Annotated in this window: 32 protein-coding genes; 16 read left to right on the top strand and 16 right to left on the bottom strand. The window is 54.7% G+C overall.

Going from position 1 to position 44,254, the window contains the following annotated elements; genetic code table 11:
- Positions 1 to 7: 7 nt before the first annotated feature.
- The 4 genes from RDV48_29570 to RDV48_29555 form a co-directional block, all read right to left on the bottom strand.
- Positions 8 to 1,564, bottom strand: a complete 1,557-nt coding sequence (locus RDV48_29570; protein ID MDQ7826985.1) for a hypothetical protein — start codon at positions 1,562 to 1,564, stop codon at positions 8 to 10.
- 303 nt (positions 1,565 to 1,867) lie between these two features.
- Positions 1,868 to 1,993, bottom strand: a complete 126-nt coding sequence (locus RDV48_29565) for a hypothetical protein (protein ID MDQ7826984.1) — start codon at positions 1,991 to 1,993, stop codon at positions 1,868 to 1,870.
- Between the two features lie 103 nt (positions 1,994 to 2,096).
- Complete coding sequence (locus RDV48_29560) at positions 2,097 to 3,455, bottom strand: endonuclease/exonuclease/phosphatase family protein (protein MDQ7826983.1); 1,359 nt, start codon at positions 3,453 to 3,455, stop codon at positions 2,097 to 2,099.
- Positions 3,456 to 3,519: 64 nt separating this feature from the next.
- The gene (locus RDV48_29555) at positions 3,520 to 6,072 is read right to left on the bottom strand and encodes a PAS domain S-box protein (GenBank protein ID MDQ7826982.1); all 2,553 of its coding nucleotides are present in this window, start codon (positions 6,070 to 6,072) and stop codon (positions 3,520 to 3,522) included.
- Positions 6,073 to 6,341: 269 nt separating this feature from the next.
- On the opposite strand from RDV48_29555, the gene RDV48_29550 reads away from it, so the two are divergent.
- The gene (locus RDV48_29550; GenBank protein MDQ7826981.1) at positions 6,342 to 7,493 is read left to right on the top strand and encodes a hypothetical protein; all 1,152 of its coding nucleotides are present in this window, start codon (positions 6,342 to 6,344) and stop codon (positions 7,491 to 7,493) included.
- Positions 7,494 to 7,500: 7 nt separating this feature from the next.
- Entirely contained in the window at positions 7,501 to 10,212 is a 2,712-nt protein-coding gene (locus RDV48_29545) for a cation-translocating P-type ATPase (protein ID MDQ7826980.1), read from the top strand.
- Positions 10,213 to 10,262: 50 nt separating this feature from the next.
- Here the strand turns inward: RDV48_29545 and RDV48_29540 are convergent, their stop codons facing one another.
- The 5 genes from RDV48_29540 to RDV48_29520 all read right to left on the bottom strand — a co-directional run bounded on the left by RDV48_29540 (position 10,263) and on the right by RDV48_29520 (position 13,724).
- A complete protein-coding gene (locus RDV48_29540; protein MDQ7826979.1) occupies positions 10,263 to 11,240 on the bottom strand; it encodes a mechanosensitive ion channel in 978 nt (325 codons plus the stop codon).
- A complete protein-coding gene (locus RDV48_29535) occupies positions 11,234 to 11,530 on the bottom strand; it encodes a hypothetical protein (protein ID MDQ7826978.1) in 297 nt (98 codons plus the stop codon). The genes RDV48_29540 and RDV48_29535 overlap by 7 nt, the downstream gene beginning before the upstream one ends.
- Positions 11,531 to 11,921: 391 nt before the next feature.
- On the bottom strand, positions 11,922 to 12,605 hold the full coding sequence (locus RDV48_29530; GenBank protein ID MDQ7826977.1) for a matrixin family metalloprotease: 684 nt from the start codon (positions 12,603 to 12,605) through the stop codon (positions 11,922 to 11,924).
- 244 nt (positions 12,606 to 12,849) lie between these two features.
- Positions 12,850 to 13,497: a hypothetical protein gene (locus RDV48_29525; GenBank protein MDQ7826976.1), complete on the bottom strand. Its 648-nt coding sequence runs from the start codon at positions 13,495 to 13,497 to the stop codon at positions 12,850 to 12,852.
- Between the two features lie 20 nt (positions 13,498 to 13,517).
- Positions 13,518 to 13,724 carry a hypothetical protein gene (locus RDV48_29520; GenBank protein MDQ7826975.1) on the bottom strand — a complete coding sequence of 69 codons (207 nt, stop codon included), beginning with the start codon at positions 13,722 to 13,724 and terminating at the stop codon, positions 13,518 to 13,520.
- A gap of 219 nt (positions 13,725 to 13,943) precedes the next feature.
- Here RDV48_29520 and RDV48_29515 point away from each other — a divergent pair, with 219 nt between their 5' ends.
- From RDV48_29515 to RDV48_29505, 3 genes are read left to right on the top strand one after another with little or no spacing between them, the layout of a single operon-like run.
- The gene (locus tag RDV48_29515) at positions 13,944 to 15,698 is read left to right on the top strand and encodes an efflux RND transporter periplasmic adaptor subunit (protein MDQ7826974.1); all 1,755 of its coding nucleotides are present in this window, start codon (positions 13,944 to 13,946) and stop codon (positions 15,696 to 15,698) included.
- 29 nt (positions 15,699 to 15,727) lie between these two features.
- Positions 15,728 to 18,994: an efflux RND transporter permease subunit gene (locus RDV48_29510; protein ID MDQ7826973.1), complete on the top strand. Its 3,267-nt coding sequence runs from the start codon at positions 15,728 to 15,730 to the stop codon at positions 18,992 to 18,994.
- A complete protein-coding gene (locus RDV48_29505; protein MDQ7826972.1) occupies positions 18,994 to 20,295 on the top strand; it encodes a TolC family protein in 1,302 nt (433 codons plus the stop codon). Before RDV48_29510 ends, RDV48_29505 begins: the two co-directional genes overlap by 1 nt.
- A gap of 40 nt (positions 20,296 to 20,335) precedes the next feature.
- Here RDV48_29505 and RDV48_29500 read toward each other — a convergent pair whose 3' ends face one another.
- Positions 20,336 to 20,542 (bottom strand): heavy metal-binding domain-containing protein, encoded by a 207-nt coding sequence (locus RDV48_29500; GenBank protein MDQ7826971.1) that lies wholly within the window; start codon positions 20,540 to 20,542, stop codon positions 20,336 to 20,338.
- Positions 20,543 to 20,953: 411 nt separating this feature from the next.
- On the opposite strand from RDV48_29500, the gene RDV48_29495 reads away from it, so the two are divergent.
- The 8 genes from RDV48_29495 to RDV48_29460 all read left to right on the top strand — a co-directional run bounded on the left by RDV48_29495 (position 20,954) and on the right by RDV48_29460 (position 31,404).
- The gene (locus tag RDV48_29495; GenBank protein ID MDQ7826970.1) at positions 20,954 to 21,856 is read left to right on the top strand and encodes a hypothetical protein; all 903 of its coding nucleotides are present in this window, start codon (positions 20,954 to 20,956) and stop codon (positions 21,854 to 21,856) included.
- Positions 21,857 to 22,115: 259 nt separating this feature from the next.
- The gene (locus RDV48_29490) at positions 22,116 to 22,304 is read left to right on the top strand and encodes a hypothetical protein (protein MDQ7826969.1); all 189 of its coding nucleotides are present in this window, start codon (positions 22,116 to 22,118) and stop codon (positions 22,302 to 22,304) included.
- A gap of 168 nt (positions 22,305 to 22,472) precedes the next feature.
- Positions 22,473 to 25,031, top strand: coding sequence for a PAS domain S-box protein (locus RDV48_29485; GenBank protein MDQ7826968.1), 2,559 nt, complete (start codon positions 22,473 to 22,475; stop codon positions 25,029 to 25,031).
- 231 nt (positions 25,032 to 25,262) lie between these two features.
- Complete coding sequence (locus RDV48_29480; GenBank protein MDQ7826967.1) at positions 25,263 to 26,723, top strand: ATPase domain-containing protein; 1,461 nt, start codon at positions 25,263 to 25,265, stop codon at positions 26,721 to 26,723.
- Positions 26,724 to 26,725: 2 nt separating this feature from the next.
- On the top strand, positions 26,726 to 27,085 hold the full coding sequence (locus RDV48_29475; GenBank protein MDQ7826966.1) for a response regulator: 360 nt from the start codon (positions 26,726 to 26,728) through the stop codon (positions 27,083 to 27,085).
- Positions 27,082 to 28,497, top strand: a complete 1,416-nt coding sequence (locus RDV48_29470) for a histidine kinase (protein MDQ7826965.1) — start codon at positions 27,082 to 27,084, stop codon at positions 28,495 to 28,497. The genes RDV48_29475 and RDV48_29470 overlap by 4 nt, the downstream gene beginning before the upstream one ends.
- Complete coding sequence (locus RDV48_29465; GenBank protein MDQ7826964.1) at positions 28,475 to 29,113, top strand: response regulator transcription factor; 639 nt, start codon at positions 28,475 to 28,477, stop codon at positions 29,111 to 29,113. The genes RDV48_29470 and RDV48_29465 overlap by 23 nt, the downstream gene beginning before the upstream one ends.
- Positions 29,114 to 29,133: 20 nt before the next feature.
- Positions 29,134 to 31,404 carry a glycosyltransferase family 4 protein gene (locus RDV48_29460; protein ID MDQ7826963.1) on the top strand — a complete coding sequence of 757 codons (2,271 nt, stop codon included), beginning with the start codon at positions 29,134 to 29,136 and terminating at the stop codon, positions 31,402 to 31,404.
- On the opposite strand, the gene RDV48_29455 is transcribed toward RDV48_29460, so the two are convergent.
- From RDV48_29455 to RDV48_29440, 4 genes are read right to left on the bottom strand one after another with little or no spacing between them, the layout of a single operon-like run.
- A complete protein-coding gene (locus RDV48_29455; GenBank protein ID MDQ7826962.1) occupies positions 31,395 to 32,486 on the bottom strand; it encodes a hypothetical protein in 1,092 nt (363 codons plus the stop codon). The two genes, RDV48_29460 and RDV48_29455, sit on opposite strands and share 10 nt — an antisense overlap.
- Positions 32,487 to 32,499: 13 nt before the next feature.
- A complete protein-coding gene (locus RDV48_29450) occupies positions 32,500 to 33,327 on the bottom strand; it encodes a carbohydrate ABC transporter permease (protein ID MDQ7826961.1) in 828 nt (275 codons plus the stop codon).
- Positions 33,328 to 33,338: 11 nt separating this feature from the next.
- Complete coding sequence (locus RDV48_29445; protein ID MDQ7826960.1) at positions 33,339 to 34,217, bottom strand: sugar ABC transporter permease; 879 nt, start codon at positions 34,215 to 34,217, stop codon at positions 33,339 to 33,341.
- 15 nt (positions 34,218 to 34,232) lie between these two features.
- Complete coding sequence (locus RDV48_29440) at positions 34,233 to 35,510, bottom strand: extracellular solute-binding protein (protein ID MDQ7826959.1); 1,278 nt, start codon at positions 35,508 to 35,510, stop codon at positions 34,233 to 34,235.
- 176 nt (positions 35,511 to 35,686) lie between these two features.
- Between RDV48_29440 and RDV48_29435 the strand changes: the two genes are divergently transcribed.
- Positions 35,687 to 36,355, top strand: coding sequence for a hypothetical protein (locus RDV48_29435; GenBank protein ID MDQ7826958.1), 669 nt, complete (start codon positions 35,687 to 35,689; stop codon positions 36,353 to 36,355).
- Between the two features lie 182 nt (positions 36,356 to 36,537).
- Positions 36,538 to 37,248 carry a hypothetical protein gene (locus RDV48_29430; protein ID MDQ7826957.1) on the top strand — a complete coding sequence of 237 codons (711 nt, stop codon included), beginning with the start codon at positions 36,538 to 36,540 and terminating at the stop codon, positions 37,246 to 37,248.
- Positions 37,249 to 37,359: 111 nt separating this feature from the next.
- Here the strand turns inward: RDV48_29430 and RDV48_29425 are convergent, their stop codons facing one another.
- Positions 37,360 to 38,787, bottom strand: a complete 1,428-nt coding sequence (locus RDV48_29425) for a DUF3300 domain-containing protein (GenBank protein MDQ7826956.1) — start codon at positions 38,785 to 38,787, stop codon at positions 37,360 to 37,362.
- Between the two features lie 991 nt (positions 38,788 to 39,778).
- Here RDV48_29425 and RDV48_29420 point away from each other — a divergent pair.
- A complete protein-coding gene (locus RDV48_29420) occupies positions 39,779 to 41,266 on the top strand; it encodes a glycoside hydrolase family 130 protein (protein ID MDQ7826955.1) in 1,488 nt (495 codons plus the stop codon).
- A gap of 337 nt (positions 41,267 to 41,603) precedes the next feature.
- On the opposite strand, the gene RDV48_29415 is transcribed toward RDV48_29420, so the two are convergent.
- On the bottom strand, positions 41,604 to 43,967 hold the full coding sequence (locus tag RDV48_29415; protein MDQ7826954.1) for a heavy metal translocating P-type ATPase: 2,364 nt from the start codon (positions 43,965 to 43,967) through the stop codon (positions 41,604 to 41,606).
- Positions 43,968 to 44,254: the final 287 nt, after the last annotated feature.

The raw sequence follows: 44,254 nt of genomic DNA, 5'->3' as shown, positions 1-44,254 counted from the left end.
ATATCGGTCATAGAAACTCTGCCGGGGAGGTTGGCCTTCTCATCTTATCTAAATAACTCCTTTCCTGTTTGATGAGGGAATATGCCGCGCTGCGGGACATCCCGAGGCGCTCCCTGGAGTAGTGCCCCAGGGAGAGGAAAAGCATATCCTTGTAGAGGCCGAAATTGTTGAGAGTCCGCAGGAGCCTTCCCTGGTAGAAAGAGAGGGAGTGGCGCAGGGAAGCCATCTTACGGAGGCGGGCGACCGTCTCGAAGGGATCGGCCGGAGGGCGCACCAGGGACCTGTCCGGGGTGACGGCGGTATCGGCATCGGGCCTGTGGCGTGAGGGAGCCTGGAGCTCCGGGGGAAGCTCCACGGTGACGGGCTTCCAGGGGAGAAACTCCCAAAGATGAGAGACCTCTTCAAGGTCCTTGTGGACCTGGCGGGCAAGCTCTTTTTCCCCCTCGCCGAAAGGAGCCCCGTCATCGAGGGAGCCGATTGCCCCTGCCAGGGCGCCAAGGAGAAGGGCTTTTCCCTCCAAGCCGGTGGCAGCCTCTGTCTCCCTGGAGCTGGAAGCATCGGGGCCATCGCTGCAGTGAGCACCGTCGCCGGGATCATCAAAGGATGCTCCAGAAGTCTCACAGCCCTGTGAGAATCTTCCCTGATGATGGCAGAGAGAAGCGCCTGTGGCTTCTGCAGCCCCGGAAGCGCTCTGCGCCGCCAGGCCCTTTGCCGCCGGCCTCTGATACTCCGCTCCCTGCACCTGCGTGTCCTGCGCCTCTCCATCCTGTGCCCCGATGCCCTCAAGCGGCGCCGAAGCGGCGAACTCGGCGAGAAGAGCCTCCACGAATGACTCCGAAGGGAGCTCTGCCTCTTCCATCCTTCGGAAGACCTCAAGGGCCCGGTCCCACTTCGCGGCAACGGGAAAAGGAACCCGCGCGCTTACGGCGAGGCTCCCTGTGTCCTCTTCGTCGTCATCCCCGGCGACAAAGGTATTGATGCCGCTCCCCCCGGGGCCGCCTTCAGCATCCTCCGAAGCACCTGTGCCGGCCTCACCGGCACCGGATTTATAGCTCCTCACCTCCTCCTCAATTTCTCTTATGGTGCACCGCATGGCTTTTCGGAGCCACTCCGCCTCGGTCTCAGGCGTCACGACCTGGAAAAGATACCGCAGCGCGCTCTTGCGCAGAAGCCCCTCTTCAAGAGCCTCCCTTATGAGGGGGAGCTTCTGAAGGGCCTTCGCGTTCCGCATCAGCTCATAGCCGCTCCTGGACGAGATCCCCAGCTCCTCGCGGACAAAGTCGGACACTCTCACATAGCCGAGCTTCTCGAGCTTCCCGTTGAGAGAGAGAAGGGCCTCGCCTATGAGGATATCAAGCTTCGTGCCGGCATGGGAGAGGCACCAGAGGTTCCAGTCCAGCACCTCCCCGGTGAGATCCCTGAAAATGTGGCGACAGTTCGAGCGCGAGAGCACCTCGTCGGCGCCGTACGTGACCAGCGGGAGGCCCGGGACAGCTTTGAAAACCTGCCCCCCCTCCATGACGGCCTCGTAGCCGGGATAGTCGCGGATCGCCCCGGTGTTCACGATAATCCTCCTTTCGTCTCATTATTGCTTCCATTGAGGCAGATACCCATGTATCTCTTATCTTATTATAGCACATTGAAAAGAGAAAATCAAAAGAGCTGATCGCTCAAATACCTGCCATTATTGGGTTTAAGAGCCATCACAGGATGTCCCTCAGATGGCCGGGAAAGCCTTTTGAAAGATTTTTTCACTCCAGGCCCCTGAAAGTCCCTCCAGCGAAGAAAAAAGGCGCCCTGCGTGAGGGCAAAGAGAGGGTTTTGAGAAAGAGACAGGAAAAAAGGGGAACAGACTTGTTTTCGGTTGTCATGATGCCTTTTTCCGGCGGGGAATCCCATAATAACTGCTGGCGAACGAGCCTGTGATGAAATAAGGTATGGCGATGGACTCAAGCCTTGTGGTAAGTTTTTTGAGAACCTGAAGCTGCTCCACTTCTGATCCGCCACCTCACTCTTTTTTCGATATCGTCATCCGAAAACCCGGGGTTCATCGGCAGCTCCCTTTCCTTCTCACGGGCACTTCTTCCCGGCATCTTTCATAGCTGCACGTCAGTCACTATCATCTCGTGGTCAGACCCGCCCCCATGGACTACCCTGGCCTGGCCTGCTTCCGCATCCCTGGAGACAAGCACGTGATCTATTCTCGCCGCAGGGTCTGCCTGCTCAAGGCCGAGATCCTCCGCGGAGGGAGCGCCGTCTCTCCCCGGGGTGGAATTGAAGTCTCCTCCTATTATCACGTTTCCTCCCCGCCGGCCGGAAAGCTCGCTGAGAGCCCTGTACTGGGCTCTCTGGGCTTCTCTTGTCTCATCTGCGGAGGCATCGCTGTCGGCTGTGAGATGGGCGCTCACTACCGTTCCTCTTTGCCCCCCCTCCCCGGCAAAAGTGACTCCCACTGCTGTTCTGGCCTCACCGTCGCTTGGATCATGGCCAAGTACCTTGTATTCTACACTGCCAGGGATTATGGCGCCTTTTTCATCGCGGGGGATCTCCCTTCCCGGGCCAAGGAGCACCGAGTTTCCGTACTCACCGGGGCCCCTTTTGTCCGGATCCTTGTTGGAGGCTTTTGAATTTCCGTAAACCATGCTGTAGCTGTCGCCATTTTCTAGCCTGGCGGTATAGACAGTGAGGGGGGCCTCCAGGCCCTGGTGATACACGGGCTCTCCATTTCCATTCACCACGGGTCTGCCGCGGCGGTCAAGGCTCTCCCTCGTGAGGGTCATGGTCTTCTTCTCGCCATTGTGCCCGGTAGCTTCATAGACCACATTCGAGCTTGAGGGGTCATATTTCGGGCTGCCGTTCCCGTCAAGAACCGGGTTGCCCCTGTCATCAACGCTGTAGTAATTGATTTCACCATCCCTGAGCCCGGGAGGCAGGGATTCCCTGAAGACATCTTTCAATAGCTCCATGTTGTAATCCATGCCGTTCTCCCGGTGCGAGACCTCCTGGAGAGCCACTGCATCAAGGTTGCCCTGCACCACCTGCCGTGCGAGGTGATCTGACGTTTCGTCCTTGAAATTTTCGCGCATTTCCTCATTCCCGCCTGCCACGTTGTAAGTAGCCATATGAAGGCTGCCGCCGTTATGGGCCCCCTCGTTATTCTCCTCTGCCGCCCGGGCGCTTTCCATGTTTCCCTGAGCCACGGCGGCAGTCATGTTTTTTTTCATAGTGCCGATGGATTTCCTGAAAAAATCACGGAGAGAATCGGGAGGGTGCTTTTCGCGTGAAACGGCCTGTTTCCCGTTCTCAAGTGTTGTTTCCTGAGACAGGCAGGAGCCGTCTTTGAGGCTTTCTGTGGGAGGCTCTTTCGGCTTTGTCTCCCCCGCCTTCCTGGAAGCCGCATACTCAGTCTTTTCAAAAACTCTGGCGCTCTCTATCCTGGAAATCTCTTCCTTCATAGTCATTCCTCCTCAAGAGACATGCACTGTCTTATCACGCGGGAGCCTTAAAAATTTCTGAAAATCACTGTTGAGCCTTCGCATTTGTTACTTCAAATTCCAGGATGAATTTTGAGCCCTTCCCCCGTTCAAGCCTGATGGTCCCCCCGAGCTGCTCCGCCAGCATACCGACAAGCTGCAGCCCGAACCCGCTGGAAGTGGCGATATCAATCGATTCAGGGATACCGGTCCCGTTGTCCTCCATGGTGAGTATCGCGTGGGTATCCTTCTTCGAAAGGGTCACGCTTATCAACCCCTTATCCCTGCCGGTAAAGGCATGCTTCATAGCGTTCGTGATTAATTCATTGAGAATAATGCCGAGAGGAGATAAGCTTTCTGCGTCAAGAGTGAAGTCATCAATATGTTTTTCAATTGCCACAGACTCCTTACCGGGAAATATTCCGGCAATTTCATCGATCAGGGCGCCCAGGTACTCCGTCGTGAATATCTTTCTGAAATCGGAAGACTTGTAGAGTTTATCATACAGAACCATCATGCTCTGGACGCGGCTTATGGCATCCTCAATGGAGGAAACGGCTGCCGGGACCTTCAGTGTGCGCGACTGCAGATAGAGGAGGCTTATGAGGATGATCATGTTGTTCTTAATCCTGTGGTGCACTTCGCGCAGGAGCAGTTCTTTTTCTGCAAGGAGGCTTTTGATATGTTCTTCCGCCTGCCTGCGCTCGGTGACGTCCCTGTGAATCGCAGTATAGGCATAATTTAGACCATTATTGTCTTTTAAAGGCATCACCTTATACTCGCAATGAAAAGTTGAGCCATCTTTCCGCCTGTTAAGGGATTCTCCCATATAGGTCTTTCCAGATGCAACTGTTCTATATATTTCCTGCTGAATCTGCCCCGCCATCGGTTCGGCATTGAATATACCCGGTGTTTTGCCTTTGATTTCATCCAGCGTGTAGCCAAAAAATTGTTCCCCCACTTTGTTGATATAGATAATGGCAAAATTGGTATCAGTGGCAATAATTGCATCAGATATGTTCTCGGTAATAGAGCTCAGGAAACGGAGCTGTTCCTCTGCCTGCTTGCGCTCCGTGATGTCCTTCGCGAAACCGATGATCTGACAGTCTTTCAGTTTTACGGCGTCAACTGACCACCACCGCTTTTCGCCGTCCTTCTTGATGAAATGCCCCTCGCCATATGCCCGGCCGGTGGACATGGTGCGCAGGAAATGCTCGCGGGCCAGTTCCCGGTCTTCAGGAGGGATCAGGTCTATCAGGTTCATTCCCAGGAGCTTTTCTTTTGAATAACCCGAGATTACCGAGGCAGCGGTGTTGACATCTATGAAATTTCCCCTTTCATCGGCCACTAAAACTGCGTCAGGGGAATATTCCACATAGCTTCTGAAGCGTTCTTCGCTCTTCTGAAGCGCTTCTTCTGCCTGCTTGCGCTCGGTGATGTCACGCACAACATGTACCATTCCAGTGATATTATGGTTGGTGTCAAAGCGCGGCAGGGCCTTGATCTCGACAAATTTGTCAAGATGAGGCTCAAATAGCTCAGTCGTGGTAGGCACTCCGGTCTTCAATGTCATGCAGCTCGGGCATCCCTCGGGAGGACAGTTCTTCCCGTGATAGGCCTTGAAGCATTTAATGGTCAAGATGTCGCTCAACGCACGTCCCAAACCGCTTTCTGCGGCTTTATTCGCGCGCAGGATATTAAAATCCGCATCGTGGATGGTAATCATGTCGTTTATCACGTCAAAGGAGTCTTCCCAGTCTCTTTTCGCCTCCAGCGCTTCCAGCTCCGCCCGCTTGCGCCCGGTGATGTCCTCACCGGAACTGAGTATTCCGATGATTCCCTCCTTCTTATCATTGAGCAGCGTATTGTGCCAGAGAATCGTCCTTTTATCGCCACTTTTCGCGATCACCTGGTTTTCGTACGTCGCCATATTATCGATTTCTCCGTTCATCAGCTTTCCGAAAACTCCCAGGACTTCTCTCTTTATTTCTTCCGGCAAACAGGTATCGAACCAGTTCTTTCCGATGAGCTCTCCCGCCTCATAGCCGAGCAGCCTGTGCCCGCTTTCGTTCAGCAGGGTGATGTTCCCCCGGGGATCCAGGGAAATAATTATTTCAGCGGCGATATTGAGGTATCTTTCAGCAGTTTCTTTGCTCTCCCGCAGTTTACGGTTCGTTCCGGTGAGCTCCTCGTTCTTGCTTTCCACATACACATGAGCATTAAACAGCTCGAAAGCCATCTCTATTGAAGACAAAAGCACGAAGTCGCCGGAGTTCTTTATCACGTAGCCGTAGCGGGTGATGCCGCGCACCTTCTCCACCATCTCCCGCTCAGAATGCGAGGTGAGGAAAACGATGGGGATATTCTGGACTGCGAGGATCCTTTTCGCGGCCTCGGTGCCGTCGATCCCTTTGCCCAGGTCGATATCCATCAGCACAAGATCTATAGAGGGATCGGTTTTTATCGCATCAACCGCTTTTTCACCGGAAAGGGCAGTTTTCACCTCATATCCAAGGTGCTTTATGGCCTCTGCTTCGGCCATTGCGATAATCGCCTCATCTTCGACGAGGAGTATCTTTTTACGGGCAGTGTCGTTCATCTTTGGCGCGTCCTCCGCTTCATTGTTTCTTCTGTATGGAAAGAAATCCCTTTATCGCCTCCCTTACTTGATTCAAAGGGGATCAGGCGGGTGGGGTGGCTGCCCTGCCGAAGACTGGACTTTTTCTTATATGAACCGGGGCGGTAAGGAGTTATAATGGAGATGGCCCACTATGAGCCGGCGGTAATTCCTGTTGTGAGACCGGCAGCGCTGCTGAGAGTGCGGTAAGTGCATAGTGCCATATATTCAAAGAAAGAAGGAGACAGCATATGATGACATTCACCAGAAAGATCCTCAAGAGCCTGCTGGAAGCGAACAAGCCCCCCTGTGTCTCGATATATATGCCCACCCACCGCGCGGGTAAAGAAACTGAGCAGAATCCGATCCGCCTCAAAAATTCTCTTAATGAGGCAGAAAGGCAGTTGATGGAGAGGGGCCTTCCCCGCCTTGAAGCGGAAAAAATCCTGGAGCCGGCCCAGAAACTGCTGCAGGACAGCACTTTCTGGCGGTACCGGAGCGATGGCCTTGCATTGTTTCTCTCGCCTGAGGTTTTTTATCACTATATATTCCCCTTCATATTTAAAGAATCTGTGGTCGTTGATGATCATTTCCATTTCAGGCCTCTTTTGCCTCTGCTCGCCGGCGACAGCCTCTTCTATGTGCTGGCACTCAGCCAGAACAAGGTGAAGCTTTTTCAGGGCACTCGCTACAGCGCGCAGGAGATTGTCCCGGAGGACCTTCCCGCTGGTCTCGCCGAAACCCTTGCGGTCCAGGATTTCGAAAGGCAGATGCATTACCACAGCTCGTCGTCGAGGGGGACCGGCAGGCGGCCGGCCATCCATCACGGGGGAGGCGGCAGCGGCGATGACAACAAGGAAGACATTCTTCACTATTTTCAAAAGATAAACACCGGCCTTCATGAAGTGCTCAAAGACGAGCACGTTCCCCTGGTGGTCGCGTCTGTTGACTTTCTTCTTCCTCTTTACCGGAAAGCAAATACCTATCCCCATATGATCGACGCGGGAATTCCGGGTAATCCCGAAGATCAGAGCGCGGAGAAATTGCATGAGAAGGCCTGGGCGGTATTACAGCCTTATTTTCAGACGTCACATAGTGAAGCTGCATCCCGATATCGGCAGAATGCCGGTACGCCATCCACTTCCGACAAGATTGAGGCAATCGTGCCGGCCTCCTGTAACGGGCGCGTCGAAACACTCTTCGTCGGAGCGGGGAGAGAGAAGTGGGGCACCTTCGATGTTACAACCGGAAATACCATAGCCCATGAGAACAAGGAGCCCGGCGACAGGGAGCTGCTGGATTTTGCCGCGCTGTGCACCTTGCAGAACGGCGGAACAGTTTTCGCCGGGGAGCCTGATAACGGCTCCGGCGGCTCTCCAGTGGCTGCCGTGTTCCGTTACTGATATTCATATGCCATCCCAGGCTCCAGAAACCACCGGCACACACTGGCACTGCGAGACAGTGGATAAAGCGCTGGAACTCCTCGGGGCCTCCACGAACGGGCTTGACGCAGAGGAAGCGGCCAGGAGACTGGCTGAACATGGACCTAACGAGTTTGCCTCCGGTAGGCGGGTGTCCAAGCTTCTCCTGCTGCTCAGCCAGTTCACCAGCCTTCTCGTGGTGATTTTGATCATATCAGCAGTCATTTCACTTTTTTTAGGCCAGTATATTGAAGCTATTGCAATTATTGTGATAGTCCTTCTGGCGGGCTTTCTGGGCTTCTTACAAGAATACCAGGCAGGGAAGGCCATAGAATCGCTGAAGCGCCTTGCCGCTCCCACTGCCAGGGTGATAAGAGGCGGCAGCGAGAAGGAGATTCCATCGCGCGAGGTGGTGCCGGGCGACATCATTCTGCTTAAGACAGGCGACATGGTGCCCGCTGATGGACGCCTCACAGAGGCAATAAACCTTAAAGTGGGAGAGGCTGTTCTCACCGGGGAGTCCATGCCGGAAGAGAAGCACACTGAGCCGATAGCAGATCAGGATTTACTCCCCGGCGACCGGAAGAACATGGTGCACATGGGCACCACCACCACCTCAGGGAGAGGAAGGGCGGCGATAACTGCCACTGGTATGGGCACAGAATTCGGAAAGATCGCCGGGCTTCTGAATAAAACCGAGCGGGAGCGGACACCGCTGCAGAAAAATCTGGATACCTTTGGAAAGTGGCTCGGCATCTTTGCCATTGCCCTCTCCGCGGCAACTGCGGTGCTCGGTATTTTCAGGGGCCACAGCATCATAGAGATGTTCATCTGGGGTGTGGCCCTGGCAGTGGCGGTGATCCCGGAGGCTCTTCCGGCAGTGGTCAATATAAGCCTTGCCATCGGCGTCCGCCGGCTTGTGAAACACCACGCACTTATCAGGAAGCTCGCGGCGGTTGAGACGCTGGGAGCCACCACGGTAATCTGCTCTGACAAAACCGGTACGCTCACGCAGGACGAGATGACAGTGCGCATGCTGTACATGGATGGCAGGACCTTTGAGGTGACCGGTGCGGGGTATTCCCCAAAAGGTGAGATTAGAGAGAATGGTGCATTATTGGGAGCTGATGAGCTGGAATATTTGAAGCCTGCTCTTGTGGCAGGAGCGCTCTGCAACGATACAATACTGCAGGAGCAGGGCGGCGAATGGAAGGTCGTGGGTGATCCCACCGAAGGTGCGTTCCTGGTGCTGGCGAAAAAGGCAGGCATTGACCCCGCCGCGCTCCACAATGAACAGCCCCGCACTCAGGAGATTCCTTTCACCTCGGAGCGGAAACGGATGACCACGGTGCATACCACGCCCGAAGGGATTATCGCTTACAGCAAAGGAGCTTACGAGGTACTGCTTGATGGCTGCAGCAGAGCTGTACAGCATGGCAAGGCGGTGCCGCTCACTGATGAAATCAGGCGGGAAATAGCACGCCATGCCGGTGCGATGGCCGGCCAAGCGCTCAGGGTGCTGGCTCTGGCATACAGGAGTATAAATGCCGCTGAGGATCCGCTCGCGGCGGCCGAAACAGGGATGGTCTTCATTGGCATTGCAGGGATGAGCGATCCCCCGCGTCCGGAAGCACGGGAAGCCCTTGCCCGGTGTACCCTGGCGGGAATAAGGCCGGTGATGATCACAGGTGACAACATGGATACCGCAGTAGCGGTGGCAAAAGAACTGGGGCTGCTCAAAAGGGGCTGTGTGCTCACCGGTGCGGAGATCTCAGCCATGCCGGATGACGACTTCGACAAGTCAATCGGCGATATTGAAGTATATGCGAGGATCTCACCGGAGCACAAGCTGAGGATCGTGAATGCCCTTATGAAGAAAGGCGAAATCGTGGTGATGACCGGAGACGGCGTGAACGATGCACCGGCACTCAAAAGGGCTCATATCGGTGTCGCCATGGGGATCACCGGAACAGATGTAAGTAAAGAGGCATCGGATATGATTCTCATTGATGACAACTTCGCCTCTATTGTTGCGGCTGTGGAAGAAGGGCGCAGTATCTTCGATAATATCCGGAAGTACCTTGTCTTCCTTCTGAGCGGCAATCTTGCCACGGTGGTGGCTATGATCGTCGCACTGATCGCGGAGCTTCCGCTTCCGCTGGTTGCGGTGCAGATCCTCTTCATCAACCTGATAATGGACGGCCTGGTGGCGATTGCCCTTGGTGTCGATCCGCCGCAGCCAGGGATCATGGAGCGCCGGCCCAGGAATGTGAAAGAGGGGATCATTGACGCTCCTGCGCTTTACTATATCGCCGCGGTGGGAATCTGGATCGCGCTGGTGACGCTGGGGCCCTTTCTCTGGGCACTCCATGCCTCACTTGGTCCGGATAAAGCTATGTCCATCTTCTTTGCCACTCTCATTTTCGCAAGAATCTTCAACGGCTTCAACTGCCGTTCCCGCGAGCATTCGCTCTTTACGGTCGGTTTCTTCGGTAACCGGTGGCTCTGGCTCGCCTCTCTTGTTTCGGCGGCATTCACGCTGCTCTTGCTGTACCTCACTATTTTCCATGCGCCTTTTAAGACAGTGCCGCTGGGGCTGAATGAATGGATGGTGGTTCTGCCGGCTGCTTTCAGCACCTTTGTGGCAGTGGAATTGTGGAAGCTCGGGCGCCGACTCCTGGCTCCCGTCCTCCGGCACTGACCCCGGCCGCCTCCTTATGGATGTATGCTGATGCGCAATGAAAACCGCTTTTATGTCATTGAATCCCGCTCCATCTCATTTTTCATGGTCAGCGGTGCTTCACCTGCCGCCGAATGCAGGCGCACATCAAATACAGGAGTCTCGACAAGATGAAAGGTGGATGATGCCAGGGCAACTTTGCCCCCGCTGGCATCGATCTCCTCAAGGATCCTCTCAAAGAGGCGATCCCTGATAGTACGCCGCCACTTATACTCGACCACATAGCGAAGGGTGAGCTCAATCCAGTTATCGTTGGCCACCATGAAAACCCGGGGCTCAACCGAGGCATCTTCGATGCGGTAATTTTTCACCATATTTTCCCAGGACTCCCGGGCTATGGGAACATAGTCACCCACCACCTCCTCGGCAATTTTGCCCAGCATGCGCCTGGCATGTTTCCAGTCGCTCCCGTACTTTAACGGGATTACCAGCTCATCCCAGAGATAGGGGAAGTCTCCGGAATAATTATACACTGGCTCAGTAAAGACAAAACTGTTGGAGACACTCACAATCCTTCCGTTATAGGCATCTGCGTTAACCCATTCGCCCAGTTCCATCAATATGGTGCGGAATACGCCTATGTCGATAACATCTCCCTTGACGCCGCCAAGCAGCACGCGGTCGCCGATACGGTAGAAGTTACCCATCATTATCGCCACCCACCCGGCAATACTGGTAATGACAGTCTGCAGGGCAAAGGCAACGCCGGCGCCGGCCACGCCAAAGGCCAGCGTCAGGCCGCCAAGCCTGTCCCGGAAAACGCTGATCACCAGAAGAAAAGCCAGGACATAGCCGATTCCTGCGGTGAGCTTCTTAAGCGGGTAGACACGCTCGATACTATTTATCCGGCGCTCAAGAGTACGCTGCGTAAAGCGGACAATGATGATGAGTATGATAAGCCCCAGAATGAGAAAAACCACTTTCACTGCCGTCGGGTCGTTTAACCAGCCATGGAGTATACTTTCCAAGCGATGCATCAGTTCTACCATCGAGAACCTCCTTGTGTGACTATGTAAAGCAGAGGGAATATTTTTTTGGCTCCTCTCCTGAGCTGAGAGAGGCCGAGAGCGATTCCAAATACAGGTCCCATAAGAGGGGCGACGAGCATAGCACCAATAACTACCGCCGTGCTGTTTGCCAGGAGCCCGCAGGCGGTGATTATTGTTGAGAGCATGAGCAAAACATAGTATGAATACCGTGCTGTTGATATTTTGTCGATGCCCCCATGGATTTCAACCTGTCGCTCCACAGTGACTTTCAGCTTTTTTACGATCACCAAGACTTCTCCTTATGGTGCCTGCGAGGGTACCGGGTATTGTCCCCGCCCTGATGAATGTGTGACAACTTCTCACTGTATATCATCTCTCTTTTTCATGATGCATTCAATAGGAAAGATTCTGGTTTTTCTTGATTATTGTAAAATTATGCGATACCGCCTGTTCTTAAATCCCCAGCAAATGAAGGTGATGTCCGGGTGCCCGTCAGGGCAATCTCCTTTCATTTCATTCACTGCAGAGCTGAGGGATCATGGAGAGGATAAGAAGCAGGTCGTAGTGTGCGGTGACGTACTTTTTTCGGCACTAGCCGGGTTCCGGGTCACCTGCAAATTTTAACGCTATCAGCAGTCACTGCGCAGAGGGGCCTGAGCCGTTACCGCAAGAAGAGCTGAATTACTGCGCCTGCCTGATACCTAAGATGGGGACGAAAGCCTGCTGGCTGTAGAGCCATGCAAAGGCCTGCATATCCCGCTGGGTGAGGTGCACCGACGAGAGGGACGGATAGCGATGACGGTGCATGGCCTGATACATGATGTCGCCGCTGTCCTGGGAGTGCCCCAGGCCGATAACGTGGCCCAGCTCCTGCATGAGAATCTCCGCGAGGTTCCCCTCTGGAATGCGAGTGTTTGGCTCCATCGTAATGCCCTTGACTCTCTCGACCTCATCGCCCGAGTACCACCAGACGCCCCCCGCGGCATAGGGCGGGAGGCCCTTGCCCGACCAGTCCAGCGTCACGTCGGCCTCCGAGAGGCTCCCGGCGCCTGCGAAGAGCGGCGCCATTCCCAGGCTCCGTGCGGCATTGTTCCAGCTCTCGATGGCATAAAGGAAGACCTGGCGGAAGCGGTCGTCATTGGAGTAAATGAGAAGAGGCGACTGGCCCTGCAGGCGGCATGGCCTGCCGTACTGCCTGAGAACCTCGAATCCCCCGGGAAGAGCTGATGAGGCCGATGTATCTGCCTGGGCCGCAGCCGGCACGGCAGACATGAAGAGCAGGAAAACCATTGTCTGAGTGATGAGTGAGAGCAGTAATCTCCTCAAAGGGTGGCCGGTTCTATTTTCATAAGAAAAAGTGTTCATCGTGTGCTCCTTCGGATGCCGACCTGTCCGCAGAGGGGAGAAGGACCCGGAGGGGTTATGACGTTGTCCTTCTCCCCCTGCATTATACAATACCCCATGCAGGAAGCTTATATTCCATGTATTTCAGCGCTCCTGAAAATGAGGCAAGCCCCGGACACTGGTTACAATGCCCGGGGCTTTTCACTTTACTCTGATTGTTAAAAGCACCTCTTGATGTGCTCTCGCTCACCAGATTCCTTCAGGTTTACTTCATGCCCTTATTGGGTGAATCCGGCGATGAATTGCAATTTCCCTTTCCACCGCGGTGATGCATCCCTCCTTTTCCCTGGTGCTCTTTCTTCTTAGCTTCAAACTTCTTGTACTGCTCGGGAGTGAGAATTTTTTGAAGCTCCTTGGTGCGGGATTCTTTCAATGCCTTACCCTTTGCTTTTTCTTCAGACTTGATTGAGCTTATCTTCTCTTTCTGCACCTCGGTGAGATTGAGACCGCTCATAAATCCCTTACCCTTTTTGCAGTTTTCTCCTTTGGCGGAGCTTTTCTCCGAGCCGGCAGAGTCCTTGGGGCATCCCCTCATCTTACCTTTTCTTTCCGCCATGCTGCTGTCCCATAACTTCTGCTGTTCCGGAGTGAGGACCGTTCTCACGCGGGCGCTCATCTCTTCCCTCTCCGCCATTCTCTCTGCACGGTTTTTCTCCATGAGAGTTTTGAGCTGCCCTGCCTGAGCATCGGTAAGCCCGAGGTCGCTCTTCATCCGGTCCAGCATGCATCCCTGGTGCTTTCCCCCGGTGCTCTTTCCGCCGCCTTCATAGGACATTACAAGCGAAGTCACACTCACCGCAAAGACGAATATTACCGTTACTACAATTAAGATTTTTAAAGAACTGCTTTTCATATGTCACCTTTCTTATAATTTTACCTTGCTGAGTCTGATATAATAAGGAGCCTCATAAACTCCCTTTCATATATCACCTCTCCTTTCGCTTTCCCCTCAGATGCTTTGACCCGGCTTTTCAAGAAAAGTTTCTCATCGTGAATACTATTTTCACTTCCTGCCATTGAGAAGACCTCATAAAGAGACAGGCCCTTCAATGAGAAGGCTGATGCGCTTGTTCTTATCATATGGGTGCGGCTTGGAGAGGGGTAGGTCCGGGTGCTTTTTGCAAGCGCGAAAAGGTTTTCACCGGATGAAGGTTGAAATTCATGACATCATACCTTCAGGAATCGCACTCTTCTCCTGCCACGGTTTACAGCCAGCCGCACTTCAGTACCTGACCATGGGGAGGCAAATATCACCGAAAGTATGAAAATGCTCTCCGTGATGATGAGGGGGAGAAATACGTGGATGAAATAAAAGAAAAGCCTTCGCCGTGGGGGCATATTTTTTCAATAGCCGCCGGAATCATTCTCCTCATTGTCGCGCTTGTCATTGCGGTCGCCGTCGTCAACAAGTTCAAAAAGCCCGGTCAGATGGGCGTCATCGAGAGCCAGTCCATGGATATGTCAGTCATGCAGCCTCCCCAGGGCAGCTTTCCAGTATCGACAGCGACAGTCATAAAGAAAAACTTCAAGATAAAGACCTCCACCTACGGAAGCATCCTTGCCCGGAGCGAAATCGACATCTTCCCCCGTGTCACCGGGCGAATCATAAAGATGTCGGCCTACCCCGGCGAGCAGGTGAGCGAAGGTCAGGTGCTCGCGGAGCTCGATACTGCAGAGCTTTCCTCGCGGGCTAATGAAGCCCTCTGGGGGGTGCGCTCCTCTGAAGGAGAGAGAGCGGTCATCGAAGGAAAACGCAGGAGCCTCACCTTCGACCGGGAGGCTGCGAAAAATGAACACGAGGCCGCAGGAGCGGAGGTAAGGGATGCAAGGGCCGATCTCTCCTACTGGACAGAGGAGTATGGCCGCGGGACATCGCTTTTTAAAGAAGGGGCCATTTCGAAAGACGAGTTCCAGTTGACGGAATCGAAATACCGCTCCGCCGGCGCACGTGTCGAGGCGGCGCGAAAACGGGAGAGCGCGGCGCAAAACCGGGTGAGCTCTCTCAAATATGCGGAATCGTCTGCCCGGGCGGAGCTCAGCAAGCAGGAGGCTTCGGTCATTCAGGCGAAAACCGCGGAGCAGACGGCACACATAGTTCTTGGCTATACAACGCTTCAGGCGCCTTTCCCTGCCTACGTGACGGCAAGGCTTGTTTCGCCCGGCACGCTTGTTTCGCCCGGCACTCCCATCCTTCGCCTGGCTGATCTGCGCAAGGTGAGAATTCAGGCCGTGCTTGCCCAGAAAGATATTGCTTCAATCCGCAGGGGAAACAGCCTGGAATATGCCCTCCCCTTCGCTCCCGATACATGGCACAGCGCACCCATAACTGCTGTCTTTCCGGCTGTCGATCCCAGGGCGCGGACGGGAATCGTCGAGGCCCTCGTCGATAATGCCGACAATCAGCTCCTTCCCGGCGTCTATCTTTATGTGAAGGTGACCACCGCCACTGCCCGGTCAGCGCTCCTTGTGCCCTCAAGAGCGGTGATCCAGAACAGGGATTACCAGAACCGGCCTGCCGTCTGGCTTGTAAAGGATGAGGGAAATGGGGAAGTCTCCCTCTATACCTGCTCCATGCACCCCGAGGTCATCACCCGCAAGCCCGGCGACTGCCCCAAGTGTGGCATGGTTCTCATCCCCAGGGAAAGCACCGGCGGCCTCCATGTCTATCTCACCACCGTGAAGCGGGGACTATCTGACGGCACCGATACTCAGATTATCGAAGGATTGAAGGAAGGAGATGAGATAGCCGTCGATGGGATAGAGGATCTGCAGAATGGTAATATGGTGACGCCGACTGCATGGGGACGGGGAGGCCCCGAAAAAATGCCCGGGCCCCACGGATCAATGCCCGGCGGCATGCCGGGAATGCCCGCGGAATCGCCCATGCCCGGAGCCATGCATGGAATGCCCGTGGAATCGCCCATGCAGTCCCGTTCCCCGGAAGCCGGAAAATCCCCGATGGAAAAGCAGTATACCTGCCCCATGCACCCCGAGGTCATTTCCAGCAAGCCCGGCAGCTGCCCGAAGTGCGGAATGAAGCTGGTACACAGATGAGCGCGGAGAAGCATATCCGCCGGAGGGCAATGAATATCTCGGAATGGTCCATCAGCCATCCCTACGCCATAATCTCATTTTACCTCGGCGTCGTGGTGCTTGCCCTGCTCGCCATATTCTATACCCTTCCGCGGCGCATGATGCCCTATGTCCAGAGCCCCCTCATAGGTGTCGTCACCACCATGCCCGGCCTCTCAGCCCAGGAGATGGAGATGTATATCAGCAAGCCCATCGAGGAGCAGCTCGTGTCGGTAAGGAATCTCCGCTACATCCGCTCCACCTCGCAGGACGGCTTCTCCATAGTCTCACTGGAATTCTCATACGGCACCGACATGAAGAAGGCCCTTTTCGATGTCCAGGCTCTCATGAACATCATCCAGGCAAACCTCCCCGTCACCGGGGCGAACCTGAAGCCCTCGTGGGTTCTCCCTATCGATCCTCTCAATATTCCCATCCTCTCAGTCGCCCTTACGGGAGAGGGGTGGGACCCGGTGCGCCTCAGGGAATTCGCCGACAACACGGTGAGCAACATTCTCAAGACCGAGGAGAATGTTTTTTCCGTGGTGCCCTTCGGCGGGTACCGCAGGCAGGTCCAGGTCATTGTCGATCGGGACAGGCTTGCATCCAGGAATCTCTCCCTGCTGGACGTCAGGAAAGCCATTGATTCTTTTAACGTGAGCCGTTCTGCAGGGTCGATCACCCAGGGCACGAGAGAAGCCATCGTGCGTGTCGATAACAGGGCGCTCTCCGCCCGCGACATCATGAATTTTCCCATTGCCTCGATGAGCCTCTCTCCCGGCGGCCGTGAACAAGACTCTTCACCGCAGGACAAGGATTTCCCCCGCATCGTCTATGTGAAAGATGTGGCCCAGGTGCTCGATACATACTGGGAAAGAAGAAGCGCTTACCACTATGTCCATGACGGGAAGACCGAGCCTGCCATCGAGGTTTCCATAATCCAGAATCCAGAGGCCTCATCGGCAAGGATCGTCCCGCAGCTCATGAAGCGCCTCAGGCAGCTCGAAAAAGAGAACCCGGGAATCCGTTTTCAGGTTGCCTATGATAACTCCCACTTCGTGAACATCCTTTTCAGGAATATGTTTGAGGAGCTTCTCGTGGCGGTTCTCCTCACCGGTCTCGTGGTGCTGCTGTTCCTGGGGGAATGGCGCGGTGCCCTCATTTCTCTCCTCACGATTCCCACGTCGCTTGCCATCGCCATCCTCTGCCTTCTCCCGATGGGGATGACACTCAACAGCGGCACTCTTATCGGCCTGCTCATCTCAATCGGCCGCCTGGTTGATGACTCGATCATCGACATACATGCCGTCGAGCGCCACCTTCGCATGGGCAAGGACCCCAGGACCGCGACGATAGATGGTATAACCGAGGTGCGCCTGGCCGTCCTCTCCTCTACCTCGGTGCTCATCCTGGCCCTGGTTCCCCTGCTTTTCTGCGGCGGCATCGTGCAGGCCATGTTTGTCGAGCTCGTATGGCCTCTCATCTTCGCCCTTCTCGCCTCGACGCTTGTGAGCTTCACCCTCACGGCACTGCTTGCCTCGAAATTACTGCGCCCCGAAGAGGAGCGGGAAGGTGAAAAAAAATCTCTTCCTTATCGCCTGATCCTGAATCCCATCCAGAATCTCCTGGAAAGAATGGAAAAAGGCTATGGCCGGGTCATTGCCTGGATGCTCAGGCACCGCTTCTCCAATCTTGCGCGCATCCTTGCCACCGTCATTATCGGCTTCGCCTTCTATTATTTCATCGGGAGCGAGATGATGCCGCTGGCCGATGTCGGCCAGGCATACGGGATTCTGGAAATGCAGCCGGGCACCTCCTTCAAAGGCACCGAGGAAGCGACGGGGAGAGTCGAGGAGATCATGAAGAAGCATCCCGAGATAAAATCAGTCTCTACGGAAATAGGCGTCGAGACGATGTTCGAATCCTTCAGCCCCTTTTTTACCGGCTATTCCATGCCTGCCGTGAACTCGGCCTCTTTCATGATAACCTTAAGCGACAAGGATGAGCGGAAAAAGACCATCTGGGATATCATGGATTCGGTTCAGAAGGAAGCAACCGCAACGATCCCAGGCATCAGGCGCCTCCAGATAAAAGAGATGGGCTCCGATGTCATGGCTACTTCCTCGGCCCCCATTCAGATCCTGGTATTTGGCAAGGATCTGGCATATCTCGATCGCCTGGGTGCTCAAGTGACCGGTATTGCGGCAAAAACTCGCGGTATATTCCAGGTAGCCTCTTCCTGGTCACTTTCGAAGCCCGAGTACCGCATCAAGGTTGACCCCGTGAGGGCGGCCGAAGCGGGGCTTTCACCCGAGGCTGTCTCCCAGCAGGTGTACTATGCCACCAGGGGCGGCCTTACCGATGAATTCTACCGCCTCCCCAATATCCGCCAGAATACCATACTGATAAGATACCGGGAGGGTGATCGCCGCACCAGTGAGGATCTCGGGAACATCCAGCTTGTGGCGCCTGACGGAAAAAGTGTTCCTCTGAAATCCCTGGCTTCCATCGAATCCCTCAGCGCCCCAAGCCTCATTGAGCATGACGGCCTTCGCCGCGTTGTCACCATCATGGGCTACTACCGCATAGGGTACCCCACGTCGATGGATCTCTCAATGAATATCGTCATGGATGCCATCGCGAAAGTGAATTTTCCGCCCGGTTATGGCATAGAGATGCGCGGTGACATGACGCAGATGATGGACTCGTTCCGCCGCCTCCTTTTTGGCCTCCTGCTTGCCCTCATATTCATATTCCTGATCCTGGTGGCCCAGTTCCGGGGATTCCTGCAGCCCCTGCAGATGATCTTTTCCATTCCCCTGGAGCTCTCCGGTGTATTCATAGCCCTCTGGCTCGCCCACCAGAGCTTCTCCACCGTCTCCATCATGGCGGTCATCGTGCTCACCGGCATGGACATCACCACCGCCATACTCCTTATCGACATGATAATGAAAAACCGTGATCATGGGATGGAGCGCAACAGAGCCATTATCGAGGCATGCCCCACGCGTCTTCGCCCCATCCTGATGACCTCCCTCATCACCATCGCCGTGATGATTCCAGTCTCCCTCTTCCCGAAGACCGGGATGGATGCATACTCTCCACTGGGGACGGTCATCATAGGCGGCCTTGCCATGGGGACAATCCTGAGCCTTTTTGACATTCCAATCATGCACACCTATGTCGATGATCTCATCGCATGGATCCATCGCGTCTTCCTAAAAAAGCCATGGATATGGCCTGTCCGGGAAGATGAAGCGGAGGTGAAAGAGCCTTGATGAAGCTGGCGCTCTCCACGCTCATTCTTCTGCTGCTTTTTGCCTCCCCCTGTTCTTCTGACGAGCCTGCAATCGAAGGCCCCCTCGACATGAAAGGTGCCATCGAAAGGGGATTTCAGAATTCACCGCGGCTGAAAATTGCCCGGGCCGGGGTCAAGTCCACGCAGGCCGAGACCGGCGAGGCGAGGAGCAGGCTCGAGCCGGCACTCTCTGTAAATGGCGTTTACTCGACGGGCGACATGCCCATGCTCATTTCATCAGCACCGCTGGTAATGCCGCAGAATATCATCAGGCTTGAAAACAACACCTCGGGCCTCCTCAATGCCATGATAATGGCTCCTCTTTATACCGGCGGGACTTTCAGCAACAGCGTCCGGGCAAGGGAGCGTGACGAGGCGGCGGCCTCATGGGAGGAGAAGCGGGTCCGGCTGGAGCTCGCCATGGAGATAAAGACCTCCTATCTCCAGGCCCTTTTTCTGGATGAGTCGCGTAAAGCTTACGAGGAGCTCCTCGCGCTGCAGAATGAAAATGTGAAGCGCTCCGGGGAGCTTTACGAAGCCGGCAAGATACCGCTTCTCTATCTTCTCAGGGCAAAGAATGAAAGGGCTGCGGCAGAAAGCTCCATAAACAGGCTGAGAGCAGCCTTCGAATCAGAGAGGGCATCCCTCATGGCCCTCCTTGGGGGCGATACCCGCTCGGCGCAGGAGCTTTCCGAGGCCTTTGTCCCATGGGAGTCACCGGGAGAGAGCGGGGCCCTTCGCGCTTCTCTCGAGAGCCACCCGGTACTTCTTCGATTCAATGAAAAGATTGAAGCCGCGCGGCGAGAGGCTCATGCAGTCGAAGGCGAGTATCTTCCCCAGGTCTATGTCTTCGGCATGGGTCAGGCCATAACCCCGACGCGCACCGATCCAAACCCGGGGTACTCAACAGGCATCCTGGCAAGCGTGGCCATTGGCGACGGGGGATCAAGAAAATTCCGGAGGGATAAGGCCCTGGCACTCCTCGAGGGCCTCATTGCCGAGAAGGAGGCCGCCCGTCTTACCCTTGAGAAGGAGCTCATAACCGCCTGGAAGGCCATGGATGCTGCAGACAATAACACAAAGCTCGCGGAGGCTGCCCTCACTGAAGCCGCCGAGGTGCTCAGGATTGCAGGGCTCCGCTACAGGTCAGGCAAGGGGATCTCGCTGGAAATCATCGACGCCCAGTGGAGCCAGGCAAAAGCCCGGCTCATGAGGCTCGAGGCAATAAGGGACCATAACATTGCCGTGGCAAGGATCAAGTACATCACAGGGACATGGTAAAGAGAGCGGGAGCGCTATGAAAAGGAGTGGAGGTGCCCTGTCATGGCCTGGAAACCTGCTCAAGGCTCATTCCGCATTTTGGACATTTACCGGGCTTGTCTGATACGACTTCGGGATGCATCGGGCAGGAATATACGAGTTTTCCTGCCTTCTTTACCCCAGGCGAGGGTGAGGCGCTGTGCTCAGAAACAGGTGTCGTTGGAGGCGTCAGCGCGGGACCCTGTCCTCCTCCCAGGCATCCCGACATGCCATAAATCAGGAAACAAACGATGAAGCATGCCATGAATGCTTTTCCCTCAACTAATCTCATACTGATGAATCTCCTTTATTCAGCATTGAAATAGAAATTTCTCATTATATCATCTCTTTTTTTTGCTCAGCATGCAATAAGAAAAACTCTGATTTTGATCCCCATCACCCACCCGGGAAGCGCATCCCCGAAGTCCGGACTTTTTCTTATATGAACCCGGACACTCCGGGGGTATAATGAGAATAGGAGAAAGACGGCATTCTTCACTCATCAGGAAAGCACTGCGATTGCCGGAGAAAGCCGATATCGCAGATTTCATCAGGTTTTCATCGTGTCAACGCTCAGAGGAGGCTAAGCGGATTGAATCTTGCCAGTGATAAAATCAGAATATTCCAAGGAGGAATCACAATGTCGCGTCTTATAAGAAAATTGCTCTGGATATGGCTGATAGCGCTCCTGGTCACGCCGGCCTGGGCCGCTCAGCCTCAGCAGTCTTATTTCGAGCTGACCACTCCGGTTCAATGGACCCAGGTTCCTGGGGTTCCGCAGGTTCTCTATGCCCCGGGCCAGAATGCCGATATATTCCAGTATGGCCAGCAGTATTATTACCTCAGCCAGTCGCTGGGGAAGTGGTACACCGCTCCTTCTCTCCAGGGCTCCTGGGTAAGCACCCAGAACATCCCCCAGGTCTTTTACCAGATCCCTCAGACCTATTTCAAGAACCCGTCCAGCTGGAATCAAGGCAATACCACCACCTGGGGGGACGCCTCCATGCAGCCGTGGCAGCTTGGTAATCGGCTGAAATGGTCCAGGGTTCCGGGGGCTCAAGAGATTCAATATGTCCCGGGCCAGAATCTCGATATATTCCAGTATGGCCAGCAGTATTATTACCTCAGCCAGGGGCAGTGGTACAATGCGCCTTCTCTCCAAAGCTCCTGGGTGCAGACCCAGAATGTCCCCCAGGCCTTTTACCAGATCCCTCAAAGCTATTTCAAGAACCCGCCCGGCTGGGCTCAAGGCAATAAAACCGGCTGGAGCGGCGCCTCCTTGCCGCCGGGGCTGACGAATAATCAGTTTCAATGGTCCAGGGTTCCGGGGACTCAACAGGTTTATTACGCCCCGGGCCAGAGCCTCGATATCTTCCGGTTTGGCCAGCAGTACTATTACCTCACCCAGGGGCAGTGGTACAACTCGCCTTCTCTGCAGAACTCCTGGGTGCAGACCCGGGATGTCCCCCAGGCCTTTTACCAGATTCCCCAAAACTATTTCAAGAACTCGAATGGATGGAATCAAGACAATAGAAATCGGTAAATCAATGCCGCGGGGCAGATGAAAAAGCATAATAACAGGGATTCTCAGTAAACAAGCTGATGAAGGGGGGGTCTGGGCAAAGCCGCCGACATGGTGGTCAAGACCATCGATGAAAGGCGTGCCTGGCCAAGCCCCCCGGGCAAAGCACCCGGACAAAATGTCACCAGTGCTTCACTGTAGGAGGTAAGCTATGATTCAGTATTTCCAGGTTCCTGATCAATATCTGCCTGAAGAGAAAAAATATGGAGATGAGAGAGGCATGAACTGGCTCACCAAAGAGGAATTCACAAAATGGGCGGAAACCGCAAAATGCGACTGCGGGGCAAAAATGCTCTATGACGGTGAATCCATGCAATGCGAAAAATACGTGGATCTCATCAATTACAACCCTGTTGACGATGAGCTGCGTTATCACTGGAGCTTCACGATTGAAGAGGCATATGAATAAATACCGCCATTCATTCAGGCTCCAGGCGGGGGAAAATAAAAGGGAAAAACTAGACTTTTTCTTATTGCTTATTCACGGAATAACATAGTATGGTAAATACAGGAGTGAAATACCATACTATTCTGCTGCACATGCTTGACACCCTTAACACGTCAGCCAGGAGGTGGAATGAGAAAAAAGACATCTGCTACGGAAATGAAGCCTGCAGGCACGAGAGATGAAGCGGATACCGCGCCCGGTGAAGGTGAGAAAAGCCTGGAAACCAGGCATAGAAACCTTGTCTATGAGCAGCAGTTATATCACATCGAGCTTGATATGCAGAACAAGGAGCTCATCAGGGCCCAGGCAGTGATCGAGGAATCCAGGGCAAAATACTGCGAGCTTTTCGATTCGGCTCCCGTGGGCTACGTCACTATCGATGAAAAGGGAATCATACGGGAAGCGAACCTCACCATTGCGAAAAAATTGAATCTCGAGCGTGACTTCCTTCTTGGAAAGCCTTTTCTTGTGCACCTCATGGCTGAAGACAGGGACACCTACTATTCCCATCTCAAGCGCATGTTCAGAGAAAAAGAGCCGCAGGTCTGTGAAGTGCGCCTGGTGACAGGCGAAGGCCGTGAATTCGCGGCACTGCTGGAGAGCGCCTGCACGGGTGAGGGGGTATGCAGAACCGCAATAAGTGACATAAGCACCTACAGGAACGCCGCCAATATCCTTGATGCAGTCAATATCGGCATTATTGTGCTGGACATGACCGGCAGGGTCATATCTCTCAGTCAGGCTCTCGAGAAAATTACCGGCTATGGCAGAGAAAAGATTCAAAGAAATAAGATTTCAACACTGGCCCGGAAATTTGTAAAGAAAAGCGACAGGAGACGCGTAGAGGGCCAGTTGAGCCAGGCATTGAAGGAGAGAATCATAGATATCCCGCCTTTTTGCCTCATTGCAAAGGGCGGCCGCGAAGTGCCGGTTTCGGCAGGCATTTCATATGTCAGGGACGCTCATGGCAAGGCTTCTCAGGTCATTGTGGCACTCCAGGATATCACCACGCTTGTAAAGCGGGACCGGGATCTCCAGCATAGCCATGACTTCCAGAAAGACCTCAACTCGCTTCTCCGCCTTTCTCTGCTGGATATAAGCCTGCAGGTGACGCTGGAGCGGGCCCTCTCGATTGTGCTCTCCCTTCCGTGGGCTGGTGCGATGCGAAAGGGAAGCATAGCCCTCATTGAAGGCGACCCTGAAAGGCTCGTGATAAAAGCCCATAGAGAGCTTTCCCGGGAGCACCTGGAGCTGTGCGGCAATATCCCCATAGGCACATGCCTGTGCGGGAAGGCCGCGCAGACGAAAAAGGTGCAGTTTGCCTCCCATGTCGGCACCAGCCACGAGATACGCTCCAAGAATATGGAGCCCCACGGCCATTATTGCATTCCCATCCGCAGCTTCGACAAGGTCTTTGGCGTGCTCAATATTCAGCTTGACGACGGCCATCAGCGGGATCAGAGAGAGGTGGATTTCCTGCTCACTGCTGCAAATACGCTGGCCTCCCTCATCCAGCGGAAGAGCAATGAGCGCCCCCCGGCAGAAAAGACTACCGAGGCGGCAATCGCGAACAGCCTCATGGAAATCTATCCCGGCGCGCTGGTGTCACTCACCCCTGAAGGAAAAATCACCGATGCGAATGGAAAAATCGAATCATATACCGGCGTGCCGAGAGAGAGCCTCATTGAGACAGACTTCTGCGCTTATTTCACCCAGCCAGATAAGGCAAAGAACGGCTGCGAGGAGACCCTCAAAAAGGGTGCGGTGAGAAATTATGAGCTTGAGATCATGCACCGGGAAGGGCGCACCATCCCGGTAGTGATGAATGCTTCCGTGTGCCGCAATGAGGCAGGCAAGGTCATTGGCGCCCTTGCAGGGGCAAGTGATATTTCGGGTAAAAAGCTCTCCGAGCGGAAGCTCCGGGAGAACAATGAGCTCCTGGTGCAATCGGAGAAGCTTGCCGCCATAGGTGAAATGGCCCTGGTCACCTCCCATGAGCTGAGCCAGTCCCTCGCTCATATCGCTTTCATCGTGGAGGTCCTCGAGGCAATTGTCAAGAGAGGCAGGTCTCCTGCAAAAGAGCTGCTCACGGAGCTCACCGCCGCAAAGGAAAATATCTCCCGGGCCACGGATATTGTCAAGGGGCTCAGCGAATTATCCCAGGCAGACACAGGTGAGCCGGGCCCGCTTGACATCGGCATATCCATAGACAATTCCATCAGAATCCTGGGAAGGCAGCTCAGGGAGAGCGCCATAGAGCTCAGGATTGACAGGCCATCTCATGCGGTGATGGCCGTCGCCTCCCCCAACGGGCTCAGCCAGGTGATAGTGAACCTGCTTTCCCATGCCCGCTGTTCACTGGAAGAGTGCAGTGACAGCATGAAAAGGACCATAGACCTCAAGGTGATCCAGGCAGAGAGGACTGTAACTCTGCTGCTGCATGATAACGGCATGGGAATGCCTGAAAAGCATCTCTCCCGCCTGTTCGATCCCTTCTCTCCTGTCAGGGACTCACGCAAAGGCACGGGCCTGGGGCTGTCTCTCTCAAAGAAGATAATTGAGAGGTTCGGAGGCACATTGAAGGCGGAGTCGCGGGAGGGCCTCGGCACCACGATGACGATAACCCTGCACAGGGCGCAGGCTCCGCTTCAGCCTGGCAGGTATCCGGGCAGGTTGAAAGCTTTATGACCGGATTTCCTTATGGAGGAAGGAGCAGTGACGAAAGTGGACTTCGCAGAGGATTTCTGTTATAATTTATATGGCCCCGAAAGCTTGCAGCCACTCTTTTTCCACTCTATTCCATGCCAGGGATCCAAGTACCGCGATAAATTCAATTCGGGGATTCATTCTGACGCACGTGATAAGCTCCGGGCTTATCACGATCTCGTCTGATATGCTGTTGAGCATAAGGAGGGACCTATGAACACTGGAACTGAGGGAAGATTATCCACGGGAGTGAAAGGCATTGATGAAATCCTGAAGGGCGGCCTCATCAAGGGAAATGCGTACCTGCTGCGAGGAGGGCCCGGGGCGGGCAAAACGGTGCTGGGGATGCATTTTCTCACCGCCGCGGCCGTAAAGGGGCAGAAGGCTCTCTTCATCACCCTCGTGGAGTCCACGGAGAAGATTCGCTTCAACGCGCGGGCCATGGCCTTCACGCTCGACAGAATTGATTTTCTTGATGTGAGCCCCACAAAAGATTTTTTTGTCAAGGAGCAGATGTACGACCTCTTCTCCCCCGCTGACGTGGAGCGCGATCCCATCACGCAGTCCATTGTGGCCCAGGTTCAGGCTCTGAAGCCCGTCGCTGTCTTCGTGGACACCATGACCCAGTTCCGGTATCTCTCACCCGATCCGTTCCAGTTCAGGAAGCAGATAGTCTCCTTCATGCGCTTTCTCCAGGAGCTGGAGTGCACGGTGCTCTTTACCTCGGAGCAGAGCGCCGAGGCTCCCGATGATCATCTCCAGTTCATTGCAGACGGGATCATGGACCTTAGTTTTTCCGGATGCATGCGGCATATAAAAGTGACGAAGTTCCGCGGCTCAGATTTCCTCCCCGGCGCCCATTCCATGCGCCTCAGCGGGAAAGGCATGGAGGTCTTCCCGATAATAATACCCGAAGAGTACACAAGGCCCTACACCCCGGAGATCATATCCTCGGGGGTTCCCGGGCTTGATTCCATGCTTCACGGCGGGATCGAGCGCGGCACGGTGACCATCATCACCGGCCCATGCGGCGTGGGAAAGACCACCAGCGGACTGCTCTTCATGAAAGAGGCGGCGACAAGAGGGGAGCGCTCCGTGTTCTATACCTTCGAGGAGAGCAGGGAGAGCATTCTCCACAGAAGCGAAGCGATAAAGATCCCCGTGGCATCGATGCTGAAGAATGAAGCGTTTTCGCTGGTGAAGATAGAGGCCCTTCAATATACCGCCAGTGAGCTCACTTCAATCATCCGCAGGGAGGTGGAAGAAAAGAATGCCCGCGTCATCTGCCTGGACAGCGTCAGCGGATACCGCCTTGCCCTCAAGGGCGAGGACATGATCACCCAGATGCACGCCCTCACAAGATACCTGATGAATATGGGGGTCACCGTCATTCTCATCAACGAGGTGGAGAGCATTACCGGCGATTTCCGCGCCACGGAGATAGGCATCAGCTACCTTGCCGATAATATCATTTTCCTGCGGTACCTCGAGATGGCAGGGGAGCTGCGCAAGGCCATCGGAGTCCTCAAGAAGCGCCTCAGTGATCATGAGAAGATCATGCGGGAGCTGGAGATAACTGCTCAGGGCCTCAGGATCGGGAAGCCGCTCACCTCGTTGAGAGGGATCCTGAGCGGAATGCCCACAGGATTGGAAACAATCAAAGGGGGGGTGTGAGCATGCCCCCCTCTGAAAAAGTCCTTATAGTCGAGTATAACATGCGCAATCTGGAGCTTATCACCGGGTTTCTCCGCGGTGAGGGGTACGAGGTGACAGGTGCCGCCACCATGGAGGAGCTTGACGAGATTTTGAAGGCTCCCGGGATGATAGGGCTCGCGCTCATCGATCTCGTGGGCTTTGACCAGAGGATTTGGGAGCGGAGCGAGATACTCCGGGAAATGAATATTCCCTTCATCATTATCTCCCTTGTGAAAACCGCAGCGCTGGGGCGCGGGGAGTGCGCCGTGCTTCTCAAGCCCCTCGTCGTGAAGGACATGCTCTCCATAGTGAGCACTTTTTTCCAGGAGGCCGCCCGATGAGTGAGATTCTGATCCTGATGGACCAGAAAGAGAACAGGCGCCACCTTGCCGAATGCCTCAAGGCGAGGTACAAAGTGATCTTTGCCGAAAATGATGAAGCGCTTGAGGGCTCCTTTGATATGTGTGTGCTGGATGGCGTCGCCATGGAGCGGTTGTCTGACAAGGTGAGGCAGAGGAAGGAAGCAGAGGAGCCTCTTTTTCTCCCCATTCTTCTCCTTACCACAAAAGATGAGGCGACGTTCACCACGCGGAGCCTCTGGCAGTTCATAGATGAGCTTGTCCATATGCCCGTTGACAGGAGCGATCTTCTCGCCAGGGTGGAGGTGCTCCTCAGGGCCCGGAAGCAGTCAGAGGAATCGGCGTGGACCTATTATGCCCTCTCCAGGAATATCCCTGCGGCAGTCTTCATCGTGCAGGACGAAAAAGTGGTCTATGCCAATCCTCTTGCATCTGCCATCAAGAGCGGTGAAAAAGATCCTGCCGGGAGCAGCTTCTTTGAGCTTTTCCTTCCCGAGTTCCGGGAAACCATTTTGCACTCTTACCGCACCGTGATACAAGGAATCAATGGCACTGCGGCATGCATGGCGGCCTACAAGACAGGCGCAGAGACAAGGCTGGCGGATATCTGCATGGTGCCCATAAGCCACAGGAGAAAAGAGGCCGTCCTTGCAATCGCCAATGATGTGACGGAGCGGATCAATACTGAAAAAAGCCTCCTGCACTCACAGGAGGAGCTGCGCCGCCTCATCTCCCACCAGGACAACGTGAGAGAGGAAGAGAGAGCCCGCATTGCCCGGGAGATTCACGATGAGTTCGGGCAGGCGCTCACTTACATGCGTATTGATCTTCTCTGGATGAATAAGAGGATTCCCGGGTCCATGCCTGTCATCTGCGAAAAGCTCAAAGAGCTCATAGTGACAGTAGATCAGACCATCGAATCGGTGACGAAAATCGCGACGGATCTGAGGCCCCGCATTCTCGATGACCTGGGGCTTGTGACCGCCATGGAATGGCAGGCCAGGGAGTTCAGGAAACATCATGCCATCGAGGTGGAAACCTTTTTCCTTCCTGCCGAAATGAAGGTGAGCCCCGCCTCCACCACCGTCTTTTTCCGGATATTCCAGGAGGCGCTCACCAATATCGCACGCCACTCAAAGGCTACACTGGTGAATGTGCGCCTGCAGAAGAAAAGGGACTCATTGATCCTGGAAGTGATCGACAACGGGATAGGCTGCACGCAGGAAAAGCTCGAACATCCCTCTTCCCTGGGACTTATCGGGATAAGGGAAAGAGTCCTTTCTCTTGGAGGCACTCTTGAAATAACAAGCGAAGAAAGAAAAGGCACCACCATTTTTGCCAGTATTCCAACTGACGGAAGGGGAAAACTCGATGATAGACGTACTGATAGCTGATGATCACCCTCTGATCCGCAAGGGCTTCAAGCAGATTCTTGCAGAGGCTTCAGACATGTACACCCCCCAGGAAGCCTCCACCGGCCAGGAAGTGCTTGAAATGGTAGGAAGGAAGCACTTTGATATTGTTCTGCTGGATATCACCTTTCCCGATATGAACGGGCTGGGAGTCTTAAAGGAGCTCAAGCGGAAGCATCCCCAGCTTCCTGTGATGATGATAAGCATCCATCCCGAGGAGCAGTACGCGGTATCAGCAATGAAGGCCGGCGCCTCGGGGTACCTCACCAAGGGAAGCGCGCCTGACGAGCTGCTCAAAGCCGTCGAAAGGGTCTCTGCAGGCGGGAAATGGATAACGGCGACCCTGGCTGACTCTCTGGCTTCCTTCCTGGAGAATGATGAATCCAAGCCTCTTCACGAGTCCCTCACCTCCCGGGAGTACCAGGTGCTCTGCATGATCGCCTCGGGGTTGTCCACGAATGCGATAGCCGAAAAGCTTTTCCTCAGCAACAAGACAATCTTTTTTTACCGGGATCGCCTCATCAGGAAACTGAACCTCAAGAGCACTTCAGATATAATCCGCTATGCGCTGCGGCACAAAATCATCGAGTCCGAGTGAAAAAAAGGGAGGTCCTGCCTGTGAACGGAGTCAAATCGCCGCCTTCTTCTCCCCAGTCTATCGCCTTCGTCGGGAATTATCTTCCACGCCGCTGCGGCATTGCCACTTTTACCTCCGACCTGCTCACGGCAGTCGCTCAGGAGGCTGACGACACGCAGTGCTGGGCGGTGGCGATGAACGATACTCCCGAGGGCTATCATTACCCCTCGCAGGTGCGCTTCGAGGTGGACAGCAAGAATCTTGCCGATTACCAGCTTGCCGCCGACTTCCTCAACATCAACCAGGTTGACATGGTGAGCCTGCAGTTTGAATACGGCCTCTTCGGGGGAAATTGCGGCTCTTATATCCTGGAGCTCCTCCATGGGCTCCGGATACCCCTGGTGACCACGCTTCACACGGTGCTGCTGGAGCCGGATTCGAAGCAGAAGGCAGTCATGGAAGCGGTAGGAAGCGCCTCCGATGCCATGGTGGTCATGAGCCGCAAGGCCGTTGAGTCACTGAAGGAGGTGTACTCCATCCCGCAGGAAAAGATCCATCTCATCTACCATGGCATTCCCGATATTCCTTTTGTGGATCCCAATTACTACAAGGACCTCTTCGGCGTCGAGGGGCGCCGCGTCATGCTCACCTTCGGCCTTGTGTCTCCGGGCAAGGGCATAGAGCAGGTGATAGACGCTCTCCCGGAGGTGGTGGACAGGCATCCGGATATCGTCTATATCGTGCTGGGGGCGACTCATCCCCACATCATCAAGGAGCATGGGGAGTCATACCGGCTTTCCCTGCAGACCCAGGCCAGGAAGCTGGGCGTCGAGGAGCATCTTATCTTCCACAACAGGTTTGTCGAGCTCAAAGAGCTCTGCGAGTTCATAGGCTCTGCCGACATCTATGTGACGCCTTACCTGAACAAGGACCAGATCGTTTCAGGCACCCTCTCCTATGCCCTGGGGGCCGGAAAGGCCACGATCTCCACCCCGTACTGGTATGCCGAGGAGATGCTTGATGAGGAAAGGGGCCGCATCGTCCCCTTCAACGATCCCGGCGCCATTGCGGAGCAGGTGGTGGAGCTGCTGGAAAATGAAGCGGATCGCCACGCCATGCGCAAGCGCGCGTACACTTTCTGCCGTCCCATGGTCTGGGGGAAAGTGGCCCGCCAGTATCTTGATCTCTTCAGGAAGGTGAAAGGAGGGCGGGAGAGGAGGCCCAAGGTCACCTTCCGCGCAAAAACCCTGGGCCATAAAATCCCTGAGCTGCCGTGGCCCCACTTTGGTCATATGCAGCGGCTCACCGATGACACGGGAATCCTGCAGCATGCCAAGTATATTGTGCCCGATCGCTCCTTCGGCTATTGCACCGACGACAACGCGCGGGCCCTGATTGCCGTGCTGATGGCCCAGGGTATGGTGCCTGACGATACGGTGCTCATTGATCTTGCCTGCAGGTATCTCAGCTACCTCCACAATGCCTTCGACGAGGCCAGCGGGCATTTCAGGAACTTCATGACCTTTGACCGGCGGTGGCTTGATGAGAAAGGCTCTGAAGACAGCCACAGCCGCGCCATCTGGGGCCTGGGAGCGACCATGGCTCTCTCTCGCTCGGCGGGCATCACCAACGCGGCCTACAGTCTCTTCGAGCCCGCCCTGCCCGTTCTGGCCGATTTCACCTCTCCCCGGGCATGGGCATACGGCCTGGTGGGTATTCATATCTATCTTCAGAAGTTCGGCGGCGATCGCGGGGTGCGGAATCTCCGGTCAACGCTGGCCAACCGGCTCTTTGATCTCTATCTCGCCAATGCTTCAAAGGACTGGCAGTGGATTGAGGAGACGCTCACCTATGGGAACGGCATCGTCGCCCAGGCCCTGCTCCTCTCGGGGCAGTGGCTCCAGCAGGAAGACATGGTGGAGGCAGGCTTGAAGATGCTGCACTGGCTTATGCAGATCCAGACGGAGGGGAAGGGGCATTTCGTGCCTGTGGGCAATCACGGCTGGCTCTCGCGGGGAGGGCAGAAAGCCAGGTTCGACCAGCAGCCTATCGAAGCTCAGCATATGATAGAGGCATGCACGGAGGCATACAATATCACGAGGGATAAAAAGTGGCTCGATGAAGCGCGAAAATGCTTTGACTGGTTCATGGGGCGCAATGATCTTAACATCCCCCTTGTCGATTATAAGACGGGAGGCTGCTGTGACGGCCTCACATCCGACGGCGCCAACCAGAACCGCGGCGCGGAGTCAACGGTATGCTACATGATTTCCCTGTTGAGGATGCACATACTCGCGAGCACCTATGTGTGAGGCCGGTCCAGCGACCCCATGATATCCCTGAGCGCCAGCTTTATGACCTTGACCCGCTCGTCGCAGACCCCGCAGAACAGGAGCACATATTCGGGGTCCTCGTCATAGATGCAGGCCGTGGGGAAGACGACATCGGGCACAAAGCCTCTCTTCTCATCAGGCCTGTCCGGCGAGAGTACGGGGATCTTTGAGCGGGCAATGAGCTTTCCGGGATCATCGAGGTCAAAGAGAGCAGCCCCGGCCCGGTAAACACCAATCGGGTCATCTTCTGTCACGCTGCTCACGCCATGATAAAGCTCCAGCCACCCTTGAGGGGTCTTGAGGGGCACCGCCCCGCCCCCGAGCTTATCGCTGTCCCAGAGACCCCGGCGGGGGCTCAGCAGATGGCTGTGGCGCCCCCAGTGGATGAGATCCCGCGAGCGGGCGCATTGCATGGAGAGATATTCGAACTTGTAATATCCTCCCGGCCGGTGGTATGCCACGTAGTCGCCGCCGGCCTTCTCAGGGAGGATCACCACATCCTTGTTTTCCATGGGAAAGATGATCCCGTGCCGCGTGAAGCGGGTAAAGTCAGCCGTTTCGGCAAGAGCCGTCGAGACACCCATGCCCCGTGAGCAGGCCACATAGGTGAGGTAGTACGTGCCCTCCAGGTAAGTAATGCGGGGATCCTCTATCCCGAACTCCTCATATTCCTCACGGGGGAATAAGGCAGGCCCCTCGTCGATTGACAGCACATTGAAGCCGCCGGGGTCAAGTGTGACCAGTTTCAGATATGAAATGAAGGTGAGCCGCATGCGGTTTCCTGGAAAATAGTGAACCCGCACATCCATGGAATCTTCTTCCGGCGCCGGGAGCCAGTCTATTTCCACGTGCAGGGCCCCCTCCTTTGAAGAAGCCCTTGGCGAGGGGACAAGCCCTTTCCTCTGCTCCGCGGGGCGCTCGGCAACACGGGCGAGAAGGTAGATGTTGTCACCGAAGCGCACGGCCCCGGGGTTGAAAACCCCGATCACCTCGAAACCGGGGCAGTGAGGCTTTATGTGCGATGGCTCCAGCAGCGTTTTTTCTCGGATTCTTGGGATCATGGAGACCTCCTGCCTATTTTAATCCCGACGTGGCGATGCCCTCTATGAAATAGCGCTGAAAGAAAAGGTAGGCGAGCAGCACCGGCACCACCATGACAGTCGTTGAAGCGAGCTGTACCGCCACCTGCCCCCCCGCAAGCCCGCCGATCTGAAAAAGAGTGATGAGCTGCGGCAGGGTCATCATCTCCCATTTGCGGATCACCACGATGGGCCAGAGCACATCATTCCAGCTCCCCATGAAGGAGAGCATGCCCACGGTGATGATGGCAGGCCTGGAGAGGGGATAAAATATCCTGAAAAGGATCCCCAGGTCGCTGAGGCCGTCGAGGCGGGCGGCCTCAATGAGATCCTGGGGAATGGTGAGAAAAAACTGCCTGAAGAGAAATATGGAGAATCCGCCCACCATGCCTGGTATGATAAGAGCGAAGTAGGAATCCAGCCAGCCCAGCTTCGTGACCAGCAGGTAAAGAGGGATGAGGGTGAGCTGGGCCGGGATGACCATGGTGAAAATGACAATGCCGAAAATGAAATCCCTGCCCGCAAAGCGGTAACGCGCGAGGCCGAATCCCACCAGCGAGCCCAGCAGAACCTGGCTTGCCGCGATGGCCGATGACACGATGAGGGAATTGAAAAGCCCCCTGAATGCCGGGATTTTCTTGAGCATCAGGTGATACCATTGAAAGGTCACATGGGAAGGCACGGGGTTGAAGGAGAAGATCTCGTTCACCGGCTTCACCGTCGCTGACAGCATCCAGATGAAAGGATAGAGGAACGAGAGGGCTCCCATGGTGAGAAGCACGTAACAGAGGGCTCTCAATGCCATGCCGGACCGTTCTGCCATCTTTTCCTCCTTTAAAAGTAAGGCTCTTTCTCCAGGAATTTTTTCTGCAGCACCACTACTGCCAGTATCACAAGCGCCGTGGTGAGCCCCAGCACGGAGGCATAGTTCATGTCCCAGAAGGAAAACTTCTTGTATATATAGAGGAAGAGGGACATCGAGGCGTCGCCGGGGCCGCCGAAGTTGGTCATCACCAGGGGCTCCACGAAGAGGGAGAAAGCCCCCATGGTGGAGAGCATGACCACCATGACAAAAGTCGGGTTCAAGAGGGGAAGGGTAATCCTCCAGAAGCTCTCCCAGGGCGTCACGCCGTCAAGCTCAGCGGCTTCATAGACCGAGCGCGGTATACTCTGGAGCCCCGCCAGCAGTATGATGACGGTGAATCCCACGTTTTTCCAGGTGGCGTGAACGGCAAGGGAGAAGATGGCCAGGCTCTCGCTGGTAAGCCATCCTATGGGCGCCATACCGAAGAGCCTGCCCAGGATCTGGTTGATAATGCCGCTGTCCTTGTTGAGGAGATAGAGCCAGAGAATGGTGGTCACCGCCCCCGATATGATGACGGGGAAAAAATAGGCGGCCCTGAAGAACGCCTTGCCCGCAATCCTGCTGTTCAATGCCACGGCAAGAAGAAGGGCTATGCCCACCTGGAGGGGCACGTTGATGAGCACGAAAGCCAGCGTGTTCCTCCAGGCATGGAAAAAGACCTCGTCGCCGCACATCCGGGCCACGTATTTCAGGCCCACGAAGGGCATCTCGCCCCCCAGGTTGAACTGGAAAAAGACGAGCTTGATGCAGTAATAAAGGGGCCATGCGGTAAAAAGGGCGAAGTAAAGCAGGAAGGGTGCCGCAAACAGGTACCCCTTCAGGGCTTCATCCTTTCTGCTCTTCTTCATCGCCTCAAGGCTCCTCTATTCCATAAGCTCTTTCATCCGCGCTTCCGCCCTGGTGAGCGCGTCCCGGGGAGTGCGGATCCCCCTTACGGCACAGTCAGCATATTCCATGGAGAGCACATCAAAGATCTCCATGATGCGGGTCGCCTGGTCTATGGAATGCGCACCCGGCACCGCGTGCGCAAATTTTTTCAGCACCGGGTAAGTGGAAAATGCTTCCGCGCAGTCGGGGCTTGTCTCGATATGCCGCCGGTACACGAGCTGGCAGCACTTTTTCACCAGCAGGCCGTCGTTTTTGCTGTTCACCATGAATTCCACGAAACGGGCGCAGGCTTCCGGGTGCCTGGAAGTGGTAAATATTCCTATGCACTTGGGATCTGCAAAAGTGTGTGAAGCCCCCTTCCGCCGCTCCCCGGGCACGGGAAGGGGGAAGACGTCATAGGAAATGGCGCTCCCCTCGACGGCCAGGTTGGCCACATTCCAGGGGCCTGAAATATTGACGGCCACGCGCTCGTTCAGGAAGGGGTCTCCCGGCGTAATCTCCAGAGGAGCAAAGCCCCTGCGGAAGTTTTCACTGAGGAAGCTCATCACCGCGAGCGCCGGGTCATTGTCAATGGAAGGCATGCCCTGGCGGTCAAGAAGGGTATGCCCTCCGGAAGCGGCGATATAGAGGGCATAAAAATCGAAAAACCGCTTGTGCCAGGTCACCGACGCGTCAAAGAAGGTCATCGAGACACCCTTATGGCTTCCTGTAATCGCCGCCGCCGCTTTCATCCATTCGGAGTAAGTTCCGGGGGGCACGGCACCGGACTCCCTGAAAATCCGCATATTACAGAACATGAGGATGGGATTGCATTTCCATGGCACCTGGTACAGGTGGCTGTCCGGGGACACGAATTCTCTCAGGGAATCCTCCGGCACCCTCTCTTTCAGGGCGGTCATAAGCTCAGGATAGCTGTCAAGGGCCACCAGCGCCTTTGCCCGGCGGAACTGCTCCACCAGGGTCGGCGAGATATTGGCGCAGATATCGGGAGTGGTGCGGGCAATGACGGAAGCCATGAGGATCTCCTCCGAAGAGCGCCCTTCCGGCACCGGCTGAGATTTGACCTGTATGTCGGGATGGTCATTATTCCATTGACGGACCACCTCGCCGGCCCATTCAATCTCGTAGGGGTTGCTGGAGACCCAGAGGGTAATGACGGTTTTTGACGGTGCCGGTGAATTTTTCGCGCATCCCCCGGGGAAAGGGAGGAGCGCCATAAGCAGCAAGGAAAGAAAAAGACGAATAGAGGGCATGTACCAGGAATTCTCTAAAAAGGCTCACTCTCCTATATATGGCAGTCAATAATTCGCCGTCATCAGGATTTTATATTTTCTCAAAAACTAGACTTTTTCTTATAGAAAACCGGCAGATACCATGCTATTTTAATACATGGAATTATTAAAACATGTTACAAGAAAGGCGGATTACCATGCGAAACCGGATAATTTTTCTCTTGATTGGCTGTCTTCTCATCGGAAGTGCCTTCATTTATGCAGGCTGCGGCGGCGGCTCAAGCGACAGCTCAAATAATAACTACAATCCAAATCCTACCTATTCCCCTGTGACTGGGCCTTATATCTATACCTATACCTCAACGGATAACGAAAATCATAATCATACTGCGAGAGTCTACGGCACTTCCCTGAGCGCTCCTGACGCAAGCGGCTGGACTGATACAAGCTCGCAGGTCCTTAGTCACACTCATACGATGGCCCTCACCCAGGCACAATTGTCTTCCATAAACTCGGGCCAGTACGTGACAGTCACCTCATCAACGGCTGCAAACCCGACGACGGGCTATTCCCATTCCCACACATGGACTGTCTACAAAGCCTTCAATCAGGCTTCTTCTGCCGCTGACAACCATTCGCATGATCTGGTGGTGAGCACCAGCGATCTCACCAATCCCCCTGCTCAAGGAGTGACTTACAACACGACCACGGCCCTGAGTCATTACCATACTGTCAGCATTTCGCAGCAGCAGCTCTCTTCCCTCAACAATGGCGCATCAGTGACCGTCAATACTTCAACTGCCACCAATCCAGTCACCGGCGTGAGTCACTACCATACCTACACGGACCTCTTGAAACCCTGGTAGTCAGATGATACATCGCCGCTAAGAAGGCGAAAACTCAAAGCCGGCAGGGAATTTCTTCAGCCGGCTCTTTTTTTTCTGTCCAGAATCCGCCTTTTCCAGTAAAACGCCCGACACCTGGAATAAAATCTTTTATTTTTCGTAGTCCTCAGAGACAGCACATATATCCAATGGAGGTCTATTGAATGAAAAGACTACTGGTAATCATCTTCACCACCGTCTTCTGCTTCGTGACATGCCTGATGGGGATGCAGGGCGCATGGGCGGAGGGAGCGCAGAACACCACAAACAGCACGACGACGAATAACGGCACCAACTGCTCGAACAACGGTAACGGGCACTACCAGAACAACCCCGCCGGCACGCACAACAATACAAATACCACGACGACGAATAACGGCACCAACTGCTCGAACAACGGTAACGGGCACCACCAGAACAACCCCGCCGGCACGCAGAACACCACTACAACGAATAACGGCACCAATAACGGGCACAACGCAAACTGGAACAATAACAACGGGCATAATACAAACTGGAACAACAACAACGGGCATAATACAAACTGGAATAACAATAACAACGGGCACAACGCAAGCTGTAACAATAACAACGGGCATAATGCAAACTGGAATAACAATAACAACGGGCACAATGCAAACTGGAATAACAATAACAACGGGCACAACGCAAACTGGAATAACAATAACAACGGGCACAACGCAAACTGGAATAACAATAACAACGGGCACAACGCAAGCTGGAATAACAATAACAACGGGCACAACGCAAGCTGTAACAATAATTCGCAGAATAATGCCTGGAATGCTCAGCATGACAATGATGATAAACAGCAGAACAAAAAGGACAAGAAGAAAAAAGATAAGAAGAAGTAGCAGCTTCAGTGCAGAGTGAAAAGCCTGTATAAAAAATCAGGGACCGATAGGTCCCTGATTTTTTGTATCTTTAATTTTTCTACGAAGGCTTCAATGATGTTACCGGCCCGCTTAACGATGCTTGGAGTTTCCTCCATTGTTGTTCTGCTTGGGTGAGCCTCCGCCATTGTTGTTCTGCTTGGGTGAGCCGCCATTCATATTGTTCTGCTGGTGGGAGCCTCCGCCATTGTTGCCCTGCTTAGGTGAGCCGCCACTCATATTGATCTGCTGGTGAGAGCCTCCGCCATTGTTGTTCTGCTTGGGTGAGCCTCCACTCATATTGATCTGCTGGTGGGAGCTGCCGCCTTTGTTGTTCTGCTTGGGTGAGCCGCCCATGCTTTTCTGCGGATGCTTCCCTCCGTTATTAAGCTGCTGCTTGATCATTCCGCTGTTTATCTGCTGATGAAGGTTTCCTTTCCCATTGGTCCGGGGTTTCAGAGTGCCGACCAGCCGGGTGACAGTTCCGTTATTTCTCTGAATAGTGCCGAGCAGGCTTCCTGCAGGAATCGCAAATTTGCCTTTCTGGCTTTGAAATTTATGGAATTGGATCGCTGCATTGTTAATAATGACGGAGTTATTGACAATCCCGTTGCGATAGAAACCATTTGCTCTGGGAGTAGGTGCCCATGTATGCATACCGCCAAACCCTAAGTTTCCCCAGATTCCCGGGTAGTAACCTCCCTTCGGGTTATTGTAATACCCGAAGTAGGCGGGATTGAGCATTGACATAGGTACCTGTGCAGATACACCAGTATTAAAGCCATTATAAACACCATTATAGACTCCGTTACCCCAGAGTCCCGAGTAGTAACCTCCCGCCGGGTAATTGTAATAGCCGAAGGAGGCGGGATCTTCCACTATATTTTGATTTCCCCAGTTGGTGGTTCTGGAATTCCACCAGTCACCTACCAGGACTCCAAAGAGATACTCTATCAGAGGATTTCCTGAGGTGATGACTGAAGAAGGATTGTATTGTGGCAGATAGTACCGATTTGCCACCGCTGGCATAATCTCGACGGCGTCATTATCATATACTATCCTCTGGTAGCTGTTTGTCTTCAGATTGCCTGCCCTGTAAACCTCATTACGATATGCCTGGACGGCACTCATCACATCCCGCTGCTGATTGATAAGCGCATATCCAAGAGTCTGAGTCCATGTGAGATCATTATTCATCCTGTAAAGTACGTCAGGAAAATAAAGCAGCGCCTTTACACTGGGATCCCAGTCGGTAGAGGGCATGCTGGTCACCTGCCCGCTATTGCCCTTCAGATATCTCGCTGCCTGGACCACCTCATCAGGCACGGTCGCGGCTACAAGAACATTCGAGAGCATATCATCGGGGTAGAGCGCCACGGGAGCGACAACAGTCTGGAGCTCCTGTATCGACAGAAGTCTGGCCTGAGCCTCTCTTTGCCCGGGAATTGCAGCGAGGAAAAGCAAGACTATAACAAATAATATAATCACACATTTTTTTGATATCACTGACTTGCTGTTCATAATGTTCACCTCTTTCATTTAAACTTGTTCTGCGAAGTGGACTGCTGCCCCCGGGGCAGACCATGATAATATCTCCAGGGCTTTCTGATCTTATAGTATCAAACTTATTGACTGATTAACATCAGGAAAACTCCAATTCTTTCCTCCCTTGTCAAAATGGCCCTTTTTGAGCTCTTGTGCTTCTCAATGAAAGTCAAGAGTTATTCTTATTGTATCTCTCAATGACAAGGTATATGATTAAATAAGAAGTAAGATAACGTTTGAAAGGGAGGCGAAAGAGTATGGAGATCAATGTGAATCGAGGTGACCCCGAGCGCCGGGAATCCGATTCGGCATGGTATATGTCGGGTTGGCTTATCGTGATAGTGCTCTTGGTTGCAGGAGTTATGGTGGGAGGCTGGTTTGTATTTAACCCCATGCCGAGTCAGCAGGCACAGGCGCCGTCGCAGACCACGGTGGTGGTGCCGCAGGCCGAAAGTAAGCCGGCAGAGGCGCCGTCGCATACTACTGTGGTAGTCCCTGTCCCTGTGCGGGTTCAGAGTCAGCCAGGCCCACAAGGACCGGCTGGTGAGTCCGGGACGACTGGTGCTTCCGGACCGGCTGGTGAGTCTGGACCGGCTGGCGCATCTGGACCGGCCGGCACGTCCGGACCGGCTGGTGCATCTGGACCGGCTGGCGCGTCTGGACCGGCTGGCACGTCCGGTAAATAACAGCCAGCGTGAGGCGGCACTGTTGGCGTCATCCGGTTCAGGATGTCGCCAACAGTGCAGTGCAGAGAAAAGAGAAATTTTCTGTGAAGTAAGCAAGAGTTTTATACCGCCCGGCGAATCTTTTTACAGGACCATCTTGTCTCTGATTATGCGGTGAACATAGTCAGAAACAAGGTGGTCCTCTTCCTTGCCCGGGAATAAATTGGAGCGTAATTCACCGGCAGTGCTCCTCAGAGAAGCGGGAGATGGAATATTTTCAGTGAAAGAGGTATATTAATTGTATGACGAGCATTAAAATAAAGAGAAACCGGCAGACCTTCGTCTGCGATCCCCGCCGTGTGATTGCCAAGTATCTCAACCTGGGGAGCGGCACAAGGGAAAAGGGGATCATCGGGCGCATCCTCTCACTGCCTGGAGCTGACTGCAAGGTGCTGCTTGATGAGGTGCTCGAGGAATTCTCCGGCCGCCACCGTGCCATCAGGGAGATTCTCCTTTCCAATTTCACCCGTGTAAAGCACCATCTGGAGAATCCCGATGAGCTTTCACCTGAGCGCCGGCTCCTGATCGGCGCGTATTTCACCCATGAATATTCCGTGGAGTCAACGGCCCTTTTCAATCCCTCAATTGTTCCCCATGTTGATCAGAGCGGCCTCCCTTCCGGCTCATTGCGGTTCATCATGAGCTTAAGGGCAATCGGCGAAGGGCATGTCTCCTCCATAGTTTTTCGCAGCGGGGTCATTAACAGGGAGAACCACATTCTGATGGATCCTTTGAGCCATTTTCTGGAAATGCCCCGCGTGGAGCTCAACCCGGTCTACGATGTGCATACCTTTTTACTCAAGCTGAAAGAGATGGGAGTCCTCAATGAGCCAAGCCAGGCTATTTTTAACAAGCTCCCAAAAAGGTTCCACTATAGACAGCTGATGGAATGTATAAAAAAGGAAAAGGCCCTGCATTCAAAGGACCTCTCGTTCACTGAAACGGCGAGAATAATCGAATGGATCGCCCAGTCAAACTATGAAGAGACCTTCCGAGAAGAAAGCCTCCTGTCGGAGAGAGTGATTTTCCCTGTCTCCAGGGATGAAAGCAAGGGCATTGAAGACGCCCGATTCGTGAAATTCACCGATGATGACGGCGAGGTTATCTACTTTGCCACCTATACCGCTTATAACGGCAATTCCATTCTTCCCATGCTGATTGAAACGAGAGACTTCATCTCGTTCCGCATGTGCACCCTGAACGGGAAGGCTGCCATAGGGAAGGGGATGGCTCTGTTTCCCAGGAAGATAAATGGAAAATATACCATCATCTCAAGGCAGGATGGAGAAAACCTCTTCATCATGCAGTCCGATAACCTGCATTTCTGGGATGAAAAAGAGCTTCTGAAAGTGCCTGAAGAGACCTGGGAGCTGCTGCTGGTGGGAAACTGCGGCTCCCCCATTGAGACAGAGCATGGCTGGATTCTTCTTACCCACGGTGTGGGGCCCATGAGGAAATATTGCATTGGCGTGGTGCTCCTCGATCTTGACGATCCCTCGAAGATAATCGGGCGCCTGAGAGATCCCCTCATCTTCCCCAGGGAGGATGAGCGGGAAGGCTATGTTCCCAATGTCGTATATACCTGCGGCGCCCTCATCCACAATGGCGAGCTGATTATTCCCTACGCCGTCTCTGACACCTCTTCGGGCATTGCCACCGTGAAACTGGAGAATCTTATACAGGGCATGGTGCGAAGCGAAATTCCGCGTGGGATCAGCCCGCTGCTGTAGCCGGGATCGAGTCCCCCCCGCTTCTTTCACGAAGACTGGAGTATTTCTTATATGAACCTTGGCGCTCCAGGGGTATAATAAGAGAGAGGTGATGCGCCATGGGAGCTGAAAAGAGAGAAAAGCATGCCGCCTTTTATTCTCCTGCAATAAGAGCCTTTTTGCTCAGTATCTGCATCATCATAATCCTGTTTCTTTACGGTTGCGCAAAAATATACCTGCTCTTTTCGGGGCCTGTCCGCAGGAATGAGAGCAAGGCATGAAAACTTGGCGCCTGCCCGGTTTACACCGGTGTGCCTGAATTGATCGCGCCCCCCTCCAATGTCGGGTTTCCGGTGAATCACAACCTCACTTTCTGCAGCCGCAAGGCGTTGCTGATGACCGAGACAGAGCTCAGGCTCATCGCGGCGCCGGCAATGACCGGGCTGAGCAGCAGCCCGAAGAACGGGTAAAGCACCCCCGCCGCCACAGGAATACCCAGCGCGTTGTAGAGAAAAGCGAAGAACAGGTTCTGCCGGATGTTCCGCATGGTGGCGCGGCTGAGGCGGATGGCCCTGGCAATGCCGCGGAGGTCGCCTCTCACCAGGGTGATGCCTGCGCTTTGCATGGCCACATCGGTGCCTGTGCCCATGGCAATGCCGACTTCAGCTTCGCTGAGGGCGGGCGCGTCATTGATGCCGTCGCCGGCCATCGCAACGTGTTTCCCTTCAGCGCGCAGCTTTTTGATATGGGCGACCTTGCCGGCGGGGGCGATCTCCGCTGCCACGGATTCAAGGCCGAGTTGCCGGGCCACTGCGGCGGCCGTGCGGCGGTTGTCGCCGGTGAGCATGACGAGCTCCAGCCCGAGAGCGTGGAGCTCGCGGATGGCTTCGGGTGCGGTGGATTTGACCGGGTCGGCGACGGCGAGGATTCCAGCCGGCTTGCCATTTACGGCGACAAACACCGCGGTCCTGCCTTCCTCCTGAAGTTTCGCCGCCGAGGCTTCATGTGGCTCCAGGCCAGTGATCTTTTCATTTCGCAGGAAATCCGGAGTGCCGATCATCACCGCACGATCAGCAACGGTGCCGAGAACGCCACCACCTGTCACCGAACGAAAGTCTCTCACCGTCTCTAAAACGATACCTTGTTCCTTTGCGCCCTGCACGATTGCAGCGGCGAGCGGGTGTTCGCTGTTCTGTTCCAGTGAGGCGGCGAGACGCAAGAATTCCTTCGTGTCGAAACCGATGGCGGGAATAGCATCCATGAGCCTGGGTCTGCCCTCCGTGAGAGTACCCGTCTTGTCCACGACGAGCGTGGTGACTTTTTCCAGCCGTTCCAGCGCCTCGGCGTTTTTCACGAGCACGCCTGCCTGCGCACCGCGTCCGACGCCGACCATGATGGACATTGGCGTAGCCAGGCCGAGAGCGCACGGGCAGGCGATGATGAGGACCGCGACGGCGTTGATGATGGCATGCGCGAGCTTTGGCTCCGGACCAAGCCACATCCAGATGACGAAGGTAAGTAAAGAAACAGCCAGCACCACCGGCACGAAGATGCCCGCGACCTTGTCTGCGAGGCCTTGGATAGGCGCGCGGCTGCGCTGGGCCTCGGCAACCATATTCACGATCTGCCCGAGAAGCGTGTCGCTGCCAATCCGCTCGGCGCGCATCACGAAACTGCCCGGGCCATTGACGGTGCCGCCCGTCACTTTGTCACCGACGGTCTTTTCCACCGGGAGCGGTTCACCGGTGATCATGGACTCTTCCACGCTGGAGTGACCTTCGACCACCGCGCCGTCAACGGGCACCCTGTCACCTGGAACCACGCGCAGCAGGTCACCGGCTTTCACCTGGCCGAGAGGCACTTCATGATCGCCTCCCGGTGCGACTTGCCGCGCCATGGGCGGTGCGAGGTTCAGCAGCGCTTTGATGGCGCTTCCCGTGCGGCTGCGGGCACGGAGTTCGAGCACCTGGCCGAGGAGCACCAGTACAACGATCATTGCCGCGGCCTCAAAATAGATGGCGACCTTGCCCTCGTGCTGCATCGTGTGGGGAAATATGCCGGGCATGAGCATCGCCACGGCGCTGAAGATGAATGCTGCACCCACGCCGATGGCTATCAGCGTGAACATGTTCAAATGACGCGTCACGAGGGAACGCCAGCCACGCTGGAAAAACGGCCAGCCAGCCCACCAGACCACCGGTGTGGTGAGCGCAAATTGTATCCAGCGTGAGGTGTGGCTGTTCACCCAGGACTGCCTGGCAAGTGCCGGGATCATATGAGCCATCGCCAGGACAAAGACCGGCAACGTCAGCGCGGCGCCGATCCAGAATCGCTTCGTCATGGCGCGCAGCTCGGCGTTCTCATCGTCACCCATGCCCGCAGTCACAGTCTTTGGTTCCAGGGCCATGCCGCACCTGGGGCACTCGCCGGGCTTGTCGGACTCCACCCCGGGACACATCGGGCAAAAATAGAGAGCGGCAGCGGATGGCGTCACCGCTGAGTGTTCGTCACCGGGCCTGCCGTGGCAGCACTCACCGTGGACAGGCGCAGATTCAGCATTGACTCCGCAGCATGGGATCTTGGTAAGGTCCGCAGGCGGGGCCTTGGCCAGAAACTTTTTACGGCAGTGCTCGCAGCAAAAGTAGAACGTCTCACCATCGCGTTCAGCGTGGAGTGCCGTCGCTTCGTCCACCGTCATTCCGCAAATCGGGTCTTTGGCTATTGTGGTGCCCTCTCTTTTCTCGCTCGAGAAAAAGTGGTTCTCAAGTCTGTTTATTCACTCCAGTTCACGAAGCGGCGTCGTTCTTGTGAAACTTCTTCTTTGTTCAAGTTACTCCTCGTGCCTGCGATGGGGCATCTCTCTCCTTTTACCATTATACCTTTTCAATTCCCCGATTCAAATGAGAAAAATTCTGGTTTTGAAATAACCCATTCTCTTGACCCGGGATCTTCACTCCCTTTTCATAGACCAGGAAGGGCTTGCCTTCTGAGAGGGAGCCGAAGGTGAAA

Source organism: Candidatus Eremiobacterota bacterium (assembly GCA_031082125.1).
Classification (GTDB): domain Bacteria; phylum Vulcanimicrobiota; class CADAWZ01; order CADAWZ01; family Ess09-12; genus Ess09-12.
The sequence above is the reverse complement of the archived record's forward strand: the minus strand, read 5'-3'. Positions and strand labels throughout refer to the sequence as shown.

Excerpts from the sequence above, each read along its gene's own strand:
- RDV48_29560 (MDQ7826983.1), bottom strand. The coding sequence starts at position 3,455 with ATGAAGGAAGAGATTTCCAGGATAGAGAGCGCCAGAGTTTTTGAAAAG.
- RDV48_29555 (MDQ7826982.1), bottom strand. The coding sequence starts at position 6,072 with ATGAACGACACTGCCCGTAAAAAGATACTCCTCGTCGAAGATGAGGCG.
- RDV48_29550 (MDQ7826981.1), top strand. The coding sequence starts at position 6,342 with ATGATGACATTCACCAGAAAGATCCTCAAGAGCCTGCTGGAAGCGAAC.
- RDV48_29545 (MDQ7826980.1), top strand. The coding sequence starts at position 7,501 with ATGCCATCCCAGGCTCCAGAAACCACCGGCACACACTGGCACTGCGAG.
- RDV48_29540 (MDQ7826979.1), bottom strand. The coding sequence starts at position 11,240 with ATGGTAGAACTGATGCATCGCTTGGAAAGTATACTCCATGGCTGGTTA.
- RDV48_29530 (MDQ7826977.1), bottom strand. The coding sequence starts at position 12,605 with ATGAACACTTTTTCTTATGAAAATAGAACCGGCCACCCTTTGAGGAGA.
- RDV48_29525 (MDQ7826976.1), bottom strand. The coding sequence starts at position 13,497 with ATGAAAAGCAGTTCTTTAAAAATCTTAATTGTAGTAACGGTAATATTC.
- RDV48_29520 (MDQ7826975.1), bottom strand. The coding sequence starts at position 13,724 with ATGATAAGAACAAGCGCATCAGCCTTCTCATTGAAGGGCCTGTCTCTT.
- RDV48_29510 (MDQ7826973.1), top strand. The coding sequence starts at position 15,728 with ATGAATATCTCGGAATGGTCCATCAGCCATCCCTACGCCATAATCTCA.
- RDV48_29505 (MDQ7826972.1), top strand. The coding sequence starts at position 18,994 with ATGAAGCTGGCGCTCTCCACGCTCATTCTTCTGCTGCTTTTTGCCTCC.
- RDV48_29500 (MDQ7826971.1), bottom strand. The coding sequence starts at position 20,542 with ATGTCGGGATGCCTGGGAGGAGGACAGGGTCCCGCGCTGACGCCTCCA.
- RDV48_29495 (MDQ7826970.1), top strand. The coding sequence starts at position 20,954 with ATGTCGCGTCTTATAAGAAAATTGCTCTGGATATGGCTGATAGCGCTC.
- RDV48_29490 (MDQ7826969.1), top strand. The coding sequence starts at position 22,116 with ATGAACTGGCTCACCAAAGAGGAATTCACAAAATGGGCGGAAACCGCA.
- RDV48_29485 (MDQ7826968.1), top strand. The coding sequence starts at position 22,473 with ATGAGAAAAAAGACATCTGCTACGGAAATGAAGCCTGCAGGCACGAGA.
- RDV48_29480 (MDQ7826967.1), top strand. The coding sequence starts at position 25,263 with ATGAACACTGGAACTGAGGGAAGATTATCCACGGGAGTGAAAGGCATT.
- RDV48_29475 (MDQ7826966.1), top strand. The coding sequence starts at position 26,726 with ATGCCCCCCTCTGAAAAAGTCCTTATAGTCGAGTATAACATGCGCAAT.
- RDV48_29470 (MDQ7826965.1), top strand. The coding sequence starts at position 27,082 with ATGAGTGAGATTCTGATCCTGATGGACCAGAAAGAGAACAGGCGCCAC.
- RDV48_29465 (MDQ7826964.1), top strand. The coding sequence starts at position 28,475 with ATGATAGACGTACTGATAGCTGATGATCACCCTCTGATCCGCAAGGGC.
- RDV48_29455 (MDQ7826962.1), bottom strand. The coding sequence starts at position 32,486 with ATGATCCCAAGAATCCGAGAAAAAACGCTGCTGGAGCCATCGCACATA.
- RDV48_29450 (MDQ7826961.1), bottom strand. The coding sequence starts at position 33,327 with ATGGCAGAACGGTCCGGCATGGCATTGAGAGCCCTCTGTTACGTGCTT.
- RDV48_29445 (MDQ7826960.1), bottom strand. The coding sequence starts at position 34,217 with ATGAAGAAGAGCAGAAAGGATGAAGCCCTGAAGGGGTACCTGTTTGCG.
- RDV48_29440 (MDQ7826959.1), bottom strand. The coding sequence starts at position 35,510 with ATGCCCTCTATTCGTCTTTTTCTTTCCTTGCTGCTTATGGCGCTCCTC.
- RDV48_29435 (MDQ7826958.1), top strand. The coding sequence starts at position 35,687 with ATGCGAAACCGGATAATTTTTCTCTTGATTGGCTGTCTTCTCATCGGA.
- RDV48_29430 (MDQ7826957.1), top strand. The coding sequence starts at position 36,538 with ATGAAAAGACTACTGGTAATCATCTTCACCACCGTCTTCTGCTTCGTG.
- RDV48_29425 (MDQ7826956.1), bottom strand. The coding sequence starts at position 38,787 with ATGAACAGCAAGTCAGTGATATCAAAAAAATGTGTGATTATATTATTT.
- RDV48_29420 (MDQ7826955.1), top strand. The coding sequence starts at position 39,779 with ATGACGAGCATTAAAATAAAGAGAAACCGGCAGACCTTCGTCTGCGAT.